This window comes from Gordonia tangerina, assembly GCF_021556435.1.
GTDB classification, from domain to species: domain Bacteria; phylum Actinomycetota; class Actinomycetes; order Mycobacteriales; family Mycobacteriaceae; genus Gordonia; species Gordonia tangerina.
Genome location: NZ_JAKGCU010000016.1, coordinates 51,287 through 108,957 on the forward strand (window position 1 = coordinate 51,287; position 57,671 = coordinate 108,957).

A 57,671-nucleotide genomic window follows, 5' to 3' on the forward strand; every position below is an offset into this window, starting at 1 on the left:
AGGTGGGCGGCGGCACCATCGACATGTTTCGCCAGATGGCCGACGGAGACATCAAAGCGTGCTGGATCATCTGCACCAATCCGGTCGCATCCGTGGCAAATCGGTCGACCGTCATCTCCGGGCTCGAGCAGGCCGAGCTCGTCATCACGCAGGACGCCTTCGCCGACACCGAGACCAACGCCTACGCCGACGTCGCGCTGCCCGCCGCACTGTGGACCGAGTCGACCGGCACCATGGTGAACTCGGAACGCAACGTGACATTGTTCGAGCCCGCCCTGACCGCGCCCGGTCAGGCGCTGCCGGACTGGCAGATCATCGCGCGCATCGCCTGCGAGATGGGTTATATCGAGGCCTTTTCCTATACCGACGCCGAACAGATCTTCGACGAGATCCGCCGGTTCGCGAACCCACGCACCGGCTACGACCTCCGTGGGATGACCTACGAGGGGCTGCGTCGCACCCCGATGCAATGGCCCAGCCCACCGGCCGATGCCGGGGTGACCCCGAACGGTCAGGGCCGCAACCCCATCCGCTACCTCAACGACGGCGTAAGCCAGACAATGCACACCGCCGAGGACGGGACCGTGCCCGCGCTCGCGTTTGCGACGCCGAACCGTCGGGCCCAGTTCTTCGCACGGCCGCACGTCGATCCCGCCGAGATGCCCGACGATGCATACCCCATCCTGCTGAACACCGGCCGTCTGCCACATCAGTGGCACACGATGACCAAGACCGGTCGGGTCACCAAACTCAACAAACTCAACCCGGGCCCGTTCGTGGAGATCCACCCCGAGGATGCGCAACGATTCGGCATCGGCCCCGGGGACCGGGTGGAAGTGGCATCGCGGCGCGGGCGTGCGGTGCTACCCGCGACGGTCTCCGATCGGGTTCGACCGGGCAATTGTTTTGTCCCGTTCCACTGGAACGACGTGTTCGGCGAGCACCTGACCATCAACGCAGTGACCTCCGACGCCGTCGACCCGATGTCGCAGCAGCCGGAGTTCAAGGTGTGCGCAGTCACCCTCACCAAAGTCGCGGGTGCGCCTTCGGCTCAGCATTCGTCCACCGAGGGTTCCGACAGCCTCACGACCGAGGCTCACCACGGTCTCGCCGGGCCGGTCGATGCCCTGGCGTCAGCGCTCGGGGTCGCCGACGTAGACATCAGGCCATCGGAGGCGGAACGCACGTACCTCGCCGGGATGATCGCCGGGCTCCGGACGCATCCACCTGTCGACGACCGTCCCGTGCTGCCGCCCGGGGCGCCGCTGCGTAGCGACGTCCACGCGTGGGCGTCGGGAGTGCTCGATGGAATCTTTGCGCGGGCACCGCTGTCGGGCGTCGGTACCGCCGGTGCACCGGGTGGCGCCGATGACGCGGTGCAGGCGGTGCGCGAGTCGATCACAGTCCTGTGGGCCTCACAGATGGGCAACGCCGAAGAGTTCGCCACCGAGACGGCAGATCACATCCGGGCCAAGGGATATGACGTCACGGTCACCGAGATGGATGCCGCCGACGTGGGATCTCTCAGCGGCACGACGCTGTTCGTCAGTTCCACCACAGGTGACGGGGAACCGCCGGACAACGGTTCGGCGTTCTGGGATGCGCTCAGCGGCGATACAGCGCCGGATCTGTCGGGACTACGCTATGCGGTGCTCGCCTTCGGGGACTCGAGTTACGACAATTTCTGTGGTCACGGGCGCAATCTCGACGAGCGCCTCGACGAACTCGGGGCCCGACGAATCCTGGAACGGGTCGATTGCGAACCAGACTTCGAGGAACACGCCGGGCAATGGCTCGACCGGGTCAATACGGTGATCACCGCAGACGAGAGCGCGGAACCATCAACGGATGGCGAACGGGTCACCGTCCTCAGCGAGCCGGCCGACTCATCTGCGCAGCCGTCGGTGCGTACCGCGCCCGCGTTCTCGAAGAAGAAGCCACTGGTCACCCAGCTGTCGCGCAATGTCAGACTCAACGGTGACGGTTCGTCGAAAGACGTGCGCAACTTCGGGTTCCATCTGCCCGGCGACACCTTGACCTACAAGGCCGGTGACGCCCTGGGCGTCTGGCCGCTCAACAGCAACACCCTCATCGACGAATGGCTCGACGTGACCGGCCTCGATGGCGGAGAGATCGTCAACGCGCCGGGTGGCGACGACATGCCGCTACGACGCGCACTGCGGGAACGTCTCGAGTTCGCCAAGGTCACCCCAGATTTCATGCGTTTCGTCGCCGACCGCAGCGGTTCGGCGCATCTGCATTCCCTTGCGGCGGCAGGCAACAAGCAGGAGCTGGAGGCGTGGACCTGGGGCCGGCAGTCGGTGGACGTACTCACCGAGTATCCGGTGAAGGCCGACCCCGAGGAATGGGTGTCTGTCCTGAAAACCCTTCAGCCCCGGTCATATTCGATATCATCGAGCCCATTGCACAACCCCGGAGAGGTCGAGCTCACCGTGTCGGCCGTCCGGTACAACCTGCACGGCAAGGCTCGCGGCGGCGTGTGCTCAACGTTCCTGGCCGACCACTGCGAAGGTCAGGACATCGGAGTGTTCGTCACGTCGACAACGCATTTCCGACCTCCGTCGGACCCCGATACCCCGATGATCATGATCGGTCCCGGTACGGGCGTCGCCCCGTTCCGCGGATTCCTCCGCGAACGGCAGGCATCGGGCCACGAGGGCAAGAACTGGCTCTTCTTCGGCGAACAGTATTCGGCCACCGACTTCTACTACCGCGACGAGCTCACCACCATGCTGTCCGATGGCCTGCTGACGCGCCTCGACGTCGCGTTCTCACGGGATCAGGACCGCAAGATCTACGTCCAGGACCGCATGCGGGAGCACGGCGAAGAGCTCTACCGCTGGCTGCACGACGGCGCACACGTCTACGTGTGCGGCGATGCCACGCGGATGGCCAAGGATGTCGACGCGACCCTCAAGGAAATCGTGGCTCATCACGGGCGTCGGTCGCCCGCCGGTGCGGAGTCCTACGTGAAGGCATTGGCGGCCGACAAGCGGTACGTGCGGGACGTGTACTGAGGTGTCGTCGGGACACGCGCTGCCCAGGTGTCCGGCAGGGCGCGCGGGCCACGGTAGCACCAGCGAGGTGGCATCGAGTTCGACCTCCAGCGAGGGGCGCAAGCTCTTCCTCCGCGAGCGCGTACGCCTCACCCGCGACGAGCGCATCGGCGCAGCCGGCCGTCCCGGCATCCCTTGCACCGTTCGGCACCGGCTCACCATCCTGTCGATCCCGATCGGAGAGGCCAACCCTCACCTTCGGGCCCGAGCGATACATCGTGCCGGACGCCACCGTCAACTGACCACGTGTCCCAGATGACACGCCAGCCGACCACCACCGGGCAGTGGAAATCTGCCGGGCTGCTGAGGTGTCATCTGGGACAGGGGTTATGGGTGCGCTCTGCACATTCTCGGATCTGTCCACAGATATCGTCCGGGAACCAGCCGACCACCTCGTCCGCGCCTCACCGGATGTCAGGCTGCACCCCATGGATCAACCCGACTACTCCGAGGTCCTCGCTGCTGGGTTCGGCGTCGCTTCGTGGAAACAACTGCGTGAGGCCGGCATGACGCGAACCGAACTCCGGGCCGCCCTCAAGAACGGCACACTGCGATGTCTGCGGCGAGGGTGGTACGCCACACCGTGGGCCGACAGTACTGTGGTGTCGGCGGTGGCCGGTGGCGGCGTGCTGAGTTGCCTGTCGGCACTACGACTGCTCAAGGTCTGGGTTCCCGGTACATCCGATACGGTTCACATCCGGGCCCGCGCCTGTGCGCACCGCACGCCCGGCGCGACGTTCTGCGAACAGTACGGCCGACCGGAATCGGAGATCACGTCCGTCGACGAACTGGCAGTCGCGCTGCGGCACGCACTGAAATGCCTGGACGACGAAGGCATCGTGGTGGTCTGCGACTCCATCATGAATCTGGGGCTGCTCGAACTCTCCGACCTCCGGGTCGTGTTCCGGTCCGCACCCGCGCGGATCCGCCGCCTGCTGGACCGATGCGACGGCAGTTCTCAGTCCGGTACCGAATCGATGTGCCGATTCCGGCTCCGATCACGCGGTATCGGTGTGCGCTCACAGGTCGACATCCCGGGAGTGGGCATCGTCGACCTGGTGGTCGGCACTGGCTTGATCATCGAGGTGGATGGATACGAATTCCACAGCAGCAAAGAACAATTCGAGAAGGACCGCGAGCGCGACCGCACAGCTGTCGAACTCGGATACCTGGTCATCAGACTGACGTATCACCAAGTGGTGCACGAGTGGCCGGCCGCCGAAGAGACGATCATGGACCTCGTGCGTCGGCGCGAACACCTCAAGCCACTGATGCCCACCAGGGAACTCGTCTCAGATGACACCTGAGCGCGACACGATCGCTGCTGAGACGACCGCGCGGCGCTGAGGTGTCAACTGGGACAACCTCACGGCCAGACGACGATCCTCCCGTCGCGATCCTCCACGCGGTACACGCCCAGCGAGCCGATCCCATCGGCGGTACAGCCGCCGTCGGAGAAGCGGAACACGTACTGATGCAGCGGACACACGACGTGGCCGAGGTCGAACTGGCCGTCGGCGATCGGGCCTCCCCGATGGGGGCAGACCGCGTCGGTGGCCCGCAGGGTGCCGTCGGTCATCCGGAACACCGCCACCTGGCGGCCGTCGACCGGGTAGGCCCGCCCTTCCCCCGGGAGAAGATCATCGATCGGACCGACCGGGACGCCGGTGTCGACGCTGGTCATCGGACCGGCACCTGCGGGAGCGGCAGCAGCGGCAACGCGGAGGTGAACTGGGCGGGCGATCGCGGCTCGTCACGGTCGAGCCACGGGTCGACGTAATCGGCGACCGCCTCGTCGATGCGCTCCTGCAGACCGCCGACGATGCCGTCGCGGTCCTCGACGAGGATCGCCCGCAGTTCCTCGATGCCGATCCTCGGCACGAACGCGTACGTGCGCTCGAGCCACTTGGCCTGCTCACGGTAGTACTGGATGAAGATGCCGCACAGGCGGATCACCTCCTCCGGTGAGTCGACCGTCGCCAGCAGGTCACCCTTGCGGATGTGCGCCCCCGCGGCACCGCCGACGAGGATCTCCCACTTGCCGTCGCCGATCGCCACCACGCCGAAGTCCTTGCAGAGGGCTTCGGCGCAATTGCGGGGGCAGCCGGTGACCGCGAGTTTCAGTTTGGCCGGCGACTCGAGACCCTGGTATCGCGTCTCGATCGCGATGCCCAGCGCCGTCGAATCCCCGAGTCCGAACCGGCAGTAGTCGGTTCCCACACATGTCTTCACGGTCCGGAAGGACTTGCCGTAGGCGTAACCGGACGGCATGCCGAGGTCGGCCCAGACCTTGGGCAGATCTTCCTTCTTCACACCGAGCAGGTCGAGACGCTGTCCGCCGGTCGCCTTGATCATCGGGATGTCGTACTTCTCCGCGACGTCGGCGATCTTGCGCAGCTGCTGCGGCGACGTCACGCCGCCCTTCATCTGCGGTACGACGGAGAACGTGCCGTCCCGTTGGATGTTGGCGTGCACTCGATCGTTGACGAACAGCGCACCCGGTTCGCGATTCCACCCGGTTCCCCAGATCACCCGCAGCAGCGACGACAACGGCATCTTCGCGGTGGCGTCCTCACCGTCGGGCGCCAAGTTCTCGAAAACCTCTGACACCGAACGGAGATCCTGCCGCTTGATGGCGTCGATCAACTCCGGCTTGGTCAGCGGGATGCACGGCACGTACCAGTCCGCCGACTTGTCGACGGTCAGCGCATCACCCGCGGCGAACTCGACGATGTCGCCGACGAGTGGCTTGCACGAGCCGCACCCCTTGCCGGCGCGGGTCTTCGCGCAGACCTCGCTGACGCTGGTGCACCCGGATTGTACGCAAGATACGATGTCGCCCTTGGTGACACCATTGCAATTGCACACCTGCACGTCGTCGGCGAGCTCGGCCGCACCGGTCTCCGCACTGGGCGTACCCATGTCGAAGAGCATCGAGATACGTTCTTCGGGCAGCGGCACCTTCTCATCGAAGGCCTGGGTGAGGAAGTTGGCCTTGGAGATGTCGCCGAGGAGCATGGCGCCGATCAGTTTGTTGTCGCGCACCACCACACTCTTGTAGGTGCCGCTGCGCGGCTCGTAGAACTGGACGAACTCGTCGTCCTCGCGTTCGGGACCCTTCACACCCATGGCCGCGACGTCGACCCCGGCAACCTTGAGCTTGGTGGTCAGTCGCGAACCATGGTACTCCGCATGGGGATTCGCACCCGTGATGACGTCGGCGAGCACCACCGCCTGCTCCCACAGCGGCGCGACCAGCCCGTACACCTCGCTGCGGTGCTGGCAACACTCTCCGACGGCGTAGATGGAACCCTCGTCCTCGCAGCGCATCTGGTCGTCGACGACGATGCCGCGTTCGATGACGAGCCCGGCGCTGCGTGCCAGTTCGACGTTGGGCCGAATTCCGGCGGTGACCACGATCATGTCCGCCGGCAGCGATTCGCCGTCGGCGAATCCGACTCCGCTGACGGTGCCGTCGTCAGTGCGCAGCACGGCGGTGGTGCGTTTGCCGGTGTGCACGCCGACCCCGAGTTCCTCGATCTTGTTGCGCAGCACCTTTCCGCCGCGTTCGTCGAGTTGCTGATTCATCAGGTGACCGGGCGAGTGCACGACGTCGACGTCGACCCCCTGGGTCTTGAGTCCATAGGCCGCCTCGAGCCCGAGCAGTCCGCCGCCGATGACCACAGCACGGACGTCGTCGCGCGCCGTCGCCATCTGCAGCATGCCGTTGGTGTCGGAGATGGTCCGGAATCCGAAGACGCCGCGCGCCAGTCGCCCATCGGACTCGCGCAGCCCATCCATGTTGGGGAAGAAGGTGTTGGACCCGGTGGCGATGATCAGGACGTCGAAGTCGATGACACGGCCGCTGGCGCAGGTGACGGTCTTGGCGAAACGATCGATGCCCTCGGCGCTGTCGCCCGAGTAGAGGGTGACCCCGTTCTCCCGGTACCAGGCCATCGGATTGAGCATCAGGTCGTCGTCGTCGAGTGTGGCCTCGCCGGAAAGGACGTGGCTGAGCATGATCCGGTTGTAGTTGCCGTAGGGCTCGTCGCCGATCATCGTGACGTCGAACAGTTCACTGCCACCGCGGGACAGGATCTCCTCGACGGTCCGTGCGCCGGCCATACCGTTGCCGACCACCACCAGCTTGCGCTTGGCGGTGGTTGCATCGTCGTGCGGCGTGACGTCGACAGGCATCAGAAGATGACCATCCCGAAGTCGATGACGACCTCACCGCTCGTCGCTTCCGGCGCCGCCAGGACCAACTCCAAGGTGGTGTCGGGATCGACGTCCTCCACCACACGCAGCGGGACGTTGACCGAGGACCGCGCCCCCATCGGGAAGATGCGCATGGGCTGGCCGTCCCGCATCAGCGTCACATAGATCAGTTCGCCCGAGCTGTTCCCGCCACGAAAGTAGAGGGGCTGTGCCGTCATGCCGGGGGGCACCACGTAGGTCAGGGACGGGTCGATGGGCGCCGGTTTCGTCAGCCCCGTTCCGGTGAACGCGTAGACGCCTTGCAGGAACCGCGGTGTGCTGGACATACGGCCACTATCGCTACCGCGCGTGAATCGCTTCTTGCCTGAGTGTTACAAGGCGATTGTCAGGACCTCACCGCGAAGGTCGGCCGATGTGATCTCGAGGTCGGGTGGTCGAGCCCCGCCGCCGATCGCGCGCCCCCTTCGCTGATCGAGCGTCCCCCCGCTGATGAGTAGCGACGAACGGAGTGAGGAGCGTATCGAGATCGCGTGCGGTGGTTTCGATACGGTCTCGGCTGGCGCCTCGGCCTACTCAACCACCAGAGCAACCAGGCCGCCTCGATCGCCGGTGGCCTACTTCTTCCGCCACCCGGCTGCGCCGACCATCTCCGACAACTCGGTGTATTTGACGCGGGGCCGACCCTGTGCGAGTCCGCGACGCCGTTCGCTGGCGTCGATCGCACGGACTCCGCGGTAGCCGATGACCTGTCGGGTGCGACGGCGCAGCAGGGCGGTGAATGCCTTGGCCGGATGCGTTGTTCGCGGGAGATGCCCGGCGGCTGCATCGCGAATGAAGTCCTCCACGGTTGCCTCGGCGCAGACCTTGTTGGTGCCGATGCCGCCACTCGGCCCGCGTTTGGCCCATCCCAGGACATAGACACCCGGGATGACATCGCCGCTCTCGGTGGTCATCCGGCCGTCCACATTGGGGAACACCCCACGTTCGTCGTCGAACGGGAGCCCGCCGATCGGCGTCGAACGGTAACCGATGGAACGAACCATCAGATCGGCGGCGATCTGGTGTTGACGTCCACCGGTCGCAACGGTGACCCGCTCGACGCGCGACTGTCCCGAGATCTCCTCGGGGGTGGTGTGGAAGAGGAAGGTGATCCGACGGTTGTCCGGATCGGCGGGCGCGCTGAAGTCCGGGAGGTCGGCGTCGGGGTCGTCGTGGACCACCACCTCCACCCCCGGGATCGTCGACAGCGCCCGGTACTCGGCAGATGTGTACGCGGCGTGCGCCTGGTCGCGGCGACCGAGCACCACCACCTCGTGGATGTTCTGTTCTTCCAGGATGCGCAGCGCACGATCGGCGATGTCGGTGGTGGCGAGCATCTCCGGCGGGCACACCAGGATGCGTGCCACGTCGAGTGCGACGTTGCCCGTGCCCACGACGACCGCGCGTCCCGTGCCGTCACGGGGGATCGGCGGAGCCTCCATGCCCGGCACCGCGTTGTACCAGGCGACCAGATCGGTCGCCGACGTCGAGCCGGGCAGGGCTTCCCCGGGGATGCCGAGTCGACGTGACTCACTGGCACCGACCGCATAGAACACCGCATCGAAGTGTTCGGCCAACTCGTCCGGCGTGATCTGGCCCTCGCCCGTGCCGACCTCGACGTTGGTCGCCATGGTGACGCGCGGATCGCGATAAAGCAGATCGAAACCCCGCAGCACGCCCTTGGTGCCCGGGTGATCCGGCGCGACGCCGGCACGCACGAGACCGCCTGGAGTGGGAAGCTTGTCGATGACGGTCACCGACGCCTCGGTGCGATCCAGGATCGTCCGCAGCGCATAACCGCCCGACGGCCCGGTGCCGACAAGCGCAACCCGTAGACCGGCCGGCAGTTTCGGGATGTCCGGATACGTGACCGACGACCACCCGGAGGCCACGTCCGGGTTGTTCTTGTAGTAGTCGGCGTTGATGTCGATGAACACCTTGTCGCGAGTGCCGAGCTTGTCTGCCGGATAGATCGCGTCCACCGGGCAGGCATCAGCACAGGCACCGCAATCGATACACGCCTCGGGATCGATGTGCAGAATGTCCGAACTGCCGAAGCCGCGCTCCTCGGGTGTCGGGTGGATACAGTTGACCGGGCACACCGACACGCATGCCGCGTCGCTGCAGCAGGACTGGGTGATGACGAACATCAGAGCATGTTCGCTTTCCGGTAGTAGTACATGGCCGGCTTGGTGAGCAGGCCGACTTCGTCGAGGAACTCCATGAGGTGAGCGCAGCTGCTTCGGATCATGGACTGGAAGTGCGAGTTGGAGCGCATCTCGGCCATGGCCCGGTCGGCGTCGAGCCCGGCATCGGCAAACGCCTTCTTCTGCACCAGGCTGGTGACGATGAAGTAGGCGCCCAGCGCAACGTAGAGAGCGCTGAACTGCCGACGCGCCCACCCGACGCCATCCATCGACTCACGCACCTCTTCTCGCGCGAAGCGCATGTGCCGCGACTCTTCCAGCACGTGGATCTCGTTGACGGTGCGGATGAACGGCAGCACCCGATCGTCGCGCATGCAACCGCGCTGAAAGACGTCGAGCACCTCTTCGGCGACCAGAATGCCGGCGTAGGCGACCTCGTTCTTGGCGGTGCGCTTGAACAGCTTGCCGAGTCGCCCGACCTTCTTGGTGGGCTTGTAGGAGGTACCGACCATCTTCTCGGATGCCTTGGCGAACATGATCGAGTGGCGGCACTCGTCGGCGACCTCGGTCAGCGCGAATTGGAACTCCGGGCTGTGGTAGGCGCCGAGGTACTGATCGCGGATGACCATCTCCTGCAGGATCATCTCGAACCAGATGCCGATGTTCATGATCGATGCGAACTCATGGCGGGTCACCGAAATGCGCTGGGACTCGGAGAGTTCCTCCCAGTAGGCGGTGCCGTACAGCGACGACCATTCCGGGCTGCACCCGTACTTGGTGGGGTCCATCGGGGCCGACCAGTCGATCTCGGTCATCGCATTGCGCGAGAGCCGAGCCGCCGAGGCGAGCAGGCGTTCGGAGACCTCGTCGGTCCCTTGGTCGCGCATGCTGACCACGTTCTGCGCTTCGTCGACACCATGGTGGGTGTCGGCCTGCGTGCGATCCATCGCTGCAGTCATCGAGTCTCGACCTCCGGGCCGTTGGTGAACAACTGTTCTTTCATGACAATGAGCACTGTTATGACAATGCGTGTTGTCACGATAGCATCAGAACGCGCGGAAGTGAACAAGGTCGGATATATACTCGCCAGTAAGTTTCGCGTGGGACACGTACATGCAGGTCAAAAGCAGGAGAAGCACATGTCATCGATCTTCATCACGGGCGGCGCCGCGGGCATCGGATTGGCTACCGCGGAACGATTCGGGCGCGCCGGATGGACGGTCGGTGTATTCGACGTCGACACCGATGCCCTGGCAAAAGTCCAGGCCAACCACCCCGGATTCATCACCGGGACGCTCGACGTACGCGATCCGAAGCAATGGGAGACCGCGCTCGCCGAGTTCACCTCCCACACCGGGGGCACCCTGGACGTCCTCGACAACAACGCCGGCATCCTGGTCGAGGGTCCGCTCCACGAGATCTCCCCCGACGCCGTGCGCCGACAGATCGACATCGATGCGCTCGGCGTCGCACTGGGCGCGCAAGCCGCCTACCCGTACCTCCGGGCGACACCCGGCGCGCACCTGGTGAACATCGCCTCGGCGTCGGCGATCTACGGACAGCCGGGCATCGCGACCTACAGCGCCACCAAGTTCTTCGTCGCCGGCCTGACCGAAGCGCTTGAGTTGGAATGGGAGGACGACGACATCCGGGTGGTCGGGATCTGGCCACTCTGGGCGAAGACCGCGCTCGCCATGAACGAGGCGAAGTCGACGAAGACGCTCGGCGTGCGGATCACACCCGACCAGGTCGCCGACAAGGTGTGGGAGTCGGTCCATCCCACGCGTCAGGACAAGCTGCTCCACCGCACCAGCTACTCGGTCGGCGCGCAGACACTGGTGCTCGGCAATGCGGCGAAATTCATTCCCAACTTCCTCAACCGGGCGGTCAACAAGCTGATCGCCCAGTAACACCCAGACCGGTTCGGGTGCGCGTCGCCCGGGTTCACCGCCGCCCGGGCGTCACCCAGTCGTCACCCGATATCCGCTGACTACTGGGCAGCGACGGCCTGTTCGACGATGTCGGCCGCGGTGGCGACCGCTTTGTCCGGCGCCACCATCTGCGCCGCAACGAGTTCGGCCGCTTCCCGGACCGGCGCCGACAGGATCGTAGCGAGCGCTTCGGCGGCCATCGTCTCGGTGAGAGCCGACGGTCGCATCGCGCAGCCCACCCCCAGGGTTTGTACACGGCGCGCCCAGAACGGCTGGTCGGCGGTCACCGCACAGATCAGTGATGGCAGACCTGCGCGCAGGGTTGCCGCGGTGGTGCCCGCACCCCCATGATGTACCGCGGCCACGCAGCGCCGCAGCACCGACTGATGGTCGATCGCGGCGACGACGAAGATGTCGCGGTCATCGCCGACGGCTCCTCGGTACTCGGGTCCGGCGACCAGACAGCGTAGACCCAACCGCCGCGCGGCGGCGCACAGCGTCGCGATGACGGTATCGCGGTCGGGCAGGGTCATGCTGCCGAAACCGACGAACAGCGGTCGGTCTCCCTCGGCGAGCCAGGTCGCCAACTCCGGTGTGGTGACATCGATCTCGGCGAGGTCGCGCCGATGCTCGGTGTCGAGGTCCAGGAACCCGACGACCGGCTTCGCGTCGCGCCATTGTTCCGCCAGTCCGGGTATGAGCGCTCCATCGAAAGCCTGGATCTGCACGATTCCGCGGTCACGAAGCCGCAACGACAATGGTCGCCGTGCTCGGCGAAGCTTCATCCGGCGCCGAAAGGAGTTCTCGTTCCAGCCGGTCGCAACCCAGGTCACCCGGTCGGCCCATCGCCACGACCACCGCCGAAGTGCAGGTGACATGTATCTGGAGAGAACGGGTACGGCGCCAACGACACCGTTTTCCGACATCGGCGCGTATCGCAGTACCACCAGTTGGGCCCCGATGCGTTGCGCGACCGCCAACGCACGGTCCTGGCACAGCGGTGCGGCCACGAGGATGTCCACATCGGACAGCGGAGCTCCGGGGACGGTGAACTCGTCCGCCATCGACTCGTCGAACGCGGCGAAGCCTGATCGCATGGTGCGTACGGCAAACCTCATCTGCGCCAACCTGCTTCCCTCTCGCGCAACGCTCAGCGCGGTATCCGACGACCAGGCCGCGTGGGAGTCGAGCCCCACTGCCACCACCGACGCAACTCCCGCGCTTCGCGCGAAATCCACCAGGTTCGGCGGAACCAGCACGGTCACCCGATGGCCCCGGCCCTGTAGTTCCAGAGCAAGACACACGCCGGGTTGGATGTCACCTCGACTGCCGTACAAAACAATTGCAACTCGAATCCGACTCCGGCACTGGCGCGACCACATCGGCATCGACCTCACCAGAATTCGTGGTCGAGTCGCCAGGAGGACAACTGCTCGGCGATGAGTTTCCGGACGAGCTCCGGATCTCCGAAATGATCGGGATGGATACCGAAGAAGGTGAGGGTGATCCGCTCGTCGTACTCCACCGCCCACGCCGCGATCGCCGGCCCCTGGATGCGCCGGCGCTCCGCGGGCATGCCCTGCATGAGGGCACGGATAGCGAACGAGTTGGCGTGTACCCCACCGAGTCCGAGCGCAGTCTCCGGCGCCACCCCAAGGTTCGACACCGTGGTGTCTGGACCTGCAATCCCCGCCATCATCCTGGCGATCAGCCGACGCGGCAGCAGCCGTACGATGGGCTGAAGGTTGTCGGCCACCTGCTCCGCACCCGACTGCGCGTACTCGACGAACGCCTGTTTGCTCAATGCTCGGATTCCACCGAGCGGACCCGGCGCGTCAACCCTGTCGGACAACCGGATCCACACACCGCCCGACGCGTTCGCCCGCTCGTCGGGTTCGCCGGCCCGGTTGTCGACAGCGATACACACCCGTAACTCCGGCCCCGTGGGGTACCCCGAACGCTGCACGACGCCCGCCAACAACGCGGTGAACAGGCTGTTGGCCGTACCACCGTGCTCCCGGGCCCGAGCATGCCATTGACCGCGGTCGACATTCACGATCGCCAGCGTTGTCTCCGGCCCATCGGACGGCACGGGCCGCGGCGCGCTCGGCACCGGTGACGTCGGCGCCGGCGCCGTCGTCGACTCACGATTGCGCCACGCCTCGCGAAGCACGATCCGCAGCGACGATGCGGCGGCGGCAAGTTGCCGACCTGCATCGACGACATCCTCGGTGACCGCACGTGCGCCACGAGCCGATACCGGGTCCGGCAGTGCGCCGGAGTTGCCCGCGTGTGCTGCAGCGAGCGCACGGTAGACCCCCTGACCGTCGGCGATCATGTGCGACACGAGTAACGACACCACTCGACGTCCATCGCTGGTCAGCGCGGAGTCCAGCTGCCACCCCGCGCCGTCGATCGGCCGCAGCGTCGTGTCGCGTACGTGCGCGTCGGCCCAGGTCCCGACCTCGTCGTCACCGATGCGATCGGTGTCGGAACCGACAGCAGGCAGATGCGATCGCACCCAGCGGTGCCGCGCCATCGGGACCCTGGTGCGGCGAACCGCCCGGTGTATCGACCCGGCGGCCAGCCTTGCGCGCAGTTGCTGCACCGCCGGAACTCCGGGATCGCGATCGAAGACCCAGACGAAATGCATCGGCGCGTTCAGCCCGAACAATTCCTCCGCCAACAGATACGCCTCGTCGCCACCGGTCACCCGGGGCATCGCGGACACACGCTCATACCAACTCGTCACGGTCACCTCACCAGACCTCGTGCACGAGACCCCAGGCGGTCAGCTCGTCGTCGAGCAACGTCCGGAGGTGCTCATCGGAATCGAAATACTCTTCATCACAACCGAAGACGGCGAAGGTGACCCGGTCATCGGTACGCGTCAACCAGGACTGCACCCCGTCGCCGAACCGGTACGGCAGGTCCGGGTCGACTCCCTGCGCCATGCCCCGGAACACGAATCGACACGCGGTTGCACCGTCGAGTTGCCCCGCTGCCGCGGGTACCGCGCCGAGGTTGGACACCATCGCGTCGGGCATACCGTCACCCGCAGTCACCATGCCGACCAGCCATGCGGGTGGAATCAACCACACCATCGACTGCAGATGGGCGATCGCCGGCCGTTGTCCCGCTGCCAATGCGACGAACGCCTGCTTGCAGGCACGCCGGATCGTGTGCAGGGTGCCGCCGGGCACCGGTTCGTCGGTCAGCACGATCGACACCCCGGCGGTGGCATTGGTACGCGGATCGTCCTCGCCGTCGCGTCGATCCACCGGGATGCCGACCTTGATCGGGTCACCCACGGGCGCATACCCACTCGACCGCAACAATCCGGTGACCGTGGCGATGAACAGGGAGTTCGCTGTTCCGCCTGCGTTCGCCGCGACCCGGTCCCACTCGGACGTGGGCACGGACGCGGTGGCGCGGGCCCAGCGAGCCTGCGGTGATCGCTCGATGATCGGCGCCCGGTTCGCCGCGACCGGCTCAACGACACCGGCGCCGCCCCGCAACGTGGAGCCCGCGACACGCGCGAGCCCGCCTGCCGCAGCATGGACCTGGGCCGCGGCGTCGCGGGCGTCGGAGACGAGGCTGTGCGCGAACCGGGACCATCGCCGCTCCGCGGCACCGGCGGGCGGGGCCGGAGCCGGCGCGCCGCGGTCGGTGGCCGCCATGGCCGCCGCAGCTGCGGTCACCAAGGTGCGGCCGTCGGCGACGAGGTGCAGTGCGCACAACGAGATCACCGTCGCTCCTGATGCACAGCGAATCGCGCGCAGGCGCCAGCACCGTCCCGCCTCGGCATCGAGGCGCACGGTGGCCATCTCCTCGGCGGCCCAGTCATCTGCCTCGGCCTCGTCGATCTCCGCGTGATCGACGACCAGCGCCGGGGCCTGGTATGCGTTCGTCCAGACCGGACGCGCCCCTGGCATCCGCGGGACGATGAGGCGTCGATGGAGCCGACCGGCGGCCAACTGCCGGTTGAGCAGCGCCAGCGTGTCTGGCGCGATCGGCCCGTTCATCACCCACACGAGTTGCAGCACCACGTCCCACCCGAGTGCACGGTGCAGAAACCAGTAGGTGGTGTCAGCGTCATTGAGGCGGATGTCACGCCGCGACAGGTCGGTTCGATACCGGCCATGCGAAGCGGAGCCGTCATCGACAGGCTCGGCGGTGTGATCTGTCGCGCGGATCGCCGACGCGGCCCTCATGCGACGATCCGCATCGGTCGGACCGAACTCTCGACCACGTCCGCGGCGTGGTCGGCGGCCTGCTGCGCACCGACCAGCGCACTCGGCATCGCCCGCGCACGCTCGACGCAGGCGGGATCCAGCGAGGCACGCAGGCCGGCGGCCAGTCGCATCGCGTCCAGCTTCCGAAACCGAAGCGAAACACCGACTCCGAGTCGCGACACTTCGGCGCCCCAGAACGGTTGGTCCGAGCTGAACCAACACACGACTGACGGGACACCGGCCCGCAGCGCCGCCGCCGTGGTCCCCGCACCACCGTGATGGACCACCACCGCGCACCGCGCCAACACGGCGTGATCGATCGAATCCACCACCTGCACAACACTGGTGTCGCACACAGCTGCCGCCATGTCGTCGACCCGGTTCCAGCCGGCGCAGATCAACGCACGTCGACCGACGCTGCGGCAAGCCCATTCGACGATGCCGACCACTGCGGCCGGGTCGCGTAGCGGCATGCTGCCGAATCCGACATAGACCGGCGGCTCCCCGCGGCCGATCCAGGACATCACATCGGCAGACGCGGTGCCGCGCATCTGGCTACCCATGCGTTGCCGAAGCCGGCCGGGAATGTCGAGGAACCCCACCACCGGCCGCGGTCTGCGGCGGGAGTCGCGGTCCCACACCGGGTCGTCGTGCACCGCGAACATCGGGTCGTACGCCTGGATGTCGGCGCCAGGCGCCCGACGCACCCTGGTCCAGCCGGGGCCGTCGTCGGGCACGCCACCCACCCTGCCGGCCAACTCCCGGTCTCGCCGTCGGGTCATCGCGGTCAGAGCGCGGTCGGCGAGCGCCCATTGCAGACGGTTCAACGACGTCGAACGTGCGCCGATCGCGGGTAGCGGGCCCACACTGAGATTCGGACGGATCGGCGCGTGGTGCAGCGAGATGACCGGGATCGCCGCACGTAGCGCGTACACGGCGGCGACCTGCTCGGTGGTGAACCCGGTGACCACGACGTCCGCGCCCTCGACCACACCCGCCATGTCACCGACGATCTCGGCCCAGCCGAGATCTCGGACCTCGGCGAGCATGCGCTGCAACTTGATCGGATCACGCCCGGCCGCAGCTCGTGCTCTCGACACGTGGTCGAGTTGCGCCTGGGTGTCGAGTCCCAGTCGGCGAACGTGCATCCCGGACCCAGCGATGGCGTCACCGAGGTTGGGCGGTATCCCCAGGATCACATCGTGGCCCCGTTCGGCAAGCCGATGCGCCAGCACCGCTGCCGGCTGCACGTCTCCGCGAGTTCCATTGACTGCAAAAGCAATTCTCATCTCGTATCCGTCCCATGGTCATCGGTCGGTGGCGCGCCGTCGAACTCTTCGCCCCCTACACTGGTCGCCATCGGAAACAGGAGGAGCCCGATGAGATATGTGTTTGCAGCCGGCGGCAGCCGTGGAGATGTGCAGCCTGCGGCCGCTTTGGCGACCGAACTGCGCGTTCGCGGACACGAGGTCACGCTCCTGGTTCCGCCAGACAGTGTCCCATTCGCCTCTGGCACAGGCATTCCCACTCTTTCCTACGGCGAGAGCACACGAGCCGCGCTCGATTCCCCCCTGGTGCGCGAACGGATGCGGTCCCGTGATCCGCTCACTCGGGTGCGGGCTGCGACCGAACTGACCATCCGCGGAGGAAGCGTGATGCAACGGCAACTGCTCGACGCGACGCAGAACGCCGATGCGATCATCGCCGGTAGCGCGGGGCAGGAACGGGCGCACAACGTCTCGCGGGTCCGTGGAATTCCTCACATACCACTGCATCTGTGCCCGATCCGGCGCAACGGGTCGACGACGCTGCTGGCCCACGCCGGCATCGATGTCGGCCCACGCACGGCTCGGATGAGTTGGCGGCTGGTGGAGCAGGTGCTGTGGCGGGCGGGCCGGCGCGCCGAAGACGCGCTGTGCGCAGATCTGGGACTGGATCCGATACCGGCCACCTTCGCCGCCCAGATCGCCGCGACGGGCGTGCCGGAGATCCAGGCCTATGACCCTGTCTTGTTCCCGACGCTGACATCCGAGTGGGGGCCGGCGCGTCCGCTCGTCGGCTTCTTCACTCTGCCGCACGATCAGCGATCCGGCGTCGGCGACGATGCCGGGTCCGACCTCATCGAGTGGATCGACCGCGGCACACCACCCGTGTACGTGGGATTCGGCAGCATGATGGTGACCGATCCCGATCATCTCGCGACCACGGTGCTCGCCGTCGCAGCCGAACTCGATTTGCGTCTGCTGATCGCCGGCGGCTGGAGCGACTTCATGTCGGGGGTGTCCGACGACCGAATCCGGGTCGTCGGGCATGTCGACCACGATGCGATTCTGCCCCGATGCGCAGCTGCAATGCACCACGGCGGCGCAGGTTCGGTGGCCGCCGGCCTGCGTGCCGGCATCCCAACCGTGGTCACCTGGGTGGGCGCCGACCAGCCGATCTGGGGGCGGGCCGTGATGGCATCGCATGTGGGCACCTCCCTTCCGATGTCACGGGTGAACACCACCCGACTCGTCACAGCCGTGCGCTCAGCGCTGTCACCATCTGTTCGTGAAGCCGCAACCACGCTGCGTGACAACATGATTCCCCCATCGCTGGCAGTCTCGCATGCGGCCGACATCGCCGAGCGCGTCGCCGATCGCCACTCACGGCAAGACGCGATCTGAGGCCAGTTGCCGCGGTGACGTCGAGAAGCGACCGGTCTCGTCGTCATACAGTCGGATGGCCACCAACCGCATCGCGTGGACAACCGTCAGAGCAGGGACGTAGACCAGCGCTGTCCCGGCCGCGAGCGCAACCCGCCGGTGAAGAGCAAACGTGCGTGGCAGGAAGCTCATGTAGGTGACGAACGACATCAGGCCGGTCTCCATCCGGCGCGAGGAGACGCCCACCGTCAACGAAGCAAGGAAGGCGTTGCGTCCACCGCTCTCAGTGACGCACAGGCCCATGTCGACATCTTCGAAGATGTCGCGCCGCATGCTCACCCGGGTCCGGATCGTCGCCCAGACCTCCCGCCGCAACACCATGTTCGATCCGTACAGAACGGGGATCTCGGTGACCGCGCGATGTGCCTGCCTGCGACCGAGCGGATGTACCCGGATCTTCCACCGATCGAACCTCCCTTCCAGTGGCACGCCATAGGCTTCGCCACGACCGCACAGGGCCGACCAGCTGCGCGCGGTATCGGCCGTGAAAAAGTCGATGATCGTCTGCGCCCAGGTCGGACCGACCCGTGTGTCCGCATCGATACGCGCGATGAGGTCTCCGGTTGCCGCGTCCAATCCCCGGTTACGCGCGAACACCAACCCCTGCCGGGGCTCCGTCACGACGTGAATCCTCGTGTGCTCGAGGGCCAAGGAGTCGACGATCTGTCTACTGCGGTCGGTGGAGTTGTTGTCCACCACCACGATCTCGGTGATCTCCGGCTGGGCGACAAGTCTGCCCAGGCACTCTGCGATGGACTCCTCCTCGTTGTAGGCCGGCACCACCACCGACAGAGTGGGCCGCGGGGCATCGGTCGATTCCGGAACGCCAGGGGGCACGTCACGTCCTTCGCATGTAGGTTCGCAAGGTCACGGGTACAAAGATTGCGAGTACGGCCGCAGCACCGATCAGAGTGGCGGCGATCTGCGGTCCTGCCGCACCACCGGAGGCCAGCTCTCGGGCGGCCGAGACCAGGTGTGATACGGGATTGGCGGTGGCGCACTTGCGCATCCACTCCGGCATGGTGTCGACTGGCACCAGGGCGTTGGACACAAACGTCAACGGCATGAGGACCAGCATCGAGACGCCCTGAACCGTCGACGCCTTGTCCAACAGCACCCCCATCAGCGCGAAGATCCAGCTCAATGTGAAGGCCACGATCACGATCAACACACATGCCATCGCCAGGCCCACCGCGCTTTCCGGGCGGTAACCCATCGCGACACCGACCGCCACGGTGATGACCGTCGCCACCACATAGCGCACGGCGTTGGCCAGCAATGCCCCCGCCAGTGGCGCGATCCGGGCGATCGGCAGCGATTTGAAGCGATCGAACACTCCTCGATCGAGATCCTCGCGCAGTTGCACACCGGTCGTCACCGACGCCGCGACGGCGACCTGAACCAGAACGCCCGGGATCAGCAGAGGCAGGTATCCGGCGACATCACCGACGATGGCGCCACCGAATATCGTCGAGAACATGACCGTGAAGACGATGGGCAGCACGATCACGTCGAAGAGTTGCTGCGGATTGTGTTTGATCTTCAGCAGACCCCGGAAAGCCATGGTGAGTGACTGTCGGACCGTGGCACGCAATGGCACACGATCGCTACCAAGGCCGGGGTGTTCTACCACGAATGTCGCGGCCGCGCTCATGCCGCAACCCCCGGTTCGGCATCCCCGGTCAGCGCAAAGAACACTTCGTCGAGGGTGGGCCGCTCGACGTTGACCGCCACCAACTCGATCTGTGCGGCGCGCAGGGCCAGCAACATCTCAGGTAGGGATTCGAGGTCGGGCATCGGTACCATCACCCGCCGTTCGGCCCCCTCGAGCAGCACATCCTCCTGTGCGAACACCGCACAGACGGCAGCGGCGGCGGGCGCCAGGTCCGGATCTCGCAGATCCAGCCGCACACAGTTGTCCCCGATCCGCGCCTTCAGTTCGTCGGCCGTCCCGTCGGCCACGATGCGGCCGTGATCCATCACCGCCACACGATCGGCCAGTTGGTCTGCTTCCTCGAGATACTGAGTGGTGAGTAGGACCGTGGAACCGTCGGCCACCATCCGGCGAACCGTCTGCCACATCTGCTGACGCGTGCGTGGGTCCAGGCCAGTGGTCGGTTCATCGAGGAACAACAGTCGAGGCCGGGTGATCATCGAGGCGGCGAGGTCCAGCCGTCGCCGCATCCCGCCGGAGAAGTGACGCACAGCGCGGTCGGCGGCCGCACCGAGACCGAACTCCGCGAGCAGTTCGTCTGCGCGTCCACGCGACTGCCGACGGGACGCGCCCACCAATCGGGCGAAGATCGTCAGGTTCTCCGTAGCGGTGAGATCCTCGTCCACCGAAGCATACTGGCCGGTGACCCCGATCAAGGAGCGAACTCTGCCCGCGTGCGCGACCACGTCGAGGCCGAATACGCGCGCAGTGCCGGCGTCCGGACGAATAAGCGTCGAGAGCATGCGTACCGTCGTCGTCTTACCCGCCCCATTGGTACCGAGCAGCGCATAGACGCCCCCTGCAGGCACCTGCAGGTCCACACAATCGACCGCAGCCGCGCGGCCGTACGTCTTGGTCAAACCCCTCGTATCGATTGCGAGCAACGGACCCGTCATCTGCACTCTCCAGAACACTCGACGTACCACCGACCTGAAAGGTGCTCGCTCACCCGTCGACGATGACGAGCAGTCAGAATCCGAGAAGCAAGAATCCGGTCAGAGAACCCGGGCGCCATCGCCCTCGCACCGATCGGTGAGCAGTGCGGACCCCTCCCCTTGCCAAGCCCCGCCCCCCGACAGCTGCTGAGGCCAGGCTATAGCCGCAATCCCGCACGGCGCAAGGGACACCGAGCCCGCGTCGGGTTGATTCGACATCCCATCGGTGAAGCGATCCGCCTTCGGCATCCACGACCGGAGGTCGCACATTGTGCGTCTGACGTCGGATGATTCTGTGCGGTGCGATCTTTCACAGCCACTGCGGTCCACGGAAGTTAACCGAACGGAAACACTGAGGCCATCGCGACCCTCCAGAGGTGGATATACGACTGAATAATGCTGCGTGACTGCACCTTTCGAACATTCAAGGTATTGCATCCGATTGTTAGTGTGACGAACGACACCGTGCCCGGCCAGTGTGCCCACTCCTCCGACGTGCCTACTATCGAGTCAGACCCGAGGCGGGACCGTTCACGCCTCAGACTCCCAACCACCTCTCTGCGCGTCGTCGCGCAGCGGGCGCATACCACCGGCGTGCCCCCAACAGAGGCATCGCTGAAAGATCTGCACGAACCAGGCGTTACGTTCCATCCGGATGCTGCCGACCAGGCTCCAACGGACGGGCGAACCGCCGAAACATGAAACGGCGTTGTGGGAATATGGATATACACCAATGAAATTCACTGAGCTGTCCGCCTGTGAACTGGCCGGGGGAACAGTCACCGAATGGTCGGCGCACACCGAACTCACTCCCGACCACTGGGCCGTCGACCACCGACCTCTGACGTATGAGCACGAAGCGCTCGTGACTCGCGCGGCCGACGCCGAGACCCACGGCCGGCGCCAGACGGATTGGCTCGGTGCCGCTTTCGAAGTCGAGGGCGAACTGGACCAGAACGCGATGGAGCGCACACTGCTCATCTGGACCGTGCGCCACGAAGCCTTTCGGACGACGGTGACGATGGACATCGACATCCATGGTGACCCACGCCCGACACGGCGCACCGCCACGCCCGAGATGGTATCGGTGCAGCGCCGCTTCCACGGTCGTGTCGCCGACCACGACATCGACGCGCACCTCGGCGACGTCTTCGACTCCCGGGTCACCTCGCTGGTGTGGCCACACTGCACGGTGATGACCGTCAACGACGCGAGTACCGGAACCGGCCGACCCACTTGCTTTCGTGTGGTGTTCGCCGCCGATCACAGTGTGATGGATGCCTATTCGATGCTCCTGTCCATCAACGAGCTGCAGCGGATCTACGAATCGGAGGCGGCGAACCACCGAGTCGAGGCGCCTGCGGTCGGCAGCCATGTCGACTACAGTTCGGCCAATCGCTGCGTGGGAGAGCAGATCGACACCGCCCACCCCGCGCTGGCCCAGTGGCACGGGTTCTTCGCCGAGTCGGACGGACGCTTCCCACGCTTGGGTATGCCCCTCACCGAGACCCTGTCCGCAGTGGCCGACTCCGCTCGACCGATCGGTCGTCGACAGCGCGGCTCCGCGGAAGTCGTCGCGACCGCCGACGAGGCGGCTGCCGTCGAGGCCGCCTGCCGGGCTGCCGGTCACAGCATCCAGACCGGCATCGTGGCCGGGCTCGCGCTGGCACATCAGGAACTCACCGGCGATCGGCGCCTCCGGGCCGTGATGCCGATGCACACCCGGCACGAACCTCAGTTCGTGGAGTCGGTGGGCTGGTATGTCGGCCTCGGACCGCTGGATGTGGATCTGTCCTCGGCCGAGACGCTCAGTGACGCACTCTCGGTTGCGGCTGCCGCCACCCGTTCGGCCAAGACATTGGCGCGGCTACCGTTTCCCCGGTTCGCGCAGCTGTTGGACATCACGCAGGAGCCACAGTTCGTGGTGTCTTATCTCGATCTCCGCATGGTTCCCGGGGCCGCCCACTGGCCCGATTGGCGCGCGCAGACCATACGCAGTGCCACTCACTCCGATTCCGAGGTCTACGTGTGGATCGCACGCACTCCCACCGGTATCACCGTCTCCACCCGCCATCCCGACTCCGATGCGGCTGCGGCCAGCATCCGGCGGCTGATCGACACGACGTTCACCATCATCGCCTCGGTGGTGGACGGCGATGCCGGTCGCGGTTTGGCCCCCGACCCCCTACCCGGTCGCGACGAGCGCCGACCGGCCTGAACACGAAGGGTACACATGGAGATCACGGCAATGGGTTGGTGGCATCCGCCATCCGGTACCGCTCTGCGCTGGCGACCGACGCGGCACTGTGCGCAGGCGGCCGAGGCCACACCCGCGGGACCCGGTGCGACCACCTTTTTGGCCGAGAACCACGTACGGAGCGCTCATCTCGCGCGCTCTCGCGGCGACGCCCATCGTGCGTACCTCGGTTCGGGAACCGAGGTGGACGGGGAGCTCGATGCGGCCGCGATGACCCGCGCGCTGCACACCTTCGTTTCCCGCCACCCGATACTGCGTACCTGGTTCGACACCGACGGCAGCACTGTGCGCACCCATGTGGTGGCTCCCGAGGACATCGCGTTCGTCGTCGAAGACCTGGGCCACATCGAGTCCGGCGAGCAGTTCTCCGATCACCTCCGCCAACGTTTCGAATCCGAGGCCGTCAGCGACAGCTTTCCCGGTTTCGCATTCGGGGTGATCAGCCGGCCGGGCGGATTCGCGATCTTCCTGGGGTGCGACCACGCATTGAGCGACGGCGCCTCGCAGGCACTGGCACTCTCCGAGATCATCGAACTGTACGCGGCATCTGTGGGAGTCGATGCCGAGCCCTGCCCGGCCGCCCCGGCGGTCGACGGACACGGCGATTACGCTGTGATCGAGCATGAGCTCGCTGCTCAGTGCGCGGCAGGTACCGACGAGACCACCGAGTGGAGGGAGACGTTCATCCGCAACGGTTTGCGCATGCCGGGTTTCCCGCTGGACCTCGGCCTGGCCCCGGGTGAGACCGCGCCGGTCCGGCCGTTGGAGATGACCATGCTCGACCGCGACGGGATCGCCGCTTTCGACTCGGCGTGCAGGTCGGCCGGCGGCAGCGTGGTGTCCGGCATCTACACCGCGCTGGCGATCACCGGCCGCGAGTTGGCCGGCCTCACCACCTACTACGGGATGACCGTGCTCAACACCCGGGCGATGCTGCCGCGCTTCGCGACATCACAGGGATGGTTCTGTTCCTTCGCACCGGTCGAGATCGACACCACCGGCGCGACCCGGTTCTCCGACCTCATGGCTGCCTCGCGCGCCGCACAGCAGCGGGCCAAACGCCTTGCGATGGTGCCGGTCCAATCCGTGCTCGCGGAGATGATATCGGCCGGAGCATCCATGGATGCGGTGGTTTCGGCGCCGAACCTGCTGTCGTACATAGATTTCCGGAAGTTCCCGGCGGACGGCACGCCCGCCTACGATCGGGGCGTCATCTTCACCGGTGAGGGTCGGACCGCGAACGCCTCGACGTGGATCAACCGGGATCACGATCGGCTGTACCTGGGCAGCCAGACCCCGGACACCCGGTTTGCCCAAGCACAGGTCAATCGCTACTACGCGCACCTGTGCGCCGTCGTCGCGGCCGTGGCCGCAGACGGAGACCATGTGATCACCTCGCCGCCGGCCCCTGCCCGCATCCCCATCCACGACCATGATCTCCCGACAGCAGTATCCCAGGAGCGCGCACTTGCACGTCACCACCATTGACCGCTTCCAGCCGGACCCGGGCGAGCTGCTGATCTGGTCGGTGGACTCGTCCGAGGCGAAGCCCGAACGTTCCCGGATACCCCCGTCGTTCAACCAGAGCGTCCACCTCGCCGGGGCCGAGGACCACAGCACGTGGCTGGCCGCCTCCTTCCGGGTCGACGGCGCAATCGATCGACGCGCCCTCGGCCTCGCCTACCACGCACTGATCGCCCGTCACGGGACACTGCACAGCGCGTTCACGAAGTGCGGCGACGGCATCGTGCGCGAAGAGTTCGATCCGCATGCGCTCAGACTCAAGGTCGCCCCGGGCGTCCGGGCCGCCTCCGACACCGCGATGCAGCAGATCCTCTGGGCAGCACTGGACGCCGCCTGCCACCCGTTTGGCTTTCCCGCCTACCTGCTGGGCGCCATCGACCGGCCCGAGAGTTCGACGATTCTCTGCGGGTTCGACCACTCACACGTGGACGCCTACTCGATGTCGATCATCGTCAACGACCTGCACCACCTCTATCACCGATTTCGACACACTCGCAACCACGTTGCTGCCGAAGATCTCCCGATGATCGGGAGCTACGTCGACTACTGTGCCGCCGAGGCCGAGATGACCGAGATCAGTGCCTCGGATCCGAGACTACTGGCGTGGCTGCGATTCTTTGACGAGCACGACGGTCATCCCCCGACGTTCCCGCTCGACCTCGGTGTCGGTGAAGGTGAGACCGCGCCCCAGGGGGTGGATGTGCGCCGGTTGCTCGACCCGACGCAGACCGAGGAGTTGACGGACTTCTGCCGCCGCAACGGCTCGAGTCTCTACGGGGGCGTGCTGTCTGCGATGGCGCAGGCTGTCCATCGTCTCGGCGGGGGCCCGCAGTTGGCGCTGTTGTTCCCGATGCACACGCGCCGCGGTGAGCCCTGGCGCAATGCCGTCGGCTGGTTCACCACCAACGCACCGATCCGCGTGGTCGGCACCGGAGATCTCGGTACGGGCGCCCAGCGCACCGGTCCCGAGTTGCGTCGCGCGGTACGACTCGGCGGCGTCCCCATTGCGCAGGTGATCGCGGCACTCGGCGGGTTCACACCGGTCCGCAACGACATCTTCATGGTCTCCTACGTCGATTACCGCGGTCTGCCGGGAGCCGACCTACACGACGAGATCGACGCGCACCACATCTCCAATGTCACCACCGCCGACGATGCACAGTTCTGGATATCCCGGACCAACCACGGGCTGGCCATCCGGAGCCGGTTCCCCGACACCGCGGCGGGCCGCGCCTCGGTGGGCGGGTTCCTCGACCAGGTGGACAGCATCCTGTCGTCCGCGACGCGCGCCGCTGGGCAGGTCGCGTTGGTCACGCCCCTCAACGGCGGCGGCGCCGCCCGGCCGGCGCCGTCGGAAGGCGCCACCCGAAGATGAGGCCCGCAATGCGCAAGCCGGTCGCCACGATCGTGCCGGCGACAAGCCAGATCCACATCGGCACCGATGTGTACCCACCACCGACAGCGACGACCGCCGCACCCAGTAGGGCGGGGACTGCATAGAGGTCGGCGGGTTGCAGCAGCAATGGGATCTCGTTGGCGAGCACGTCGCGCAGGATTCCACCCCCGACAGCGGTCAGCAGGCCGACCAGCGTGGCGGCGAAGGCACTGACCTGTTGATCGACTGCGATCGCCGCGCCGCTGGTCGCGAAGACGCCCATGCCGACGGCATCGAAGAGCAGGACGCTTCTGCGCAGCTGCGCGAACGCCGGATGAAAGAAGAAGACGAGGACGCTGGTGGCCGCAGCGATCACGATCGGCGGCCAGTTCTGCAGGGACGACGGTGGGGTGATCCCCAATACGACGTCGCGCAGGATCCCGCCGCCTACGCCGGTGAGGGCGCCGACGGTGACGATCCCCCAGAGGTCGAAGTCCTTGCGAACCCCCAAAAGCGCCCCGGATGCGGCGAACACCGCGATGCCGACGTCGTTCAGAATCTCTTGCAGCATCGGCTCACCGTGATGATCGTTGTCGGCTCGGTGGGTTACCCGGGCACGACGACGACCGCCTCGGAATTCCGAGGCGGTCGTCGATGCAGGTCTATAACGTGCCGCGACTCCCACCGGGAGTCAGCAGACAATGCTCAGCGACGATCCAGGTCGATGACGCCGGCCTTGGCAGCCTTCACCAGCCGACGGGGAATGCGCTGCGCAACGCCGTTCACCTTCACCTCTTGCAAAGCGGGGTTGTCCGCCTTCCACTGCGAACGACGGCTGCGGGTGTTCGCCCGCGACATCCGGCGCTTGGGTACAGCCATTGTTGAGCCCTTCTCCTACGTATGAGTCCGCTGGGGTCCGCCGACATCGGTCGGACCCGCCGATCGGTGTACCCGGTCTGTCACAGCCTTGGCCGGTCAGACGCGGAACACAACCCGATCAGACTACCGGTCGCACGCCGTATCCTCCAAAACGCCTCCTCATCAGTGTGATCTCATACCGAGGCGACCGCGCCGATGATCAGTGCGATCAGCACCACGAGCAGGGCCGCCACGACCAGCGCGATCGAGATCCACCCCAGGATGACACCGGCCTTCGCCATGCCCTCGCCTTCCTGGGTCCCCGCCGAACCGGCGATTTCGTCGCGGGCCGAATTGCCGAGGATCACCGCGACCACACCGAGTACCCCCGGACATGCCAGGAACGAACCGATCCCACAGATCAGCGCCGCGATCGCCTTGGCGTTGGTCTGCCGGACCGGTGCGAAACCGCCCGGTGCATACGGCGCCCCGTACGGCGCTGACCCGTAAGGCGCCGCACCGTATGGCGCAGCCCCGTAGTTCTGGGCCCCGTACTGGCCCCCGTACCCCGGTGACCCGTACGGCTGGTCTGGGTACGAGGTGCCGCCGGATTGGGGAGCGCCGTACTGCTGAGCCCCATACTGCTGGCCGCCGTACTGGTGAGCCCCTGACTGCGGCGTCCCGTACGCCTGACCCTCGTACTGCTGACCCCCGTACTGCTGACCCCCGTACTGGGGCGTTCCGTATTGGGGCGTTCCGTACTGCTGGCCCGCGTCCTGTTGGGCCGCGTCCTGTTGACCGCCGAACTGCTGGGAACCGGACGGCTGGCTCCGGGTGTCTTCCGGGTGCGGTCGCCAGTCGTGTTCGGCAGCGTCGGTTTCACCCTCGCGATCGGGTATTCCGTCAGTCGGGTTGCTCATCGGCTGTCCTTCCCCGGGTTTCGCCCGGCGTCGGGGATCGTCGGCGGTCTCGGCCCACGCATACGGGCCGAGGTGGTCGTTCCAATGTAGGGCAGGCCCGGGTCAATCCGCGGCCGCCCACGTCGGCGACATGGTGCCCAATACACTCGACCGGTGTCTGGCGTGGTCTCGGGTTTCACCGTCATCTTCATCGTGGTGGGTGTCGGTTACCTGCTCGGCCGCACCAGGGTGCTCGGCGACGGCGCCCACGAGGTCCTGTCACGACTGGTGTTCTTCGTCTGCACACCGGCGCTGCTGTTTCATTCGCTGGTCACCTCCGACCTGTCGGCGATCTTCTCCACGACGCTGGTCATCGCCGGCGGCAGCGCGGCCGCGATCGGCGTGATCTACGTACTCATCGCTCGTCTGTGGTTCCACCGCGACATACCCGAACTGGCGATCGGAGGGCTCGCGGCGTCCTACGTCAACAGCGTCAACCTGGGCCTTCCCATCGCCATCTTCGTGCTCGACGACGCGTCGTTCATCGCCCCTCTCCTGCTGTTCCAGATCTTGATCTACTCACCGATCGCGTTGATCACTCTCGACCTGACGGTCACCGACCCCGCGCTCGGCCATGAGTCCCGGTCGACCACGATGCGTGACGCCGTCGTCGCCCCGCTCACCAATCCGATCGTGCTCGGTGGCGTCGCTGGGCTCGTCGTGTCGGCATGGGGTGCGCAACCACCTGCTGCGGTACTGGAACCGATGAAGATGTTGGGAAATGCCTCCGTGCCATGTGCCCTGCTGGCCTTCGGCCTGTCGCTCACCGGTGTGGCGGTGTTCAAGAAGGGCGAGAGCCCCCGCCGTGACATCGCGCTGGCCAGCGTGTTGAAGATCGTGGCGATGCCGGTGGTGGTCTACGCCATCGCGCGCTGGGGTTACGGTGAGACGGGACATGAGCTCTTCGCGCAAGTGGTGATCGCAGCATTGCCCACCGCTCAGAACGTGCTGGTGTACGCGACCCGATATCGACGGGCGCAGATCTTGGCTCGCGACACCGCGTTGATCACCACGCTGGGGTCGATCCCGGCGATCGCCGTGATCGCAGCGCTACTGGCCTGACTGTCATCGCCGCAGCTCGCGGTCCTTGCGCTTGACCTCGACCGCTCCCATCAACGCCAGGCCGACGACGCGAACGGTCGGCGCACCGGGCGTACCGGGGCCGGCCGCCCGTCCGCCAAAGCCTCCCATGACCGCCCAACCGTCGACGTCGACCCCCACATCAGGGGGCACTGTGATGTCGATGCCACCCATCAACGCAGTGCAGCGAATCGTCAACATTGGCGCGGTGAACTCGACCTCGCGCAGGTCGATGTCGATGCCACCCATCACCGCGGTCGCCGTGAGGCCGTCGCCGACGGTGGCATGGCCGCGTAATTCGGTGCCCGACATCAGCGCGAATTTGTGTTGTACCGGTCTACGGTCGGCAGACGAGTGGATGTGGGTGACGGTCGTCGCCCCGACGAAGGGCATCGGTACGCCGAGTTGCCCCACCGGCAGATCATCGGTGAGCGCGTCGAGGTCCCCGAATGTCTTGGCCGCCACGGCTTTTCCGGCACGTTCCTCGTACTCGCCCAGAGTCAGACTGCCCCGCTCCATCGCCGCGGACAGAATCCGATGCACCAATTCACGATCGGCATCCGCCGCACGCAGCCGAGCCCGAGCATCATCTGGCGTCGGAGGATCATCAGGAGCGTTCACACCGGTGAGCCTACCGACGATCGCCTCCGGCAACCACCCTGATCTTCGCTGTGCGTCAACGCTTCCGAGGCAGGGAAAACCCTGAGACCCCACCCTGACTCAGCCGCGCCGACCCCGCCGGGCACGCAGGTAGTCGCCGACGACGGCCGCGCCGAGCCCGTCGATGTCGGGGGCCACCACACGACCGCCGATCCGGCGGGCGATCTGATCCATGAAGTGCGCGAGGCCGGGGTCGTCGCCCAGCCGGAAGAAGGTGACCTGCGCACCGAGCCGGGAGACGTGATCGAGCTCGCGAACCGTGAGCGCGATGGTCTGCGGGTGCGGCGGGTAGAAAAAGAACGGTTCACCGCTGGGATCGAGATGCGCGGTGGGCTCGCCGTCGGTGACCACCAGCACCACCGGCTGGGCGTTCGGGAACCGACGCAGATGCCGCTGGGCCAGCAGCAGCGCGTGATGCAGGTTGGTGCCCTGTTCCATCCGCGGTTGCAGGCCGGTCAACTCGGCGATGTCGATCGAACGTGCGTAGCGGCCGAAGGCGATCAGATGCAGCTCATCGCTGCGGAACCTGGTGGATACCAGGTGGTTCAGCGCGATAGCGGTACGCTTCATCGGCGTCCATCGACCCTCCATCTCCATCGAGAACGAGGTGTCCACGAGCAGCACCACCGCGGCCTGGGTGCGGGCCTCGGTCTCGGCGGTCTCCACGTCGCGCACGTCGATTCGGACTCCGCCGCGCGCCATCTCGCCGGCGGCCAGCGTCGGCTCCGCGCTCTCGGAGATAGTGCGAAGCACCGCGTTGGAGACCGTGCGGGTCACATCCCAGGGGTCTGTGTCGCCGAACTCCCACTCGCGCGACGCCCCGGTGGGCTCGCCGAGCGCGCCGCTGCGCCGCGTCTGACGGTCACCCCGACCCGACAGTTGCTCGGCGATGTCGCGGAAGATCGACTGGCCCAGTTGCCGCATGGCCTTCGGGCTCAGCCGCAGCTGCCCATCGGAGGTCCGATCGAAGAACCCCTGCTCCGACAACGCCTTCTCGAGCTCTTGCAGCGTACGGACGTCGACACCGGCCTGCTCGCCGAGCTGACGTTCCAGCGCATCGATGTCGATGTCGTCCATCTGCGCGCCGGCATACTGCTGAGACAGCTGTTCACTCAGGGCTTCCAGTTCGGAGATGTCGCGCAACGCGGCCGCGCCCTCACCGAGGCCAATCGGACGATCACCGGAGAACGATTGGGCGTTGTCCCAGTCCAGACCCGGCCGCGCCTGGCGCAGCGCCGAATCCATCTGGGCCAGTTGGCTCATCAGGTCCGGTGAACCGAATGCCTGCTGAGCCAGCTGGTCGAGTTCGGCACGTTGCTCCGGACTCAGCGAGTTGTAGAACTGTTGCGCTGCCGCCGCTCGCTGCGCCAGCGAGTCGATGAGTTCCTCGGTGTTGCGCGGGTTCTCCGGAAAATACTCGCCGTGCTTGCGCATGAAGTCGTCGAACTTCTCGGTGGTGTCGTCACCGCGGTTGTGCGCGTCGAGGAGCTCGTTGAGGTCGGTGAGCATCTCCGAGATACGTTGGCGGTCTTGTTCGCCGGCACCCTCGAGCGCTTCTTTCATACCGGCGAACCGCTGATCGAGAAGTTCGCGGCCCAGCAGATCCTTGATCTTGTCGTAGTCCTCGCGCGCCTGCGGGCTACGCCAGTTGTACTCCGAGAGTTCCTCGACGGCTTGCGCGGTCGACGGCGGCAGGCTGCCGATCTGCATCTCGGCGAAACGCGCGTCGTCGTCGAGATCACGCGCGAGTTGCTTGCGCTCCTCCAGAACCGCCCGGTCGAGCAATTCGCGGATCTCGGCGAATGTGCCGTCGAGATTGCGATTCTTGAGCATCTCCTGACGACGACGGTTGACCTGCTCACGCAGCCGGTCCAGTCCACGCATGTCCTGGGTCCCGCGTCGCAGAAACTCGCGCAGGGCACGTTGCGGGGAGGCGCCGGCCATCACGTCGTCACCGATGTCGCGCAGCGCTTCGCGCAGGTCGACCGGCGGTGCGAGTGGGTCCGGACCACCTGTAAAGCGCTGATATCGGGATCGGTGCGAGGTTCTCCGGGCCATGCGGTGCCCCTTACTTCTGTTGCAGCGACTTATTTCTGTTGCAGCGAGGGTATGGACGGGTTCGCACACCCGTTCAGCCGTAGATCGTCTGGCCGCTCTCGTCGGCTTCCTTGCCGATGCGTCGGGCCAGGTAGAGACCTTCGAGGGCGAGCTCGACGGCACTGGCGCGTTCTCCCTCGGCCTCGGCATCGAGGCGTTGCGCGATCTGGTCGAGGACATCGGCGGTGCTATCGGGATCCGGGATGGAGTCGAGGAGATCATGCGCGGTCACCCGGTCTCCGGTGACCACGGGCTCACCGTCCTCCAGGGCAGTCACCAGCGACGCCATGTCGATCCCGCCGAGGTGGGCGCGAACGGTGTCGGCCACCGACTTGCGCATCAGATGCTCGAGGATCTCGAGTTCGCGACCTTCCTCGCCCGACTCGAACTCGATCTTGCCGCGAAGCACCTCGACCACCGACTCGAGGTCCACCACACGCGCCACCGCGACGTCTTCACCGGTGACCGTCGCGCGATGCAGGGCGGCGGCGGCAACCGTCTCGGCGCCCGCGATGGAGAATCGGGCCGACACCCCGGACCGCTGATCGATCGAGGGGTGATCGCGCGCATACCGGGTGAATCGCGCCAGGATCTCGGTGATGAAGGTCGGCACCGTCGCGGTCAGATCGGCCTCCTGCTCGATGACCGCGATCTCGTCGTCGAGCTCCAACGGGTAGTGCGTACGGATCTCCGCCCCGAACCGGTCCTTGAGTGGGGTGATGATGCGACCGCGGTTGGTGTAGTCCTCGGGGTTGGCGCTGGCCATCACCATGACGTCGAGGGGCAGGCGCAGCGTGTAGCCGCGCACCTGGATGTCGCGCTCCTCCATCACGTTCAGCATCGACACCTGGATGCGTTCGGCGAGGTCGGGCAGCTCGTTGATGGCGACGATGCCGCGGTGCGCACGCGGGATGAGCCCGAAGTGGATGGTCTCCGGGTCCCCGAGACTGCGGCCCTCGGCGACCTTCATCGGATCGATGTCACCGACGAGGTCGGCCACCGAGGTATCCGGTGTTGCCAGCTTCTCGCTGTAGCGCTGGCTGCGGTGACGCCACTCGATCGGCAGGTCGTCGAGCAGGTTGGCCGCTTTGCGGATCGACGCCGGGGTGATCGGCTCGTAGGGATGTTCACCCAGATCGGAACCGGCGATCACCGGGGTCCATTCGTCGAGCAGGCCGACCAGGGTACGTAGGATGCGCGTCTTGCCCTGCCCGCGTTCGCCGAGCATCACGACATCGTGGCCGGCGATCAGCGCGCGCTCGAGTTGCGGGATGACCGTCGCCTCGAATCCGACGATGCCGGGCCACGGATCGCGGCCCTCGCGCAGCGCGGTCAGCAGGTTGTTGCGGATCTCGTCGCGCACATCACGCTCAACGTGGCCGCTGGCGCGCAGTTCACCGACGGTGCGGGGCGACGGGTGGCGGGTCTCGGTGGTCTGGGAGGCGTGGGTGGTGAAGTTCTCCTCTGGCACCTTGTCCACGGTACTCCGGTGACCGCGAAGTGCACGGGCGGTTGTCGGAGGCCCCGACCGGGCGAGGACTCAGCAAACGGGCTGCCAGGCGGGATCGCGACCGATGAAACCGATCAGCCGGGTGACCGCATCGGCATCGGCGGCCACGGGCACGGCCGGTCCGTACTGCCCGGACGAGCGCAGCAGGTCCTCAATACCCGACATGCCGTCGAGCAGACTCTGGGCAAAGTCGGGATCGAGACCTGCGCCGCGGCCGGCTGCGGCCGCCAGATCCCAGGTGTGCATGTACACGTCGGCGGTGTAGAACCGGTCCACGGCATCGGCCAGACGGTGCTCGCCTGCCATCGGGTGGGTGAACGTGTCCTCGGCCGACGGGCCGCCGAGCAAGGCCTGTACCACGGCGGCGTGTGCCCGCCATGCGGAGACCGGATCATCGGCGACGGCCGGCCCCGTCGGCAGCGTCACTCCACCGCCGGCGAGGAAGCCGGGCAACCACTCGACAAGGTGGGTGACGACGTCACGCGCCACCCACCCCTCCACCGGCGCTGGGGAGTCCCAATCCGACACGGCAGCAACCTGTTCGGCAAACCCTTCAGCGACGACGCGATGACGGTCCGCCGGCGCCAGCGCGACGATCGACTCGGCCATCAGCTCAGATCTCGCCCGCGCCGAGGAGCTTGTCGAGTGCGGCATAACCCTCGTTGACTCCGACCTCCATGCCGGAGGCCAGCCAGCCGTCGCGCGCCTCGAAGCTGTCGCACAACGACTGTGCGTGCAGCCGGGTGCTTCCATCGCCGAGGTCCTCGAACCACAACGTCTCCAGTGCCACCTGGTCGGGCATGCCCTCGAAGGTAAAGGTCTGCACGATTTTGTCGTCGGAGACGGTGTGGAAGCATCCGCGGAAACCGAATTCTTCACCGTCCCTGGAGGATACGTACCGCCAGCTACCACCGTCGCGGACGTCCCAGTCGATGATGCGGCTCCCGATGGAGTCCGGGCCCACCCACCGGACGAACAACGCCGGATCGGTGTGCGCTTTCATCAACTGGGCGGGCGTGCCGCGGAAGTCGCGGGTGATCCGGATGATCGGGACCTTCGGGTCGGCTTCGATGGCCGCCTCGCTGTACCGGCTCTGCACTGCACTCATGACGCCTTTCCTCTCTTTCGGGGTTTCTCGTCCTCGCGACGGTGCGCCGCGGGTCCGTCGTTCATCTCCACGAGCAGGTCATCGAGACGCTGATAGCGCTCTTCGGCCTGCCTGCGGTATCGCTCGATCCACTTGGTCATGAGGTCGAACACCTCCGCTTCCAGGTGGACCGGACGGGTTTGCGCCTCCCGGCCACGGCTCACCAGCCCGGCGTCCGCCAGCACCTTGAGGTGCTTGGACACCGCCTGGATGCTGACGTCGTAGGGTTCGGCGAGCTGACTGACCGTCGCATCGGAGACCGCCAGCCGCGCGACCATGTCGCGTCGTGTCGGGTCCGCGAGCGCGGCGAACACCTTGGACAACTCGTCTGCCACGCGCCCTCCTCAACCATCCGGTTGAATAAGACTGTGCGCCGAATCGAGGGTTTTGTCAACCTCTTGGTTGAATACGAGGGCAGTGTCTGTGGGCGGGCAGGTCCGTTTTCTGCGCGCGGGTTGTTGTGGGTCGCGCATGTGGTCGCGGTCCGCGTAAACCGAGCCGACCCGCGCGCACCGAGTCGGCCCGCGCAATCACTTGGTGATCAGCCGAGCGCCAACCAGACCGCGAGTCCCAATCCACCGAGTCCGACGACGATGCGCAGCGGCTCGGCCGGAAGACGTTTGACCACCGGCGGCCCGCACCAGCCACCGGCCAGGCAGCCGATCGCCATCGCCAGGGCCGCAGTCCAATGCACCGGTCCGAAGAGCATGAAGCCCACCGCCGCCACGGTGTTCGCGATACCCAGGAACAGCGACTTCGACAGCGTCGCACGCCACAACGGTTCGCTGGTCAGGACCAGCATCAGAGCGAGCACCATGATGCCGGCGCCCGCACCGAAATACCCGCCATACACCGAGATCACCACCAACCCGAACATCCACACGCCCGGCCGGTCCTGGTGACGAGTGGCCCAGCGACGCAGCATCGGCTGCGTCAGCAACGCCACCGCGGCCAGCGCCACCAGGAACGGCACGATCGCCTCGAAGGCGTCGGCCGGGGTGAGCAGCAAGGTCACCGCGCCGATCGCGCCGCCGACCAGAGACGCCACGGCACCACCGATCAGGCGACGGCGGTCACCGTCGAGCAGCACCCGCCCGGACTGCGCAGTACTGCCGATCCCGACGGCGACGAGCGACACCGTGTTGGTGACGTTGGCCGAGATCGGGCTGAGCCCGACAGCAAGCAGCGCAGGGTAACTCACCACCGACGCGAGACCGGTGATGTAACCGATCAGACCCGCCCCGAATCCAGCGGCGATCAGGAAGACGACGTCGACCGGACTCACCGGTCGGCGAACTCAGTGCGCGAAATGGCGTGCACCCGTGAGATACAGGGTGACACCGGCCTCCGATGCCGCCTCGATCACCTCGTTGTCGCGGATCGAGCCACCGGGCTGGACCACGGCCCGCACCCCGCCGTTGAGCAGGACCTGCAAACCGTCCGGGAACGGGAAGAACGCGTCGGAGGCCGCGACACTGCCGGATGCGCGCTCGCCGGCGCGGTTGACGGCGAGATGTGCGGAGTCGACCCGGTTCACCTGGCCCATACCCACGCCCACCGACGCGCCGTCGTGCGCAAGCAAGATCGCGTTCGATTTGACCGAACGGCATGCACGCCAAGCGAACAGCAGGTCGGCGAGCGTGTCCGGGTCGGCGGGTGCGCCGGCCGCGAGGGTCCAGTTCGCCGGATCGTCGCCCTCGGCGTCGAGCACATCGCGCTGCTGCATCAGCAGTCCACCGGAGATGGGTCGGGTCTCGACGCCGGCGCGATCCGGCGCCGCGGCGGTGAGCACGCGAATGTTTTTCTTGCGCGTCAGCACCGAGAGGGCACCGTCGGCGAACCCGGGGGCGATGATGACCTCGGTGAAGATCTCGGCAACCTGCTCGGCCATCTCCACCGTGATCTCGCGGTTGGCGGCGATCACCCCGCCGTAGGCGCTTACCGGGTCGCATGCGTGGGCCTTGCGATGCGCTTGCGCGATGTCGGCGCCCACGGCGATGCCACAGGGGTTGGCGTGCTTGATGATCGCCACGGCTGGAGCATCGAAGTCGTGCGCGCTACGCCATGCGGCGTCGGCGTCGGTGTAGTTGTTGTAACTCATCTCCTTGCCGTGCAACTGCTCCGCAGACGCCAGGCCGCCACCGGCTCCGGCGACGTAGAGCGCCGCAGCCTGATGCGGGTTCTCGCCGTAGCGCAACACGGCCGACCGATTCCAGGTCGCGCCGACCCAGTCGGGGAAGGTCGACGAATCGGCGGGCGGTGCCACCACACTCGACATCCAGGACGCGACCGCGACATCGTAGTCCGCAGTGTGGCGAAATGCCTGTGCCGCCAACTGACGACGCTGGGCGAGATCGAACCCGCCGGCACTGACGGCGTCGCGGACCCGGCCGTAATCCGCGGGGTCGACGACAACGGCCACCGACGGGTGATTCTTCGCGGCCCCGCGCACCATCGACGGGCCGCCGATGTCGATCTGCTCGACGCACTCGTCCGGCGTGGCACCCGAGGCGACCGTCTCGGTAAACGGATAGAGATTGACGACGACGAGATCGAATGCCGCGACACCGAGTTCGGCCAGCTGCTCGACGTGGGTGTTCTTGCGGGTGTCGGCCAGGATTCCCGCGTGCACCTTGGGGTGCAGCGTCTTCACGCGTCCGTCGAGACACTCCGGAAAACCGGTCAGCGCCGACACCTCGGTCACCGGCACACCCGCGTCGGCGATCTTCTTGGCCGTCGAACCGGTGGACACGATTTCGACGTCGGCCGCATGCAGGACGGTGGCGAGTTCGTCGAGGCCACTCTTGTCGTAAACGCTGACCAGCGCGCGACGGATAGGCCGGCGGGTGTCGTCGGCGGGGCTCTGTGTGTTCACGGGATGTCGGCCTTTCGTCCGTCGATCACTACACCTTTGGTGACGAGCTTCGTCACCACGTCGGCGAGCAACTCACGCTCTACCGATTTGATCCGTTCATGCAGGGTGGCCTCGGTGTCGTCGGAACGGACGGCGACCGGCTGCTGCGCCAGGATGGGGCCGGTATCGACACCTGCATCCACCAAATGCACCGTGGTACCGGTGACCTTCACGCCGTGCGCCAATGCGTCGGCCACACCGTGGGCGCCGGGAAACGAGGGCAGCAGTGCGGGATGCGAATTCACGATCCGTCCGCCGAAGCGGGACAGGAAGGTGCTCCCGAGGATCTTCATGAAGCCCGCGGTGACCACCCAAGCCGGCGCGTGGTCGGCCACCTGATCGGTCAGCGCCGAGTCCCAGGCGCCACGATCGGGATGATCGCCGACCCGGCAGTCGATCACCGGGATGCCGTGCCGGCGCGCGATGTCAGCGGCGGGACACTGTCGGTCCACCACGACGGCCACGATCCGGAAGGGTGCCGGCTCGTCGGCGCGGGCGATCAACGCGGCGAGCAACGATCCGGTGCCCGAAGCCATCACGACGATCGGCACACGAGCCTCAGAGGGTACGCGAACTGCGGACTCCGATGGCCCTGCAGCTGCGTTCACACAAGGGAGCCTAGTGGTCGACGCCGATCCGCTGGTCGCCGGGGTTCGCCGCGCGAACGAACTCAGCGAGAGTCGGCCGAGTACTCGTCGGCGAAGTGGGCGTCGGACTCGGAGTCGGCAACCCGATCGCCGCCGACCATGTCATCAGCGGCGTGGTCATCGTCGAAGTACTCATCATCGTCGGCGCCGGAGATCTCATCGGTTCCGACATCGGCGACCTCGAGATCATCGAACCCGAAGTCATCGGAAAAGTACCCGTCGGTGAGGTACTCGTCGGTGAGGTACTCATCATCCGTCAGGTATTCGTCGTCGTAGCCGCCGTCCGGGTCGACGTCGAACTCGTCCATCCCGCCCAACGCGGCCGATCGGCGGGCCTGCCGCGTCGCCGGCAACGCCGCATGGATCACGCCGACCACGAGTCCGACCACCACGAACCAGCCCAGAGTGAACACGCCGGCGGTCGGCACCGTGACCCCGGCCATGCCGAACTCACCGAGTTCACCGCCGGCGAGAGTGCACATGACGACCATCGCGGTTGCCGCCACCGCTCCGGCCAGCGCCACCGAACGCAGATTGGCCATCGGATCGAGGTCGCGACAGCGCAACCCCACCACCACGGCGATCGATGCCGGGACCACGAATCCGAGGACACCCAGGGTGCCGACACCTGCCTCGGGCAATGCCCCGAGCAGTGGCAGTGGTGGGACGGGACCGCCCTGCACATCGACGAGGTCGATGGATGCCGTACCCAAGTGCACATCGGCGCCGACCAACACTGCCGCGGCGCCGACGATCACGTTGGGCAGATACAGCAGCGACAACACGGCCAGTCCAAGGTATCCGTCGAAATCGTTGCCGCCGGCGATGAGGTCGCCCACGGTCTGCCACCGCATCACGAGTCGGACCACCACCACCGCTGCTGCCGCGGTGAGCAGCGCGCACACCCCGGCCGCGCCGTACCGTATCCCCCGCCGCACCGAGGGCGGAACGGCGAGGCGTTCGTAGATGTCGGTGCGATATCGCCAGCCGATGCCGGCCAGCGCAGCACCCCCATGGATGCCGAGGGTGGCGCCGAAGGCGACGAGCGCCGGTGGACTCTGTACCGGCAGCACCGACGTCCCGTCCATGACCACCGCCAACGACAACGCGGTCACGAGCAGCGGTCCACCGATGGCCGAGAACACGATGGCGATCAGTTCGCTCGGTGGACGATGTGGACCGGAGGCCGAACCGGCCATCCGCACGGTGCCCGCGGCGACCAGGAGCGTCGGCAACAAGGGCAGTACGCCGATCGTGACCCCGCTGATGGTCACCGGCACCTGGTGAATCGCCAGCCACATGCTGCCGACGGCGGGACCCAGACCTTCCAGTCCGCTACCTGCGAAGAGCAGCACGGTGAGGGTGACCACCGCGATGGTCAGCATGGTGACCACCGGTACCGCGAACGCCACCACGACGAGCTGACGTGCGGAGCCTTCGCTCACCGCACGCTGCGCACGGTTGTGTTGTCGCATCTGTCGAAGACGCGACGCAAGGCTGTCGGCAGTCGGTGAGGGCATCGGCTACGAGCGTGACACGGCACCGGCCGTGCGCCGAGCTGACGCGCCGCAAGGACCTCAGAAAGCGACAGACGCCTCAGCCGTCGCAGGTCTCGCCGACCCTGTTCGGGCTATCGAAACGACCCGATGCCCCACCGGTGAGGCCGGGGCATCGGGTCATATACGAGCTGACGCTGTCTGTCAGCGGCCGCCGTGCTGTTCGGGGCGGCTGATCTTGGTCGTCGCGTCCGACCCCTCGGCGGCCTGCGGGTAGCCGGCCGACGATCCACCAGCATCGGCGGCTCCTGCGGTGGGTTGGTAAGGGTTGGTCTCCGACGAGGTCCCGGACCCGGGGGTGGGCGTCGACGGGCTCTGCGTGTAGGCCGACGGATCGTAGGTCGGCTGGGCCACTGAGCTCGCGGTGGCCGACGTGCCATACGCGGTGGCCTGGGCATCACCGAAGGCTGTCGTCTGCGGCGCCGGCGTCGGCGTGGCGCCCGTGGGCTGCGCCGCCACCCCGGCGGCGTCCGCGGTGACGTCGTCCGACGCCACCTTCAGGGTCCCGACGACGACGAGCAGCCAGAACAACGCGAGTCCCGCGGTGATGATGCTCAGTGTCAGCTGGGCGTAGTCGACACCCGAGTTGGTGATGATGCCGGCGCCCTGAGAGGACGTGTAGATGACGTCGTAGATCTGCGTGATTGCCGTCGCCACGGCCGCGGCGGCCACCACTGGGGCCACGACCTTGGCCTGGATCTTCGGCAGCAGTGTCAGCAGCGCCAGCATCGCGATGAACACCAGGTAAGGCAGGTAGGAACCGCGGTTCCAGAAACTGACCAACGCGTCGACGGCGGCGACCGCACCGATGGCGATGGCCAGCAGCTGGCCGATGTTGCCCGGCAGGCCCTGTCCGGCCGGCTTCGGCGCGGTGTATCCGTGCTGGCCGTAACCCTGGGGATAGTGCTGGCCGTAGCCCTGCTGGGGATACTGCTGGGTCTGGCCCGCGTACTGCTGGCCGTATCCGGCTTGTCCTTGACCGTAGCCGGGCTGGCCATATCCCTGCCCGTAGCTCTGCCGGCCCGTCCCGGGCTGGCCGTACCCCTGCTGGCCGTACCCCTGCTGAACGGAGCCCGGCTGCGACTGACCAGCTTGCTGACCATATCCGGGAGCGCCGCTCGGCTGACCTTCGGCCGCTCCCTGGCCGTAGTACCCCGGATATCCCTGCTGCCCGTATCCCGGCTGCTGGCCGTGCTGGCCGTACCCGCCGCCTTGCTGGTAGGTCATCGCATCTCCTGCTCGGTCGTCTTCGCCCCCGCGGTGAGCGCGTGTCGCGCCCCACGGTAGTACATGCCCGGGTCGCGGCCTGGTGGCGTGCGCACCCGCTCACCACCGATGAGTTCGACCCTGTTCGGCATACCAGTCGATGAGGCCGTAGTCGTCCACCGACTTCGGATCGATGGCGACCTCGGCGCGGCCGGCGAGGATGCCGGTGACCGGAACCTCGAGCTTCTTGCCGGTGCGCGTGTGTGGGATACCCGGCGCCTCGATCACCTCGTCGGGGACGTGCCGGGGCGACAGCCGCGACCGCACCTCGGATGCGATGCGCCCGCGCAGCGGGTCGTCGAGGGTCGCGCCCGGCACCAGGGTGACGAACAACGGCATCCAGTACTTCCCGTCCGGCCCGTCGACCCCGAGTACGAACGCCTCCGCGATCTCCTCGATGCCCTCGACCACCTCGTAGATGTCGGCCGACCCCATCCGGATGCCGTGGCGGTTCAGGGTGGCGTCGCTGCGACCGTGGATGACCAGCGAGCCGCGGTCGGTGACGGTGACCCAATCGCCGTGACGCCACACCGGACGGTCGGCGGGAGAGTCCCACTCGTGCTCGAAATACGCGCGGCGATACCGCGCCCCGTCCGGATCGTCCCAGAACCGGACCGGCATGGACGGCATCGGTGCGGTGACCACCATCTCCCCCACCTCCCCGACCAACGGCGTGCGGTCGGGAGCCCAACTCTGCAGTGCCACGCCGAGGTAGCGGACCGACAGTTCACCCGCGACCACCGGAACCCCGGTGGAGCCGCCGGCGAAAGCACTGACGACATCGGTGCCGCCGCTGATCGAGGAGATTGGCATGCCTGCCTTGACGTTCTCCTCCACCCAGGTGAACAGGTCGGCGGCCAAGGTCGATCCGGTGCTCCCCAAGATGCGCAACGGCGCGAGATCGTGCTCTTTGCCAGGAACCAAACCCGCCTTGCGGGAGGCCTGCAGCTGCCCCGGGCTGGTGCCGAAGTAGGTGACGCCTTCGGATTCGACGAGCTGCCACAGCCGGTCGGCATCGGGATACAGCGCCGAGCCGGAGTAACAGACGATGCGCGATCCGCACAGCAGTCCGGCGACCTGGAAGTTCCACATCATCCAGCTCAGCGCGGTCTGCCAGAAGAAGACATCGTGTTCGCCCAGATCACCGTGCAGTCCGGCCGCTTTGAGATGCTCGACGACGACCCCGCCGTGCCCGTGCACGATCCCCTTGGGCTTGCCGGTGGTACCGGAACTGAACAGCACCCACAACGGGTGGTCGAACGCCACGGGTTCCGGCTGGAGTCCGGAGCCGTCGGCGGCGCGCGCCGCGTCGAAAGGGATCTGTTCGACGCCGCCTCGCGATGCACTCGTCGAGTCACCGACCACGATGTGCGCCACCAGGTCCGGCAGCAGCCGCGCCAAGGCGTCGCTGTCGGCGACCTTGTCCACGTCCTTGCCGTTGTAGCGGTAGCCGGTCGCACTGACCAGCACCTTGGGTCGCAATTGGGCCAGCCGTCCGGCCGCCCCCTCCGGCGCGTAGTCCTGGCCACATCCCGACCAGATGGCACCCACGTATGCCGCACCGAGGAAGGCGACGACCGCCTCCGGGATATCCGGCAGGTATGCCGCGACCACGTCACCGCGTCCCACACCGAGATCGGTCAGAGTCCGCGCGAACCCGGCGGTGGCATCTGCCAATTCGGACCAGGTGAGTTCGCTGCGTCGCCCATCCTCATCCAGTCCGACGACTGCCGCACCGGGCAGTCCGCGATGCCGCAGCACAGCTGATACATAGTTCAGCTTCACATGCGGAAACCATTGCGAACCAGGCATTGCTGCGTCCGCGAGGACGTCGTCGTCGGTTGCCACCGACGGCGAATCGCCGGCGATGGCCCCGAGATCGTAGAAGTCCCACACCGCCCGCCAGAACGCGGCCGGTTCGTCGACCGACCACTGCCACAACGATGCATAGCCTTCGATCGCCCGATCGGTACGTGAAGTGATGAATCGGGTGAATGCGTCGATCTGGGTCTGGCCGGGCCGCGAGTCCACCGCGGTCACCGACGTCGCTCCGCTACCGATCCGATGCCCAAGATCTCGACGGCTTCCGCACGCATCTCGACCTTGCGCACCTTGCCCGTGACCGTCATCGGGAACTCCTTGACCACATGGACATAGCGCGGGATCTTGTGCCGCGCGATCTTGCCGTCGGCGAACGCACGCAGATCGTCGGCGGTGAAATCTGTTGCCTCGTCACGGAGCCGCACCCACGCCATCAGTTCTTCGCCGTACTTGTCGTCGGGCACACCGATCACCTGGGCATCGAGGATGTCCGGGTGGGTGTAGAGGAATTCCTCGATCTCGCGCGGGTAGATGTTCTCGCCGCCGCGGATCACCATGTCCTTGATCCGTCCGGTGATGCGCACGTAGCCGTTGTCGTCCATCACCGCCAGGTCGCCGGTGTGCATCCATCCCTCCTCATCGAGGGCTTCTGCTGTCTTCTCGGGCTCGTTCCAGTATCCCGTCATCACCGAGTAACCTTTGGTGCAGAACTCGCCGGTCTCACCCCGCTCCACCGTGTCGCCGGTCACCGGGTCGATCACCTTGATCTCCAGGTGCGGTCCCACCCGACCGACGGTACCGACCCGCAGTTCCAGCGGGTCGTCCACACGGGTCTGGGTGGATACCGGCGACGTCTCGGTCATGCCGTAGCAGATCGACACCTCACGCATGTGCATCCGCTCGACGACCTGACGCATCGTGTGCTCGGGACACGGCGATCCGGCCATGATGCCCGTCCGCAGGCTGGACAGATCGAATCGGTGGTCATCGCCGAGTTCGTCGAGCAGCGCGAGCTCGGCGATGAACATCGTGGGCACCCCGTACAGACTGGTGCACCGATACTGCGACACCGCCGCCAGGGTGGCCTGCGGGTCGAAGGCAGGCGCCGGGATCACCATGGCCGCACCATGACTGGTGGCCGCCAGGTTGCCCATCACCATGCCGAAGCAGTGGTAGAAGGGCACCGGCAGGCAGATGCGGTCGGCGTCGGTGTAGTCGAGCAGTTCACCGACCAGATAGCCGTTGTTGCCGATGTTGCGGTGCGTGAGCGTCGCCCCTTTGGGGAAACCCGTTGTACCCGAGGTGTATTGAATGTTGATGGGATCGTCGGGGCCGAGAGACCCGGCGATCTCGGAGAGCCGACCCATCTCGGCGGCAGTGGGTTCGGCGAGGAGTTCGGCCCACTGGGGCGACTCGAAGAGCACCACCTCGCGCACGTCCGGACACCGGGGGCGGGCCTCGGCGAGCATCGACGCGTACGCGGAATCCTTGAACCGCTCTGCGGCGAAGACCACTGAGGTACCCGATTGGGTCAACGCGTACTCGATTTCGTTCTGCCGATAGGCCGGGTTCAGGTTGACCAGGACGGCGCCGATCTCTGCCGCCGCGTACTGGGTCAGCACCCATTCGGCCCGATTGGGTGACCACAGTCCCACCCGGTCGCCGGGATTCACCCCGAGCCGCAGCATCCCTGCGGCGAGGGCATGCACATCGCGGTGGAACTGCGTGTATGTCCACTGCCGTGACGTCGCGGCGTCGACGAGTGCCAGGTTGTCGCCGTACGACTCGACCGTGCGGGCCAGGGTTGCGCCGATTGTCTCCGTGAGCAGGTCGGGGACGCTCTCCCCGTGAGAGTAGGCCGGTTGCGCCATGATGTGCTCCGATTCAGGGTTGTCGCCGCCCGTCAGGCGGAATGTTCCGGGAGGTCGCCAGAAGCTCCGGCCCGGGTCAGCACGGCCTCGGCCTGGCGCAGCACCGGGCCGTCGATCATCTGACCGTCGAGGGTGAACACGCCACCGGCGTGCTCGGTCGAGCCGTCCACCACACGTCGTGCCCAGAGGACCTCGTCGTCGGAGGGCCGGTAGCCCGCGCGGATGTGCTCGACCTGCGACGGATGTATGCATGCCGTTGCCGTGTAGCCGAGGGCGACGGCATCGCGGACCTCCGCGACGAGACCGGACACGTCGTCGATGTCGAGGTGGACGGAGTCGACCGCGAACTTCTGGTGCGCAGCCGCCGCGATGCGCACGGTGGACCGGACCCAGCGCGCGACGTCGCGGTACTGGCCGGCTCGCTCCTCCCCCGGCCCGAACCGACTCGATTTGCCACCGAGCCCGGCCACCAGATCCTCGGCACCCCACATCAGTCCGATGCAATTGACCGCCGCAGCGATCTCATTGACCCTTGTCGCGCCCAGCGGCGTCTCGATGAGCGCCACCGTCTGCAGGGCGGTGTCGATGATGGAGTCGACGTCCTCGGCTTTTGCCTGCATCACCACGCGGTAGTTGGTGTCCAACACCGCAGTCAGATCGCGGCGATAGTCGCCGGTCCCGGCCGGGTTGATCCGAACGATCGTGCGGTCGGGGTCGATCGGGTTGGCCACCAGGGCTTCGCGGGCGGCGACACGACGTTCCGGCGCGACCGCGTCCTCCAGGTCGAGGATCACCACGTCAGCGCGGTCGAGGGCTTTCTGATATCGCTCCGGACGGTCGGCCGGGCAGAAGAGCATTGCCGGTCCGGGTGGTGTCCAGGCGTTCGCGAATTGCATCATCACTCCGTTGGCTGTCGTCGCACCAGCGTGGCCCTTGCGGCGCGCGCAACGACCTCGCCGTGCTGATTGCGTCCGATGTGGGTCAAGTTCACCACGCCCTCACCCGGCCTTGACCTGGATTCCCGTTTACCGGTGCATTCGGTCTCGGCGTACAGTGTGTCGCCGGCGAACAACGGGGCCGGGAAGGCGACCTCACTGAACCCGAGATTGGCCACCAGGGTCCCCTGCGTCAGTTGCGACACCGACAGCCCGACGATGGTCGAGAGCGTGAACATCGAGTTGATCAACCGCTGCCCACCGAAGCCCGGTTGCTCCGCCGACCATGCAGCATCGAGATGCAGGGCCTGGGTGTTCATCGTCAGCGTGGTGAACAGCACGTTGTCGGCTTCGGTCACCGTGCGTCCGGGACGGTGTTCGTAGACGGTACCCTCGGCGAACTCCTCGAACCACAGGCCGCGCTGGATCACGCGGACGCGTTCGGCCGCATCCTGCTCGGTCATGCGAATCCCAACTGCCGCGCGATGAGCATGAGCTGCACCTCGGTGGTGCCCTCCCCGATCTCGAGTATCTTGGAGTCGCGGTAGTGCCGGGCGACGGGGTACTCGTTCATGAAGCCGTAGCCGCCGTGGATCTGCGTCGCCATCCGAGCGTTGTCCATCGCGGCCTCACTGGAGATCATCTTGGCGATGGCCGCCTCCTTCTTGAACGGCTTGCCCGCCAGCATCTTCGCGGCGGCATCGTAGTAGGCGGTGCGGGCCACGTGGGCGCGCGCCTCCATCCGGGCGATGGCGAACGACACCGACTGGTAGTTGCCGATCGATTTACCGAAGGACTGTCTTTCCTTGGCGTACTTGACGCTTTCGTCGACGCAGCCCTGCGCTGCACCGGTGGCCAGCGCGGCGATCGCGATTCGCCCCTCGTCGAGGATGGACAAGAAGTTGGCGTATCCACGGCCACGTTCGCCGAGCAGGTTCTCGGCCGGAACCCGCGCATCGGCGAAGGTCAGCGGATGGGTGTCGGAGGCATTCCACCCCACTTTGTTGTAAGCGGGTTCGGCGGTGAAGCCCGGGGTGTCCGACGGCACGACGATCGTCGAGATCTCCTTGTGCCCGTTGTCTCTTGTCCCGGTCACCGCGGTGACGGTCACCAGAGAGGTGATGTCGGTACCGGAGTTGGTGATGAACTGTTTGGCACCGTTGATGATCCAGCTGTCCCCGTCGCGCCGTGCGGTGGTCGCGGTGGCACCGGCATCTGACCCGGCACCGGGTTCGGTGAGGCCGAACCCGGCCAGCGCGGCGCCGGAGGTCAGGTCCGGCAGCCACTTCTGCTTCTGCTCTTCGGTGCCGAACTTGTAGATCGGCATGGCGCCGAGGCCGACCCCGGCTTCGAGGGTGATCGCCACCGACTGGTCGACCTTGCCGAGCTCCTCGAGCGCAAGCGCAAGCGCGAAGTAATCGCCGCCCATGCCGCCATACTCCTCGGGAAACGGCAGACCGAACAGTCCCATCTTGCCCATCTGGGACACGACCTCATACGGGAAGCTGTGTTCTTCATCGTGTTTCGCCGCCACCGGCGCCACCACCGACTGCGCGAAGTCGCGCACCGTGTGGATCAGGTCGATGTGGTCCTGGTTGAGTTCCATCAGTTCTCCTTCTGCACGTCTGCGAGCGTCTGGCCGGCAGCGACCTTGTCGCCGACGCGGACCGAGACGGCCACCACACCGTCGATCGGGGCGGTCAAGGTGTGTTCCATCTTCATCGCCTCCACGACGACGACCGGATTTCCGGTTGCGACGACGTCGCCCGCCGTCGCCGGTACCGCGACCACGGTGCCGGGCATCGGACTCAGGATCTCCCCGGCATTGTCGTCGGCCGCCTCGTCGAGCAACGCACGTGCGGGTTCGAGCTGCCAGGTGCCGTGCGGGCCCGACACCCACCACGTGCCGGCGATCTGCACCTTCGACCAGGACTGGCTGACCCCGTCGACGATGAGCCGCCGAGTGCCATCACCGTCGGTGCCGCCGCGGCGAATGCGGCGGTACTCGATATCGGCGCGCCACGGGCCGCGGTCGGCATCCTCGTAGGTGACCTCGGCCCGACCGGACACACCGTCCTCGGTCGCCGTGCTCACCGCGATGGCAACGGTGAAATGCTGCGCACCCCAGGTCAGTCGGGTGGTCACCGGTGCCACGTCGCCGAGTCGCCAGCCCACCGCCGACTGCCATACGTCTGCGCGGTCGCGGGGTCCGATGCGGGCGACGGCCGCCAGCACGAGCGCCTCTGGTTCGGGCTCGGCCACCGCGTAGTCGACGACGAGCCGATCGAGCAGTTCGGTGTCGAGGTCGGCGTTGCGGACCTCGGGTCGGGCGAGGACGAACCGACAGAAGTCGACATTGGTCACCACACCCAGCACCCGGGTGTGTGCAAGCGCCTGATCCAGCCTTTCCAGGGCCTCTTCCCGGTCGCCGCCATGGGCGATGACCTTGGCCAACATCGGGTCATAATCACTGCCGACAATCAGCCCTTCAGCCATCGCCGAATCGACGCGGATACCGCTGCCGGGTGCGGTATCGGGCTGGACCAGGCGGGCGATCGTGCCGCCGGTGGGTAGGAAGCCGTTGGCAGCGTCCTCGGCGTACACGCGTGCCTCGACTGCGTGACCGGTCAGGGTGATGTCGTCCTGGGCCAGGCCCAGCACCTCACCGCGCGCGACGCGAATCTGCTGTTCGACGAGGTCGACGCCGGTGACGAGTTCGGTGACGGGGTGCTCGACCTGCAGGCGGGTGTTCATCTCCATGAAGAAGAACTGGTCGGGGTGGTGGGCGGAGACGATGAACTCGACGGTGCCGGCACCGGAGTAGCCGACGCTGCGGGCGGCGTCGCAGGCCGCCTCACCGATCCGCGCGCGGGTCTGCGCATCGAGCAGCGCCGAGGGCGCCTCCTCGATCACCTTCTGATGGCGGCGCTGCAAAGAGCATTCGCGTTCGCCGAGGTGGATGACGTTGCCGTGGTCGTCGGCAAGGATCTGTACCTCGATGTGACGGGGCGTATCCACGAAGTGTTCGAGGAACAGGCTGTCGTCGCCGAACGCGGAGCCCGCTTCGCGACGCGCGCGTTGCAGCGCCGCGGGCAGGTCTGCGGCGTTCTCGACCCGATGCATGCCTTTACCGCCGCCGCCGGCACTCGGCTTGATCAGCACCGGGAATCCGATGTCGGGTGCGGCGGCGATCAGGTCGTCATCGGACAGGCCGGGTCGCGACAGTCCCGGCACCACCGGGACATCGCGCTCGGTGACCGCGGCGCGCGCGGTGATCTTGTCGCCCATCGTCGCGATCGCCTCGGCCGGAGGTCCGATGAAAATGATCCCGGCATCGTCGAGGACGGCCGCGAATTTCTGGTTCTCCGAAAGGAATCCGTACCCGGGATGCACCGCGTCGGCACCGGTGTCGAGCGCGGCACGCACCACCGCGTCGATGTCGAGGTAGCTCTGTGTGGCGGCGGCGGGGCCCACCCGCACGGCGACGTCGGCCTCTCGGACATGGCGGGCGTCGGCATCGGCGTCGGAGTAGATGGCGATGCTGCGGATACCCATGCGCCGCAGGGTGTCGATGACACGGCAGGCGATCTCGCCACGGTTGGCGATCAGCACACTGCGGATGGGGCGGGCGATGGTGGGGCTGGTCTGGTGCATGGTCATCACATCCGGAAGACGCCGTAGCGGGGTTCGGTCAGCGGTGCGTATCTGCATGTCTCCAAGGCGAGTCCGAGGAGTGTGCGGGTCTGCGCGGGATCGATGATGCCGTCATCCCACAGCCGCGCGGTGGAGTAGTAGGCATCGGACTGGTGCTCGAACTGCTCTCGGATCGGCGCCTTGAAGGCTTCCTCGTCGTCGGCCGGCCAGTCGTCACCGGAACGTTCGATCTGGTTGCGACGCACCGTGGCCAGGGTCTCGGCGGCCTGCGGTCCGCCCATCACCGAGATCCGGGCGTTGGGCCACATCCAGAGGTAGCGCGGCGAATAGGCGCGCCCACACATCGAGTAGTTGCCGGCGCCGAACGATCCACCCACCATGACCGTCAGTTTGGGTACGCGTGCGCATGCAACGGCGTTGACCATCTTGGCGCCGTTCTTGGCGATGCCGCCTTCTTCGTAGGCGCGGCCGACCATGAAGCCGGTGATGTTCTGCAGGAATATCAGCGGGATGCGTCGCTGGTCGCACAGTTCGATGAAATGCGCACCCTTGAGCGCGGATTCGCTGAACAACACGCCGTTGTTGCCGATGAAGCCCACCGGATGGCCGTGTACGTGTGCGAAGGCGGTGACCAACGTGGTGCCGTAGTTGGCCTTGAACTCGGTGTATTCTCCACCGTCGCTGATGATCTCGATGACCTCGCGGACATCGTACGGGGTGCGCGAATCGGTGGGTACCACGTCGTATAGGTCAGTCTGCGGCCGCAACGGTTCCCGGACGGGAACCGTCTCCCACTGATGTTGCTCGCGCGGCCCCAGCGTGGCGACGATCTCACGCACCTTGGCCAGTGCCTGTTCGTCGTTGTCGACGAGGTGGTCGGTGACGCCGGAGACCGACGAGTGCATGGCACCGCCGCCGAGCTCCTCGGCGGTGACGTCCTCACCGGTCGCGGCCTTCACCAGCGGCGGACCGGCCAGGAAGATGGTGCCCTGATTCCGCACGATCACGGTCTCGTCGCTCATCGCGGGCACGTAGGCGCCACCGGCGGTCGACGAGCCAAGCACGGCGGCGATCTGCGGGATGCCCGCGGCACTCATCGTGGCCTGGTTGTAGAAGATGCGGCCGAAGTGTTCGCGGTCGGGGAACACCTCGTCCTGCTGTAGCAACATTGCTCCGCCGGAGTCGACGAGGTAGATGCAGGGCAGCCGGTTCGCGGCCGCGATCTCCTGGGCGCGCAGATGCTTCTTGACCGTCATCGGGTAGTAGGTGCCGCCGGAGACGGTCGCGTCGTTGGCCACGATCATGCATTCGCGGCCGGTCACCCGCCCGACACCCGCAACGACACCGGCCGACGGCACCCGGCCGTCATACATGTCGTGGGCGGCCAGCGGCGCCACCTCGAGGAAGGGAGAACCGACGTCGAGGAGTCGATCCACACGGTCGCGGGGTAGCAGTTTTCCGCGGGAGATGTGACGCTCCCGGGCCTTGTCGCCGCCGCCGCGGCGCGCCATCGCGAGGTGGTCGCGCAGCGTCTCGACATTCGCCAGGTGCGCAGCCCGTGGGCCGGGCGCGTTGCCCTCGACTCCGGGAGCCTCGGCGATGAACGTGCTGGTCACCATCGACCTTTCAGTTAGCCGTCATTAACTGAATGCATCGTACGACACAACAGGTCGCCTTGTCACGCACTGATCGAGCCGCCATCACATTGTCGCAGCCAACGTGACGTGGCTCACGACTATTGCGTACTGTGAAGGCAGGCCCACCACCCCTCGGGCCGCGACAACCGATGCCCGCAGCGCCCACACCCACGGCGTCTGCGGACCGATATATGAAGAGAAGGCCAGGTAATCCCATGACCCTCGCAGATGATCGCGCGCACCGCCTCGGTGCGCCCACCGACGAGACCGCGACGTTGTCCCGGACCTCGTCCTCGGCTGCCTCGTTCTCCCTCGACGACCGCTACACGCGCGAAACCGGGACCATCTATCTGACCGGCATCCAGGCCCTGGTCCGTATGGTCCGTGACCGCGCCCGCATCGACCGCCGCCAGAATCTGCGCACGGCCTCCTTCATCTCCGGCTACGAGGGCTCCCCACTGGCCGGCTACGACCTCGAGATCGCCCGCCGAGCTGCGTACCTCGAACCGTTCGACATCGTCCACCGGCCCGGGCTCAACGAGGAGATCGCCGCGACGTCGGTGATGGGGTCGCAGGTGGCCGGCCAGGTGGCAGACCTCTCGCCCGACGCCGACGGGACGGCACGCGACGGCGTCGTGGGCTACTGGTACGGCAAAGCGCCCGGCCTCGACCGCGCTACCGACGCGCTGCGGCACGCCAACATGATCGGCACCCACCCGTCCGGTGGAGCGGTGGCACTCGTCGGCGACGACCCCGGCGCCAAGAGCTCCACCATTCCGTGCGCGTCGGAGATGGCGCTGGCCGATCTGTACATGCCGATCCTCTATCCCGCCGACTCGCAGGACATCCTCGATTTCGGCGTGCACGCCGCGGTGATGAGCCGGGTCAGCGGACTGTGGACGTCGATGAAGATCTCCGCGCATGTCGCCGACGGAGCGTCGACAGCACTGGTCGACACCAACCGGATCATGCCCGTGTACGGCGACCTCGGTCGCAGCCCGCACGTCCCGAGCGGACGATTGCTGGGCGCCAGCCTGATGGAGCTCGAGCAGAATCAGCTCACCACCCGCATTCCGCGAGCGCTGGAATACGCTCGGCTCAATGGCCTCAACCGCATCGTCACCTCCAGCCCGGACGACCGGATCGGCATCGTCGCGGCCGGCAAGACGTATCTGGACCTTCGGGAGTCGTTGCGGCTCATCGGTATCGACGATGATCAGCTCAATCGACTGGGCATCCGCATCCTCAAACTGGGCATGGTCTATCCGCTCGACCGCGACATTCTCGACCGGTTCATGTTCGACACTGCCACCGGCGACCTCGACGAGGTCATCGTGGTGGAGGAGAAACGCGACTTCATCGAGACGATGATGCGCGACATCCTGTTCCGTCATCCCCGCGCTCCCCGCATCGTCGGCAAGACCAATGAGGACGGTTCGACCTTGTTCTCGAGGTTCGGCGAACTCGATGTGGACGCGGTGTCACGCGGTCTGGCCACCCGGCTGGCGCGTCACCACCATGTCGATGCCGCGCAGGACTGGCTGGAACGGAAATCCAAGCGGCGCGGCCGGATCGAACTGCCGCTGGCCGTCCGCACGCCTTACTTCTGCTCCGGCTGCCCCCACAACAGCTCCACCAAGGTCTCCGACGACACGCTGGTGGGCGCCGGGATCGGCTGCCACGCCATGGTGCTGTTGATGGACGAGCGTCAAGTCGGCGACATCGCCGGCGTCACCCAGATGGGCGGCGAGGGCGCACAGTGGATCGGGATGGCGCCGTTCGTGACCGCGGATCATTTCGTGCAGAACGTCGGTGACGGCACGTTCATGCACTCCGGCTCGCTGGCGCTACGCGCCGCGGTCGCCTCCGGCGAGAACATCACCTACAAGCTGCTCTACAACGGCACCGTCGCCATGACCGGCGGTCAAGACCCGGTGGGCGCGATGAGTCTGCCGCGGCTGACCTCGCTACTTCTCGACGAAGGCGTTAACCGCATCGTGGTCACCTCCGACGACGTGGCACGCACGAAAGCGCTCGGCCTGCCGAAGGACGTCACCATCCGGCATCGCGAGGACATGCTCGACGTGCAGACCGAGCTGGCATCCGTTCCCGGCGTGACGGTTCTGGTCCACGACCAGCACTGTGCGGCGGAGAAGCGTCGCAAGCGCAAGCGCGGCACCATGAGCACGCCGAACCGACGAGTGATGATCAACGAACGCATCTGCGAGGGATGCGGTGACTGCGGCGAGAAATCCAACTGCCTGTCCGTACACCCGGTGGACACCGAATTCGGCCGCAAGACGCACATCGACCAGAGCTCATGCAATCTCGACTTCTCTTGCCTGAAGGGCGATTGCCCGTCGTTCGTGACGGTGACGCCGGGAACCGAGCGGGAACGTCGCCGTGCCGACAACATCGCCGCGTCACTGATGCCCACGCCGGGGGTGCCCGCGGTGCGCGAGTCGTTCGCGATCCGCGTGACCGGGATAGGCGGGACAGGTGTGGTGACCGTGTCCCAGGTGCTGGCCACGGCCGCGGTGCTCGACGGCAATGCGGCGCGCACCGTGGACATGACCGGCCTGGCGCAGAAGGGCGGTGCGGTGGTCAGTGATGTCAAGATCACCCCGCAGATCGTGGAGCAGGCAGGCAAGGTGGCTTCCGACGACTGCAACCTGTACCTGGCGTGCGACCCCTTGGTGGGCACCGATCCGGTTAACCTCAAGGTCGCCGATGTCGACAAGACGGTCGCCGTGGTGTCGACCACCAAGATCCCGACCGGTGCGATGGTCATCGACACCACAGTCGGTTTCCCCGCCGACGCCCAGGTCCATTCGGCCATCGACGACAAGGTGCGTCGCGCGGTGTACCTCGATCCCGGGGAACTGTCGACGGACCTGTTCGGCGACGAACAGTACGCGAACATGCTGATGGTGGGTGCGGCATATCAGGCAGGTGCGCTGTCGATCTCGGCCGAGTCGATCGAGCACGCCATCGAACTCAACGGCGTGGCCGTAGACGCCAACATCCAGGCATTCCGCCGCGGACGTCAGGTGGTGGACAACCCGGATGCGGTGGCGCACACACTCACCGGGCTGCACGGTCCCGCCACTTCCGAGATCGAGCCGAGTGAGTATGCGATGTCCGTCGTCGGTGAGTTGGGCTCGCTCGAGGCCGACCTGGCACGCACTATCGCCATCCGCTACGACGAGCTGATCGCTTATGCCGACGAGCGTTATGCACGTGAGTATTTCAAGTTCGTCTCCCGGGTCCAGCGCGCCGGTCACGGTCCCGCGTTCACCGGCGCGGTTGCTCGGAACCTGTACAAGTTGATGGCCTACAAGGATGAGTACGAGGTCGCGCGGCTGACCCAGGACCCGACGTTCGCGGCGCAGATCGCGGAGCAGTTCGGCGACGACGCGCAGGTGGCCGTCCGCCTGCATCCGCCGACGCTGCGCAGCATGGGGATGAGGGAGAAGTTGTCGCTCGGCGGCTGGGCAGACCGGCCGCTCTCGGCGCTGGCAAAGATGAAGCGTTTGCGGGGCACCAAGCTCGATCCGTTCGGCCACAATGAGGTCCGGCGGACCGAACGTGCTCTGATCGGCGAGTACCGCGAGACCGTCGAGGATCTGCTGGCCGGCTTGGCCGATGGCCGCGTCGGCGCGGATCGGGTGGGTTCAGCCGTGGAGCTGGCTGAGCTGCCCGACATGATCCGTGGCTACGAGGGCATCAAGATGGCCAACGTCGCGCGCTACCGCGCGGAGGTCACGGCCCGCCGACAGACCCTCGGCATCTGAGGCGTCACCCCGGCGATCTGTTTGCGCGAGCGCGCACCGGTCCCGCTCGCGCGCATGTCGAGACATGCGCGCGAGCCGATCGGGCGCGCGCAGGCGGATCGTCGCGGCGGCCCTCACTCCCAGCGGGTGCGGTTGCGTTCCAGGCCATCGAGCACCACCTCGAGGCCGAGGTCGAACTCGTCGGCGTAGGAATACCCCGGCGCCATGACATGCGCGGTGGTCATCTCGGTGAGATGCGGGAGGTCGGCCGGGTCGATTCCGGATTGGATCGATTCGGCGACCTCCCGCGTGTCGGCCGCATCAGTGGAGTCGAACGGCATGGTTGTCTCCTGCAAGACAAAGCCGTAGAGGTAGCTGTCCAGCAGGGAGAACGCGTGTGCCGCGCCGCCGATCGTGAAGCCGGCTCGACGCAACACCCCGATCACGGCGTCGTGATGCCGCAGTGTTTGCTGCCCGGGACTGCGCCGAGAGTCCATCAGCCCCAACGCCCACGGGTGGCGCACCAATGCGTCTCGCGCAGAAGCGGTTCGCACCCGCAATGCCTCGCGCCAGTCGGCCTGGGTCGGGATCTCGATCTCCGCGAACACGTGATCGACCATCACGTCAAGAATGCCGTCCTTGTTGCGGACGTGGTGGTAGAGCGACATCGCCTCGACTCCGAGTTGTTGGGCGATCTTGCGCATCGTCACCGCGCCGATCCCCCCCTCGTCGGCCATCTGCACCGCGGTAGAAACAACCGCTTCACGGGTCACCGGCTTTCGTGTGGTCACCAACTTTCCTCCTCCTCTGGACATCGGTCCACCTTACCGCGTAAGGTGACCTTACACCGTAAGGATCATCGCCATCGAGAGGACCGCCCAATGACCATCGACGACACCCCCGACACTCGCCCGCTGCGGGTATGCATTGTCGGCGCATCCGGGAAGCTGGGGCGGTACATGATCCAGCACTGCCTGGACCGCGACTACCAGGTGGTCGCGGTGTGCCGCCCGGAGAGCGTGCCGAAACTCGACGACGTCGCCGACCGCATCGAGATCATTCCCGGCCGCACCGACGATCGCGCGGTGATCGCCCGCGCTGTCGCCGGTTGCGATGGCGTCTTGACCGTGCTGGCCCCGTGGGGTGTGCACGACTACTCCTCGGGCACCACCCGAGCGGTTCTCGAGTATGCAGAACCCGATGCGCGACTGATCTTTTCGTGTGGATGGCACATCACTCGTGATGGCCTCGACCGATACTCCTGGCAGCTTCGCTACATTGTGCCGATCGTGAGCACGCTGGCGAGGTGGGCGCGTGTGGTCGACGTTGACGATCAGGTACGGGCGGCCCGTCTGATCTTCGACTCCGACACCCGCTGGACCGTGGTGCGCGGCAGCGATCTCGAGGAAGGAGAGAGCCAGGGCCTGCCGGTGTGGAGCCGGCACGTCGGCGATCCGATACTCGCCGGCAACCTCACCCGGCGCATCGACTTCGCGTTGTTCATGGTTGCGGCATTGACCAACGACACGTTGGTGCGCGAGGCGCCTGCGATCAACGGGTGTGCGACAGAGTCGGCAAGGGCGTACGCGGGCAGGCCTGCGCAACCGGCGCACTCCCCCTGCCGCTGACAATCAAGTCGCTCGTTCAGGTCCGCGCGGTCAGCGTTTGTTGTCGAATATCAGCAGTGCCAGGCGTGCTTCGACTGCCGAGATGGGTTGGGGGATCATCTCGGTGAGGGTGTAGTGCTTGTGTTGTGGTGGCGGCGCCTGTGCTGGTGGTGGGTGGATGCGGGCGCGGGCTTGTTCGAGGTTGCGTAAGAAGAGGGCGGCGATGTCGGGGCGTCGGTTGTGTTGTTGCGGGTTGGGTGGTGCGTCGGGTTCGCTGTTACGGCGCCACCACACGCGGCCGGCGTCGGGGCCGTCGGTGTAGACCCCGGTGGTGAACTGGCCCGGGTTTTTGCCGACCATCCGGTTGTGCGGGCCACAGGCGGGGGCGAGGTCGACGATGTCGGTGTTGCCGCCGTCGGCGAAGTCACGCACGGCGTGATGCATCTCCACGTGGGCGGCGGGCTGATCACAGTCGGGTGCTGAGCACACGTGCCCGTCGGGGCGGGCGAAAGACACCAACCGTTGCGCGCGGGTGGCGAGTCGTTTGGCCTGCCCGAAATACAGCGGTATCGCACTGTTGTCGGCGAACACCGCCAAATACTGTTGCGCGTCGGCGGCCAGCCGGATGACATCGGCCATCGGCAGACTCGACCCGGTGGCGGTGACCGCAACTCCGGATTCACGGATCAGGTCGTTGAGGTCGGCTTTGATGATCAACTGCACCGGCAGACCACGATGCGATTTTCCGAGCAGTCCGTCGTCGAACACCGCCCGCAACAGGGCCGCCAACGCATCGTGTTTGCGTTGCGCCGGGGACCGCAAATCACGCCCGGCCGCAGCTTCCAACGCTTCGGGGTCGGCATCGTCGACCCCGCCGGTCGGCGAGTCGGGGTCGTCGGGATTGTTGAGGCCGGGTGTGGCCCATACCGCCCACAGCGTTTCGATCAGGGCGCGGGTTTCCGGGTCGAGGTGACCGGTCAGTTTCGACATCTGCTGGGCGTCTTGCCGGTTGACCCACACGTTACGACGTCGTTTACGGTCACTGTCGTCGGCCAACTCGCCGTCGGGGTCGAGGTTGTCGAGTAGCCGCTGCCCGAGTTCACCGATCTCGGCGGGCGTGTGCTCACACGCCAACCCGGCCAGGGTGGCCTCGGCAGCCACCTTCTTGTCGTGGGGCACCTGGTGGGGCAGCGCGTCGAGGAACTCCACGGTCGTCTCGAGGTGGGCCGGCCCGACCCGGCCGTCGGCGAATGCGTGGGCCAGGGTGGGATACTTCGGCTCGGCCGGCTGCCCGTCGAGGTGACGGAACTGGCCGGTCGCGGTCATCTGTCCTCGGCGACGAGCAGGGTGCGACACCCGCAACACCGCGTTCATGAAGTTGGGCAGACTGCGATACCCCATCGACCGGGGCACATCCCGATCCGAGATCTCCACGATCTGCCGATTGCCTTGGAACACCATCCGATTGATCGTGCGTTCCTGCGCGGTGGCCACCGCCACCAACTCGGCATCGGTGCACTTC

45 protein-coding genes (2 of these 45 running past the window's edge) are annotated in these 57,671 nt (G+C 66.5%); 10 read left to right on the forward strand and 35 right to left on the reverse strand.

The window, feature by feature from the left end; translation table 11 throughout:
- On the forward strand, positions 1-3,038 hold the 3' portion of the coding sequence (locus L1892_RS16520) for a bifunctional nitrate reductase/sulfite reductase flavoprotein subunit alpha (protein ID WP_235724761.1). The gene continues 1,081 nt to the left of window position 1, outside the view; 3,038 of the gene's 4,119 nt are visible here — the last part of the coding sequence; the start codon falls outside the window, past its left edge; it ends in the stop codon at positions 3,036-3,038.
- Positions 3,039-3,505: 467 nt separating this feature from the next.
- Positions 3,506-4,384 (forward strand): DUF559 domain-containing protein, encoded by an 879-nt coding sequence (locus L1892_RS16525; protein ID WP_235724707.1) that lies wholly within the window; start codon positions 3,506-3,508, stop codon positions 4,382-4,384.
- A 59-nt stretch (positions 4,385-4,443) separates the two neighbouring features.
- Here the strand turns inward: L1892_RS16525 and L1892_RS16530 are convergent, their stop codons facing one another.
- The 5 genes from L1892_RS16530 to L1892_RS16550 form a co-directional block, all read right to left on the reverse strand.
- Positions 4,444-4,761: a Rieske (2Fe-2S) protein gene (locus L1892_RS16530; protein ID WP_235724708.1), complete on the reverse strand. Its 318-nt coding sequence runs from the start codon at positions 4,759-4,761 to the stop codon at positions 4,444-4,446.
- The gene (gene nirB / locus L1892_RS16535; RefSeq protein WP_235724709.1) at positions 4,758-7,274 is read right to left on the reverse strand and encodes a nitrite reductase large subunit NirB; all 2,517 of its coding nucleotides are present in this window, start codon (positions 7,272-7,274) and stop codon (positions 4,758-4,760) included. The genes L1892_RS16530 and nirB overlap by 4 nt, the downstream gene beginning before the upstream one ends.
- Complete coding sequence (locus L1892_RS16540; RefSeq protein ID WP_235724710.1) at positions 7,274-7,621, reverse strand: molybdopterin oxidoreductase; 348 nt, start codon at positions 7,619-7,621, stop codon at positions 7,274-7,276. The genes nirB and L1892_RS16540 overlap by 1 nt, the downstream gene beginning before the upstream one ends.
- A 288-nt stretch (positions 7,622-7,909) precedes the next feature.
- Complete coding sequence (locus L1892_RS16545) at positions 7,910-9,484, reverse strand: FAD-dependent oxidoreductase (RefSeq protein WP_235724711.1); 1,575 nt, start codon at positions 9,482-9,484, stop codon at positions 7,910-7,912.
- On the reverse strand, positions 9,484-10,440 hold the full coding sequence (locus L1892_RS16550; RefSeq protein WP_235724712.1) for an AurF N-oxygenase family protein: 957 nt from the start codon (positions 10,438-10,440) through the stop codon (positions 9,484-9,486). Before L1892_RS16550 ends, L1892_RS16545 begins: the two co-directional genes overlap by 1 nt.
- Positions 10,441-10,620: 180 nt before the next feature.
- On the opposite strand from L1892_RS16550, the gene L1892_RS16555 reads away from it, so the two are divergent.
- Positions 10,621-11,391: an SDR family oxidoreductase gene (locus L1892_RS16555; protein ID WP_235724713.1), complete on the forward strand. Its 771-nt coding sequence runs from the start codon at positions 10,621-10,623 to the stop codon at positions 11,389-11,391.
- Between the two features lie 80 nt (positions 11,392-11,471).
- On the opposite strand, the gene L1892_RS16560 is transcribed toward L1892_RS16555, so the two are convergent.
- From L1892_RS16560 to L1892_RS16575, 4 genes are all read right to left on the reverse strand, one after another.
- Positions 11,472-12,716: a nucleotide disphospho-sugar-binding domain-containing protein gene (locus L1892_RS16560; protein ID WP_235724714.1), complete on the reverse strand. Its 1,245-nt coding sequence runs from the start codon at positions 12,714-12,716 to the stop codon at positions 11,472-11,474.
- A gap of 89 nt (positions 12,717-12,805) precedes the next feature.
- A complete protein-coding gene (locus L1892_RS16565) occupies positions 12,806-14,170 on the reverse strand; it encodes a hypothetical protein (protein ID WP_235724715.1) in 1,365 nt (454 codons plus the stop codon).
- A gap of 1 nt (position 14,171) precedes the next feature.
- On the reverse strand, positions 14,172-15,626 hold the full coding sequence (locus tag L1892_RS16570; RefSeq protein ID WP_235724716.1) for a hypothetical protein: 1,455 nt from the start codon (positions 15,624-15,626) through the stop codon (positions 14,172-14,174).
- Positions 15,623-16,936: a glycosyltransferase gene (locus tag L1892_RS16575; RefSeq protein WP_268900386.1), complete on the reverse strand. Its 1,314-nt coding sequence runs from the start codon at positions 16,934-16,936 to the stop codon at positions 15,623-15,625. Before L1892_RS16575 ends, L1892_RS16570 begins: the two co-directional genes overlap by 4 nt.
- A gap of 90 nt (positions 16,937-17,026) precedes the next feature.
- Between L1892_RS16575 and L1892_RS16580 the strand changes: the two genes are divergently transcribed.
- The gene (locus tag L1892_RS16580; RefSeq protein WP_235724718.1) at positions 17,027-18,313 is read left to right on the forward strand and encodes a glycosyltransferase; all 1,287 of its coding nucleotides are present in this window, start codon (positions 17,027-17,029) and stop codon (positions 18,311-18,313) included.
- Here L1892_RS16580 and L1892_RS16585 read toward each other — a convergent pair.
- The 3 genes from L1892_RS16585 to L1892_RS16595 are packed head-to-tail and all read right to left on the reverse strand — an operon-like array spanning position 18,293 to position 20,962.
- Positions 18,293-19,189 (reverse strand): glycosyltransferase family 2 protein, encoded by an 897-nt coding sequence (locus L1892_RS16585; protein WP_235724719.1) that lies wholly within the window; start codon positions 19,187-19,189, stop codon positions 18,293-18,295. The genes L1892_RS16580 and L1892_RS16585 overlap by 21 nt on opposite strands.
- Position 19,190: 1 nt before the next feature.
- Positions 19,191-20,006 carry an ABC transporter permease gene (locus L1892_RS16590; protein ID WP_235724720.1) on the reverse strand — a complete coding sequence of 272 codons (816 nt, stop codon included), beginning with the start codon at positions 20,004-20,006 and terminating at the stop codon, positions 19,191-19,193.
- Entirely contained in the window at positions 20,003-20,962 is a 960-nt protein-coding gene (locus L1892_RS16595) for an efflux ABC transporter ATPase subunit, DrrA-related (RefSeq protein ID WP_235724721.1), read from the reverse strand. Before L1892_RS16595 ends, L1892_RS16590 begins: the two co-directional genes overlap by 4 nt.
- A gap of 772 nt (positions 20,963-21,734) precedes the next feature.
- Between L1892_RS16595 and L1892_RS16600 the strand changes: the two genes are divergently transcribed.
- Genes L1892_RS16600 through L1892_RS16610 form a run of 3 tightly spaced genes read left to right on the forward strand, consistent with a single transcriptional unit; the run spans position 21,735 to position 26,157 of the window.
- On the forward strand, positions 21,735-23,219 hold the full coding sequence (locus tag L1892_RS16600) for a condensation domain-containing protein (RefSeq protein ID WP_235724722.1): 1,485 nt from the start codon (positions 21,735-21,737) through the stop codon (positions 23,217-23,219).
- Positions 23,220-23,234: 15 nt separating this feature from the next.
- Entirely contained in the window at positions 23,235-24,746 is a 1,512-nt protein-coding gene (locus tag L1892_RS16605; RefSeq protein WP_235724723.1) for a condensation domain-containing protein, read from the forward strand.
- On the forward strand, positions 24,727-26,157 hold the full coding sequence (locus tag L1892_RS16610) for a condensation domain-containing protein (RefSeq protein WP_235724724.1): 1,431 nt from the start codon (positions 24,727-24,729) through the stop codon (positions 26,155-26,157). Before L1892_RS16605 ends, L1892_RS16610 begins: the two co-directional genes overlap by 20 nt.
- Here the strand turns inward: L1892_RS16610 and L1892_RS16615 are convergent.
- The 3 genes from L1892_RS16615 to L1892_RS24795 form a co-directional block, all read right to left on the reverse strand.
- Entirely contained in the window at positions 26,102-26,728 is a 627-nt protein-coding gene (locus tag L1892_RS16615) for a trimeric intracellular cation channel family protein (protein WP_235724725.1), read from the reverse strand. The genes L1892_RS16610 and L1892_RS16615 overlap by 56 nt on opposite strands.
- Positions 26,729-26,862: 134 nt before the next feature.
- Complete coding sequence (rpmF, locus tag L1892_RS16620) at positions 26,863-27,036, reverse strand: 50S ribosomal protein L32 (protein WP_160903017.1); 174 nt, start codon at positions 27,034-27,036, stop codon at positions 26,863-26,865.
- Between the two features lie 173 nt (positions 27,037-27,209).
- Complete coding sequence (locus L1892_RS24795) at positions 27,210-27,935, reverse strand: DUF4190 domain-containing protein (RefSeq protein WP_272492743.1); 726 nt, start codon at positions 27,933-27,935, stop codon at positions 27,210-27,212.
- A 153-nt stretch (positions 27,936-28,088) separates the two neighbouring features.
- On the opposite strand from L1892_RS24795, the gene L1892_RS16635 reads away from it, so the two are divergent.
- Positions 28,089-29,036, forward strand: coding sequence for an AEC family transporter (locus L1892_RS16635; protein ID WP_235724726.1), 948 nt, complete (start codon positions 28,089-28,091; stop codon positions 29,034-29,036).
- Between the two features lie 3 nt (positions 29,037-29,039).
- Here L1892_RS16635 and L1892_RS16640 read toward each other — a convergent pair whose 3' ends face one another.
- The 18 genes from L1892_RS16640 to L1892_RS16725 all read right to left on the reverse strand — a co-directional run bounded on the left by L1892_RS16640 (position 29,040) and on the right by L1892_RS16725 (position 50,751).
- On the reverse strand, positions 29,040-29,675 hold the full coding sequence (locus L1892_RS16640; RefSeq protein WP_235724727.1) for a DUF1707 SHOCT-like domain-containing protein: 636 nt from the start codon (positions 29,673-29,675) through the stop codon (positions 29,040-29,042).
- Between the two features lie 99 nt (positions 29,676-29,774).
- Positions 29,775-31,772: a vWA domain-containing protein gene (locus L1892_RS16645; protein ID WP_235724728.1), complete on the reverse strand. Its 1,998-nt coding sequence runs from the start codon at positions 31,770-31,772 to the stop codon at positions 29,775-29,777.
- 73 nt (positions 31,773-31,845) lie between these two features.
- Entirely contained in the window at positions 31,846-33,291 is a 1,446-nt protein-coding gene (locus L1892_RS16650; protein WP_235724729.1) for a sigma 54-interacting transcriptional regulator, read from the reverse strand.
- Positions 33,292-33,351: 60 nt separating this feature from the next.
- The gene (locus L1892_RS16655; RefSeq protein WP_235724730.1) at positions 33,352-33,930 is read right to left on the reverse strand and encodes a DinB family protein; all 579 of its coding nucleotides are present in this window, start codon (positions 33,928-33,930) and stop codon (positions 33,352-33,354) included.
- A gap of 4 nt (positions 33,931-33,934) precedes the next feature.
- Entirely contained in the window at positions 33,935-34,429 is a 495-nt protein-coding gene (locus tag L1892_RS16660) for an SRPBCC family protein (protein ID WP_235724731.1), read from the reverse strand.
- Positions 34,426-34,803 (reverse strand): ArsR/SmtB family transcription factor, encoded by a 378-nt coding sequence (locus L1892_RS16665; RefSeq protein WP_235724732.1) that lies wholly within the window; start codon positions 34,801-34,803, stop codon positions 34,426-34,428. Before L1892_RS16665 ends, L1892_RS16660 begins: the two co-directional genes overlap by 4 nt.
- A gap of 206 nt (positions 34,804-35,009) precedes the next feature.
- Positions 35,010-35,753: a sulfite exporter TauE/SafE family protein gene (locus L1892_RS16670; protein ID WP_235724733.1), complete on the reverse strand. Its 744-nt coding sequence runs from the start codon at positions 35,751-35,753 to the stop codon at positions 35,010-35,012.
- A gap of 12 nt (positions 35,754-35,765) precedes the next feature.
- Positions 35,766-37,343, reverse strand: coding sequence for a bifunctional phosphoribosylaminoimidazolecarboxamide formyltransferase/IMP cyclohydrolase (gene purH / locus L1892_RS16675; protein WP_235724734.1), 1,578 nt, complete (start codon positions 37,341-37,343; stop codon positions 35,766-35,768).
- A complete protein-coding gene (gene purN / locus L1892_RS16680; RefSeq protein ID WP_235724735.1) occupies positions 37,340-37,918 on the reverse strand; it encodes a phosphoribosylglycinamide formyltransferase in 579 nt (192 codons plus the stop codon). Before purN ends, purH begins: the two co-directional genes overlap by 4 nt.
- Before the next feature lie 134 nt (positions 37,919-38,052).
- Positions 38,053-39,549 (reverse strand): cell division protein PerM, encoded by a 1,497-nt coding sequence (locus L1892_RS16685; RefSeq protein WP_235724736.1) that lies wholly within the window; start codon positions 39,547-39,549, stop codon positions 38,053-38,055.
- 180 nt (positions 39,550-39,729) lie between these two features.
- Complete coding sequence (locus L1892_RS16690) at positions 39,730-40,812, reverse strand: RodZ family helix-turn-helix domain-containing protein (protein WP_235724737.1); 1,083 nt, start codon at positions 40,810-40,812, stop codon at positions 39,730-39,732.
- A 99-nt stretch (positions 40,813-40,911) separates the two neighbouring features.
- Positions 40,912-42,855 (reverse strand): acetoacetate--CoA ligase, encoded by a 1,944-nt coding sequence (locus tag L1892_RS16695; RefSeq protein ID WP_372475149.1) that lies wholly within the window; start codon positions 42,853-42,855, stop codon positions 40,912-40,914.
- A 32-nt stretch (positions 42,856-42,887) separates the two neighbouring features.
- Complete coding sequence (locus L1892_RS16700; protein WP_235724738.1) at positions 42,888-44,543, reverse strand: AMP-binding protein; 1,656 nt, start codon at positions 44,541-44,543, stop codon at positions 42,888-42,890.
- Positions 44,544-44,575: 32 nt separating this feature from the next.
- Positions 44,576-45,442, reverse strand: coding sequence for an HpcH/HpaI aldolase/citrate lyase family protein (locus tag L1892_RS16705; RefSeq protein WP_235724739.1), 867 nt, complete (start codon positions 45,440-45,442; stop codon positions 44,576-44,578).
- Entirely contained in the window at positions 45,442-45,942 is a 501-nt protein-coding gene (locus L1892_RS16710; protein WP_235724740.1) for a MaoC family dehydratase, read from the reverse strand. The genes L1892_RS16705 and L1892_RS16710 overlap by 1 nt, the downstream gene beginning before the upstream one ends.
- Positions 45,939-47,084, reverse strand: a complete 1,146-nt coding sequence (locus L1892_RS16715) for an acyl-CoA dehydrogenase family protein (protein WP_235724741.1) — start codon at positions 47,082-47,084, stop codon at positions 45,939-45,941. The genes L1892_RS16710 and L1892_RS16715 overlap by 4 nt, the downstream gene beginning before the upstream one ends.
- Positions 47,084-49,132, reverse strand: coding sequence for an acetyl/propionyl/methylcrotonyl-CoA carboxylase subunit alpha (locus L1892_RS16720; RefSeq protein ID WP_235724742.1), 2,049 nt, complete (start codon positions 49,130-49,132; stop codon positions 47,084-47,086). The genes L1892_RS16715 and L1892_RS16720 overlap by 1 nt, the downstream gene beginning before the upstream one ends.
- Positions 49,133-49,137: 5 nt before the next feature.
- Positions 49,138-50,751, reverse strand: coding sequence for a carboxyl transferase domain-containing protein (locus tag L1892_RS16725; protein ID WP_235724743.1), 1,614 nt, complete (start codon positions 50,749-50,751; stop codon positions 49,138-49,140).
- Between the two features lie 233 nt (positions 50,752-50,984).
- Here L1892_RS16725 and L1892_RS16730 point away from each other — a divergent pair, with 233 nt between their 5' ends.
- Positions 50,985-54,563, forward strand: coding sequence for an indolepyruvate ferredoxin oxidoreductase family protein (locus L1892_RS16730; RefSeq protein WP_235724744.1), 3,579 nt, complete (start codon positions 50,985-50,987; stop codon positions 54,561-54,563).
- Positions 54,564-54,676: 113 nt separating this feature from the next.
- On the opposite strand, the gene L1892_RS16735 is transcribed toward L1892_RS16730, so the two are convergent.
- Positions 54,677-55,357, reverse strand: coding sequence for a TetR/AcrR family transcriptional regulator (locus L1892_RS16735; protein ID WP_372475144.1), 681 nt, complete (start codon positions 55,355-55,357; stop codon positions 54,677-54,679).
- Positions 55,358-55,423: 66 nt separating this feature from the next.
- Between L1892_RS16735 and L1892_RS16740 the strand changes: the two genes are divergently transcribed.
- Entirely contained in the window at positions 55,424-56,170 is a 747-nt protein-coding gene (locus tag L1892_RS16740; protein ID WP_235724745.1) for an NAD(P)-dependent oxidoreductase, read from the forward strand.
- 30 nt (positions 56,171-56,200) lie between these two features.
- Here the strand turns inward: L1892_RS16740 and L1892_RS16745 are convergent, their stop codons facing one another.
- Positions 56,201-57,671, reverse strand: the 3' portion of a protein-coding gene (locus tag L1892_RS16745) for an HNH endonuclease signature motif containing protein (RefSeq protein WP_235724746.1). The gene runs 77 nt beyond the window's last position; the window shows 1,471 of its 1,548 coding nt (coding positions 78-1,548); its start codon lies off the right edge, out of view — the gene reads right to left on this strand; it ends in the stop codon at positions 56,201-56,203.

Excerpts from the sequence above, each read along its gene's own strand:
- L1892_RS16570 (WP_235724716.1), bottom strand. The coding sequence starts at position 15,626 with ATGAGGGCCGCGTCGGCGATCCGCGCGACAGATCACACCGCCGAGCCT.
- L1892_RS16550 (WP_235724712.1), bottom strand. The coding sequence starts at position 10,440 with ATGACTGCAGCGATGGATCGCACGCAGGCCGACACCCACCATGGTGTC.
- L1892_RS16725 (WP_235724743.1), bottom strand. The coding sequence starts at position 50,751 with ATGGTGACCAGCACGTTCATCGCCGAGGCTCCCGGAGTCGAGGGCAAC.
- L1892_RS16685 (WP_235724736.1), bottom strand. The coding sequence starts at position 39,549 with ATGCCCTCACCGACTGCCGACAGCCTTGCGTCGCGTCTTCGACAGATG.
- L1892_RS16710 (WP_235724740.1), bottom strand. The coding sequence starts at position 45,942 with ATGACCGAGCAGGATGCGGCCGAACGCGTCCGCGTGATCCAGCGCGGC.
- nirB (WP_235724709.1), bottom strand. The coding sequence starts at position 7,274 with ATGCCTGTCGACGTCACGCCGCACGACGATGCAACCACCGCCAAGCGC.
- L1892_RS16530 (WP_235724708.1), bottom strand. The coding sequence starts at position 4,761 with ATGACCAGCGTCGACACCGGCGTCCCGGTCGGTCCGATCGATGATCTT.
- L1892_RS16690 (WP_235724737.1), bottom strand. The coding sequence starts at position 40,812 with ATGACCTACCAGCAAGGCGGCGGGTACGGCCAGCACGGCCAGCAGCCG.
- L1892_RS16730 (WP_235724744.1), top strand. The coding sequence starts at position 50,985 with ATGACCCTCGCAGATGATCGCGCGCACCGCCTCGGTGCGCCCACCGAC.
- L1892_RS24795 (WP_272492743.1), bottom strand. The coding sequence starts at position 27,935 with ATGAGCAACCCGACTGACGGAATACCCGATCGCGAGGGTGAAACCGAC.
- L1892_RS16590 (WP_235724720.1), bottom strand. The coding sequence starts at position 20,006 with ATGAGCGCGGCCGCGACATTCGTGGTAGAACACCCCGGCCTTGGTAGC.
- L1892_RS16540 (WP_235724710.1), bottom strand. The coding sequence starts at position 7,621 with ATGTCCAGCACACCGCGGTTCCTGCAAGGCGTCTACGCGTTCACCGGA.
- L1892_RS16600 (WP_235724722.1), top strand. The coding sequence starts at position 21,735 with ATGAAATTCACTGAGCTGTCCGCCTGTGAACTGGCCGGGGGAACAGTC.
- L1892_RS16615 (WP_235724725.1), bottom strand. The coding sequence starts at position 26,728 with ATGCTGCAAGAGATTCTGAACGACGTCGGCATCGCGGTGTTCGCCGCA.
- rpmF (WP_160903017.1), bottom strand. The coding sequence starts at position 27,036 with ATGGCTGTACCCAAGCGCCGGATGTCGCGGGCGAACACCCGCAGCCGT.
- L1892_RS16525 (WP_235724707.1), top strand. The coding sequence starts at position 3,506 with ATGGATCAACCCGACTACTCCGAGGTCCTCGCTGCTGGGTTCGGCGTC.
- L1892_RS16595 (WP_235724721.1), bottom strand. The coding sequence starts at position 20,962 with ATGACGGGTCCGTTGCTCGCAATCGATACGAGGGGTTTGACCAAGACG.
- L1892_RS16555 (WP_235724713.1), top strand. The coding sequence starts at position 10,621 with ATGTCATCGATCTTCATCACGGGCGGCGCCGCGGGCATCGGATTGGCT.
- L1892_RS16605 (WP_235724723.1), top strand. The coding sequence starts at position 23,235 with ATGGAGATCACGGCAATGGGTTGGTGGCATCCGCCATCCGGTACCGCT.
- L1892_RS16545 (WP_235724711.1), bottom strand. The coding sequence starts at position 9,484 with ATGTTCGTCATCACCCAGTCCTGCTGCAGCGACGCGGCATGCGTGTCG.
- L1892_RS16720 (WP_235724742.1), bottom strand. The coding sequence starts at position 49,132 with ATGCACCAGACCAGCCCCACCATCGCCCGCCCCATCCGCAGTGTGCTG.
- L1892_RS16715 (WP_235724741.1), bottom strand. The coding sequence starts at position 47,084 with ATGGAACTCAACCAGGACCACATCGACCTGATCCACACGGTGCGCGAC.
- L1892_RS16735 (WP_372475144.1), bottom strand. The coding sequence starts at position 55,357 with ATGTCCAGAGGAGGAGGAAAGTTGGTGACCACACGAAAGCCGGTGACC.
- L1892_RS16705 (WP_235724739.1), bottom strand. The coding sequence starts at position 45,442 with ATGATGCAATTCGCGAACGCCTGGACACCACCCGGACCGGCAATGCTC.
- L1892_RS16700 (WP_235724738.1), bottom strand. The coding sequence starts at position 44,543 with ATGGCGCAACCGGCCTACTCTCACGGGGAGAGCGTCCCCGACCTGCTC.
- L1892_RS16580 (WP_235724718.1), top strand. The coding sequence starts at position 17,027 with ATGAGATATGTGTTTGCAGCCGGCGGCAGCCGTGGAGATGTGCAGCCT.
- L1892_RS16575 (WP_268900386.1), bottom strand. The coding sequence starts at position 16,936 with ATGAGAATTGCTTTTGCAGTCAATGGAACTCGCGGAGACGTGCAGCCG.
- L1892_RS16655 (WP_235724730.1), bottom strand. The coding sequence starts at position 33,930 with ATGGCCGAGTCGATCGTCGCGCTGGCGCCGGCGGACCGTCATCGCGTC.
- L1892_RS16740 (WP_235724745.1), top strand. The coding sequence starts at position 55,424 with ATGACCATCGACGACACCCCCGACACTCGCCCGCTGCGGGTATGCATT.
- purN (WP_235724735.1), bottom strand. The coding sequence starts at position 37,918 with ATGGCTTCGGGCACCGGATCGTTGCTCGCCGCGTTGATCGCCCGCGCC.
- L1892_RS16660 (WP_235724731.1), bottom strand. The coding sequence starts at position 34,429 with ATGAGTGCAGTGCAGAGCCGGTACAGCGAGGCGGCCATCGAAGCCGAC.
- L1892_RS16645 (WP_235724728.1), bottom strand. The coding sequence starts at position 31,772 with ATGGCCCGGAGAACCTCGCACCGATCCCGATATCAGCGCTTTACAGGT.